This is a genomic window from Prosthecobacter debontii, from assembly GCF_900167535.1.
GTDB lineage: Bacteria > Verrucomicrobiota > Verrucomicrobiia > Verrucomicrobiales > Verrucomicrobiaceae > Prosthecobacter > Prosthecobacter debontii.
The window spans coordinates 1-57,671 of record NZ_FUYE01000017.1; the positions used below are offsets into that span (position 1 = coordinate 1).

The 57,671-nt window shown below is 57.0% G+C and carries 45 protein-coding genes (1 of these 45 running past the window's edge); 12 read left to right on the forward strand and 33 right to left on the reverse strand.

Features of this window, described 5'->3' with window-relative positions; genetic code table 11:
- The first annotated feature begins 154 nt into the window (after window positions 1-154).
- Window positions 155-3,190, forward strand: coding sequence for a DUF7133 domain-containing protein (locus tag B5D61_RS20075; protein ID WP_078815227.1), 3,036 nt, complete (start codon window positions 155-157; stop codon window positions 3,188-3,190).
- A gap of 56 nt (window positions 3,191-3,246) precedes the next feature.
- Here B5D61_RS20075 and B5D61_RS20080 read toward each other — a convergent pair whose 3' ends face one another.
- The 3 genes from B5D61_RS20080 to B5D61_RS20090 all read right to left on the reverse strand — a co-directional run bounded on the left by B5D61_RS20080 (window position 3,247) and on the right by B5D61_RS20090 (window position 6,430).
- The gene (locus B5D61_RS20080) at window positions 3,247-3,621 is read right to left on the reverse strand and encodes a DUF3592 domain-containing protein (RefSeq protein WP_078815228.1); all 375 of its coding nucleotides are present in this window, start codon (window positions 3,619-3,621) and stop codon (window positions 3,247-3,249) included.
- Window positions 3,622-3,723: 102 nt separating this feature from the next.
- Window positions 3,724-5,016 (reverse strand): tetratricopeptide repeat protein, encoded by a 1,293-nt coding sequence (locus tag B5D61_RS20085; RefSeq protein WP_078815229.1) that lies wholly within the window; start codon window positions 5,014-5,016, stop codon window positions 3,724-3,726.
- Window positions 5,017-5,026: 10 nt separating this feature from the next.
- Complete coding sequence (locus B5D61_RS20090) at window positions 5,027-6,430, reverse strand: ATP-binding protein (protein ID WP_078815230.1); 1,404 nt, start codon at window positions 6,428-6,430, stop codon at window positions 5,027-5,029.
- A gap of 92 nt (window positions 6,431-6,522) precedes the next feature.
- On the opposite strand from B5D61_RS20090, the gene B5D61_RS20095 reads away from it, so the two are divergent.
- Window positions 6,523-7,626, forward strand: a complete 1,104-nt coding sequence (locus tag B5D61_RS20095; protein WP_078815231.1) for a sialidase family protein — start codon at window positions 6,523-6,525, stop codon at window positions 7,624-7,626.
- 36 nt (window positions 7,627-7,662) lie between these two features.
- Here the strand turns inward: B5D61_RS20095 and B5D61_RS20100 are convergent, their stop codons facing one another.
- The gene (locus B5D61_RS20100; RefSeq protein WP_078815232.1) at window positions 7,663-8,094 is read right to left on the reverse strand and encodes a DUF420 domain-containing protein; all 432 of its coding nucleotides are present in this window, start codon (window positions 8,092-8,094) and stop codon (window positions 7,663-7,665) included.
- 105 nt (window positions 8,095-8,199) lie between these two features.
- Complete coding sequence (locus B5D61_RS20105) at window positions 8,200-8,916, reverse strand: SCO family protein (protein ID WP_078815233.1); 717 nt, start codon at window positions 8,914-8,916, stop codon at window positions 8,200-8,202.
- A gap of 331 nt (window positions 8,917-9,247) precedes the next feature.
- Here B5D61_RS20105 and B5D61_RS20110 point away from each other — a divergent pair, with 331 nt between their 5' ends.
- On the forward strand, window positions 9,248-10,651 hold the full coding sequence (locus B5D61_RS20110; RefSeq protein WP_176159559.1) for a trypsin-like peptidase domain-containing protein: 1,404 nt from the start codon (window positions 9,248-9,250) through the stop codon (window positions 10,649-10,651).
- Between the two features lie 9 nt (window positions 10,652-10,660).
- A complete protein-coding gene (locus B5D61_RS20115) occupies window positions 10,661-14,320 on the forward strand; it encodes a WD40 repeat domain-containing protein (RefSeq protein WP_078815235.1) in 3,660 nt (1,219 codons plus the stop codon).
- An 81-nt stretch (window positions 14,321-14,401) separates the two neighbouring features.
- Here B5D61_RS20115 and cyoE read toward each other — a convergent pair whose 3' ends face one another.
- The 17 genes from cyoE to B5D61_RS20200 all read right to left on the reverse strand — a co-directional run bounded on the left by cyoE (window position 14,402) and on the right by B5D61_RS20200 (window position 30,156).
- Window positions 14,402-15,343: a heme o synthase gene (gene cyoE, locus B5D61_RS20120; protein WP_078815236.1), complete on the reverse strand. Its 942-nt coding sequence runs from the start codon at window positions 15,341-15,343 to the stop codon at window positions 14,402-14,404.
- A gap of 12 nt (window positions 15,344-15,355) precedes the next feature.
- On the reverse strand, window positions 15,356-16,384 hold the full coding sequence (locus B5D61_RS20125; protein WP_078815237.1) for a COX15/CtaA family protein: 1,029 nt from the start codon (window positions 16,382-16,384) through the stop codon (window positions 15,356-15,358).
- A 146-nt stretch (window positions 16,385-16,530) separates the two neighbouring features.
- The gene (locus B5D61_RS20130) at window positions 16,531-17,304 is read right to left on the reverse strand and encodes a cytochrome c oxidase subunit II (RefSeq protein ID WP_078815238.1); all 774 of its coding nucleotides are present in this window, start codon (window positions 17,302-17,304) and stop codon (window positions 16,531-16,533) included.
- A gap of 17 nt (window positions 17,305-17,321) precedes the next feature.
- The gene (locus B5D61_RS20135) at window positions 17,322-17,513 is read right to left on the reverse strand and encodes a hypothetical protein (RefSeq protein ID WP_078815239.1); all 192 of its coding nucleotides are present in this window, start codon (window positions 17,511-17,513) and stop codon (window positions 17,322-17,324) included.
- A gap of 29 nt (window positions 17,514-17,542) precedes the next feature.
- Window positions 17,543-17,749: a hypothetical protein gene (locus B5D61_RS20140; RefSeq protein ID WP_078815240.1), complete on the reverse strand. Its 207-nt coding sequence runs from the start codon at window positions 17,747-17,749 to the stop codon at window positions 17,543-17,545.
- Between the two features lie 15 nt (window positions 17,750-17,764).
- Window positions 17,765-18,091, reverse strand: a complete 327-nt coding sequence (locus B5D61_RS20145) for a cytochrome C oxidase subunit IV family protein (RefSeq protein ID WP_078815241.1) — start codon at window positions 18,089-18,091, stop codon at window positions 17,765-17,767.
- A gap of 32 nt (window positions 18,092-18,123) precedes the next feature.
- Window positions 18,124-19,470 carry a cytochrome c oxidase subunit 3 gene (locus B5D61_RS26845; RefSeq protein ID WP_245846575.1) on the reverse strand — a complete coding sequence of 449 codons (1,347 nt, stop codon included), beginning with the start codon at window positions 19,468-19,470 and terminating at the stop codon, window positions 18,124-18,126.
- Window positions 19,471-19,516: 46 nt separating this feature from the next.
- Entirely contained in the window at window positions 19,517-21,472 is a 1,956-nt protein-coding gene (locus B5D61_RS20155; RefSeq protein WP_078815242.1) for a cytochrome c oxidase subunit I, read from the reverse strand.
- 243 nt (window positions 21,473-21,715) lie between these two features.
- Window positions 21,716-22,441, reverse strand: coding sequence for a c-type cytochrome (locus tag B5D61_RS20160; protein WP_078815243.1), 726 nt, complete (start codon window positions 22,439-22,441; stop codon window positions 21,716-21,718).
- Window positions 22,442-22,468: 27 nt separating this feature from the next.
- Entirely contained in the window at window positions 22,469-23,161 is a 693-nt protein-coding gene (locus B5D61_RS20165) for a cbb3-type cytochrome c oxidase subunit II (RefSeq protein ID WP_078815244.1), read from the reverse strand.
- Window positions 23,158-24,636, reverse strand: coding sequence for a cbb3-type cytochrome c oxidase subunit I (locus tag B5D61_RS20170; protein ID WP_078815245.1), 1,479 nt, complete (start codon window positions 24,634-24,636; stop codon window positions 23,158-23,160). The genes B5D61_RS20165 and B5D61_RS20170 overlap by 4 nt, the downstream gene beginning before the upstream one ends.
- A 20-nt stretch (window positions 24,637-24,656) precedes the next feature.
- A complete protein-coding gene (locus B5D61_RS20175; RefSeq protein WP_078815246.1) occupies window positions 24,657-25,037 on the reverse strand; it encodes a hypothetical protein in 381 nt (126 codons plus the stop codon).
- A 9-nt stretch (window positions 25,038-25,046) separates the two neighbouring features.
- Complete coding sequence (locus B5D61_RS20180) at window positions 25,047-26,348, reverse strand: hypothetical protein (protein ID WP_078815247.1); 1,302 nt, start codon at window positions 26,346-26,348, stop codon at window positions 25,047-25,049.
- A gap of 19 nt (window positions 26,349-26,367) precedes the next feature.
- Complete coding sequence (locus B5D61_RS20185) at window positions 26,368-27,033, reverse strand: c-type cytochrome (RefSeq protein WP_176159560.1); 666 nt, start codon at window positions 27,031-27,033, stop codon at window positions 26,368-26,370.
- A 199-nt stretch (window positions 27,034-27,232) separates the two neighbouring features.
- A complete protein-coding gene (locus B5D61_RS20190; RefSeq protein ID WP_078815249.1) occupies window positions 27,233-27,859 on the reverse strand; it encodes a hypothetical protein in 627 nt (208 codons plus the stop codon).
- 70 nt (window positions 27,860-27,929) lie between these two features.
- On the reverse strand, window positions 27,930-29,096 hold the full coding sequence (locus tag B5D61_RS20195) for an aminotransferase class V-fold PLP-dependent enzyme (protein ID WP_078815250.1): 1,167 nt from the start codon (window positions 29,094-29,096) through the stop codon (window positions 27,930-27,932).
- Between the two features lie 37 nt (window positions 29,097-29,133).
- Window positions 29,134-30,156: a hypothetical protein gene (locus B5D61_RS20200; RefSeq protein ID WP_078815251.1), complete on the reverse strand. Its 1,023-nt coding sequence runs from the start codon at window positions 30,154-30,156 to the stop codon at window positions 29,134-29,136.
- Between the two features lie 128 nt (window positions 30,157-30,284).
- Here B5D61_RS20200 and B5D61_RS20205 point away from each other — a divergent pair, with 128 nt between their 5' ends.
- The gene (locus B5D61_RS20205) at window positions 30,285-32,135 is read left to right on the forward strand and encodes a GreA/GreB family elongation factor (protein WP_078815252.1); all 1,851 of its coding nucleotides are present in this window, start codon (window positions 30,285-30,287) and stop codon (window positions 32,133-32,135) included.
- A gap of 68 nt (window positions 32,136-32,203) precedes the next feature.
- Here B5D61_RS20205 and B5D61_RS20210 read toward each other — a convergent pair whose 3' ends face one another.
- The gene (locus B5D61_RS20210; RefSeq protein WP_176159561.1) at window positions 32,204-33,556 is read right to left on the reverse strand and encodes a caspase family protein; all 1,353 of its coding nucleotides are present in this window, start codon (window positions 33,554-33,556) and stop codon (window positions 32,204-32,206) included.
- 104 nt (window positions 33,557-33,660) lie between these two features.
- Here B5D61_RS20210 and B5D61_RS20215 point away from each other — a divergent pair, with 104 nt between their 5' ends.
- Together B5D61_RS20215 and ispD are read left to right on the forward strand one after the other, a co-directional pair.
- Window positions 33,661-34,500 carry an NlpC/P60 family protein gene (locus B5D61_RS20215; RefSeq protein ID WP_176159562.1) on the forward strand — a complete coding sequence of 280 codons (840 nt, stop codon included), beginning with the start codon at window positions 33,661-33,663 and terminating at the stop codon, window positions 34,498-34,500.
- 47 nt (window positions 34,501-34,547) lie between these two features.
- The gene (gene ispD, locus B5D61_RS20220) at window positions 34,548-35,210 is read left to right on the forward strand and encodes a 2-C-methyl-D-erythritol 4-phosphate cytidylyltransferase (RefSeq protein WP_176159563.1); all 663 of its coding nucleotides are present in this window, start codon (window positions 34,548-34,550) and stop codon (window positions 35,208-35,210) included.
- 4 nt (window positions 35,211-35,214) lie between these two features.
- Here ispD and B5D61_RS20225 read toward each other — a convergent pair whose 3' ends face one another.
- From B5D61_RS20225 to B5D61_RS20240, 4 genes are all read right to left on the reverse strand, one after another.
- Window positions 35,215-36,552 carry a Gfo/Idh/MocA family protein gene (locus B5D61_RS20225; RefSeq protein ID WP_078815256.1) on the reverse strand — a complete coding sequence of 446 codons (1,338 nt, stop codon included), beginning with the start codon at window positions 36,550-36,552 and terminating at the stop codon, window positions 35,215-35,217.
- 101 nt (window positions 36,553-36,653) lie between these two features.
- Window positions 36,654-38,189 (reverse strand): PTPDL family protein, encoded by a 1,536-nt coding sequence (locus tag B5D61_RS20230; protein ID WP_078815257.1) that lies wholly within the window; start codon window positions 38,187-38,189, stop codon window positions 36,654-36,656.
- Window positions 38,190-38,307: 118 nt separating this feature from the next.
- Window positions 38,308-39,327, reverse strand: a complete 1,020-nt coding sequence (locus tag B5D61_RS20235) for a dihydrodipicolinate synthase family protein (RefSeq protein ID WP_078815258.1) — start codon at window positions 39,325-39,327, stop codon at window positions 38,308-38,310.
- Complete coding sequence (locus B5D61_RS20240) at window positions 39,314-40,342, reverse strand: NAD-dependent epimerase/dehydratase family protein (RefSeq protein WP_078815259.1); 1,029 nt, start codon at window positions 40,340-40,342, stop codon at window positions 39,314-39,316. Before B5D61_RS20240 ends, B5D61_RS20235 begins: the two co-directional genes overlap by 14 nt.
- Window positions 40,343-40,471: 129 nt before the next feature.
- Here B5D61_RS20240 and B5D61_RS20245 point away from each other — a divergent pair, with 129 nt between their 5' ends.
- Window positions 40,472-40,891: an exosortase system-associated protein, TIGR04073 family gene (locus B5D61_RS20245; RefSeq protein WP_078815260.1), complete on the forward strand. Its 420-nt coding sequence runs from the start codon at window positions 40,472-40,474 to the stop codon at window positions 40,889-40,891.
- A 110-nt stretch (window positions 40,892-41,001) separates the two neighbouring features.
- Here B5D61_RS20245 and murJ read toward each other — a convergent pair whose 3' ends face one another.
- The 5 genes from murJ to B5D61_RS20270 form a co-directional block, all read right to left on the reverse strand.
- Window positions 41,002-42,405 carry a murein biosynthesis integral membrane protein MurJ gene (gene murJ / locus B5D61_RS20250; protein ID WP_176159564.1) on the reverse strand — a complete coding sequence of 468 codons (1,404 nt, stop codon included), beginning with the start codon at window positions 42,403-42,405 and terminating at the stop codon, window positions 41,002-41,004.
- A gap of 24 nt (window positions 42,406-42,429) precedes the next feature.
- Window positions 42,430-43,947, reverse strand: a complete 1,518-nt coding sequence (locus tag B5D61_RS20255; protein WP_078815262.1) for an OmpA family protein — start codon at window positions 43,945-43,947, stop codon at window positions 42,430-42,432.
- A gap of 81 nt (window positions 43,948-44,028) precedes the next feature.
- Window positions 44,029-44,502 (reverse strand): c-type cytochrome domain-containing protein, encoded by a 474-nt coding sequence (locus tag B5D61_RS20260; protein ID WP_078815263.1) that lies wholly within the window; start codon window positions 44,500-44,502, stop codon window positions 44,029-44,031.
- Window positions 44,503-44,613: 111 nt separating this feature from the next.
- Window positions 44,614-50,715 carry a transglutaminase family protein gene (locus B5D61_RS20265; RefSeq protein WP_078815264.1) on the reverse strand — a complete coding sequence of 2,034 codons (6,102 nt, stop codon included), beginning with the start codon at window positions 50,713-50,715 and terminating at the stop codon, window positions 44,614-44,616.
- Between the two features lie 144 nt (window positions 50,716-50,859).
- Window positions 50,860-53,466 (reverse strand): DUF6600 domain-containing protein, encoded by a 2,607-nt coding sequence (locus B5D61_RS20270; RefSeq protein ID WP_078815265.1) that lies wholly within the window; start codon window positions 53,464-53,466, stop codon window positions 50,860-50,862.
- A gap of 113 nt (window positions 53,467-53,579) precedes the next feature.
- Here B5D61_RS20270 and tilS point away from each other — a divergent pair, with 113 nt between their 5' ends.
- Complete coding sequence (gene tilS, locus B5D61_RS20275; RefSeq protein WP_078815266.1) at window positions 53,580-54,539, forward strand: tRNA lysidine(34) synthetase TilS; 960 nt, start codon at window positions 53,580-53,582, stop codon at window positions 54,537-54,539.
- A gap of 39 nt (window positions 54,540-54,578) precedes the next feature.
- Here tilS and B5D61_RS20280 read toward each other — a convergent pair whose 3' ends face one another.
- Window positions 54,579-55,589, reverse strand: coding sequence for a TerC/Alx family metal homeostasis membrane protein (locus B5D61_RS20280; RefSeq protein ID WP_176159565.1), 1,011 nt, complete (start codon window positions 55,587-55,589; stop codon window positions 54,579-54,581).
- Window positions 55,590-55,790: 201 nt separating this feature from the next.
- Between B5D61_RS20280 and frr the strand changes: the two genes are divergently transcribed.
- The 3 genes from frr to B5D61_RS20295 form a co-directional block, all read left to right on the forward strand.
- On the forward strand, window positions 55,791-56,363 hold the full coding sequence (gene frr, locus B5D61_RS20285; RefSeq protein WP_245846576.1) for a ribosome recycling factor: 573 nt from the start codon (window positions 55,791-55,793) through the stop codon (window positions 56,361-56,363).
- Between the two features lie 120 nt (window positions 56,364-56,483).
- Window positions 56,484-57,161 carry an acyltransferase gene (locus B5D61_RS20290; protein WP_078815269.1) on the forward strand — a complete coding sequence of 226 codons (678 nt, stop codon included), beginning with the start codon at window positions 56,484-56,486 and terminating at the stop codon, window positions 57,159-57,161.
- Window positions 57,162-57,316: 155 nt separating this feature from the next.
- Window positions 57,317-57,671 carry the 5' portion of a carbon starvation CstA family protein gene (locus B5D61_RS20295; protein WP_078815270.1) on the forward strand. Its footprint extends 1,694 nt past the window's final position, so 355 of the gene's 2,049 nt are visible here — the first part of the coding sequence; the start codon lies at window positions 57,317-57,319; its stop codon lies off the right edge, out of view.

Here is a 57,671-nt window from a genome sequence, read left to right on the forward strand (position 1 = left end):
CTTTTCGTGGTCTTGGGGTGATTGGAAGCTCGCTCGGCCTTCTAAATGCGGGCAGGAGTGCCCTCATCACTTTCGAGGGCTCACATCACAGGAATACGCCATCCGGCCACAAGGCCGCAAGAAACGGCCCGTCGGTGTGTTGTTGTTTCCTGCGATGATTTCTGCCCGCTATTTCCTCCCCGCTTGTTTAGGCCTCTCCTGGTCATGTTCTCTGGCCGCTCAGTCACCGGACGCGGTGGCGGGGAATGAGGAGGTGAAAAAGATCATGGAGACACGCAAGGGGCGTGGCGTGATGGCCGATGATACCCCGCCAACTCCGCCCCAGGAGGCGGTGAAGCTCTTCACCACCCGCAGCGATGTGGCCGTGGATCTCATGGCGGCCGAGCCTGCGGTGGAGCAGCCGCTCTATGCGAGTTGGGATTCCCAGGGCCGCATGTGGGTCACGATGTATCGCCAGTATCAGTTCCCGGCAGGCCTGAAGATCATCAGCTACGATCAGCACCTGCGGGCCAAGTTTGACAAGGTGCCTCTGCCACCTCCACGAGGTGAAAAGGGCGCGGATAAGATCACCGTCTTTGAAGATACCGATGGCGATGGTGCTTTCGATAAGCATACGGATGTGATCACAGGGCTGAACATCGCGAGCGCGGCTCTGCCCGGCCAAGGGCGCATCTGGGTGCTGAATCCGCCCTACCTACTCAGCTATGCGGATGCGAACCAGGACGGCTTACCCGAAGGCGATCCGGTGGTGGAGCTGAGCGGCTTCGGATTGGAGGATACCCACGCAGTCGCGACCAATCTCCAGTGGGGCCTGGATGGCTGGCTGTATGGAGCCAATGGCAGCACCACGACAGGCAACATCTCCAGTGCGGCCACCAAGAATGTGCGCTGGGAAGGGCAATGCATCTGGCGCTATCATCCGAAAACGAAGCTCTTTGAAATCTATGCCGAAGGCGGTGGCAATACCTTCAGCCTCGACATTGACAGCAAAGGTCGCGTCTTTTCCGGCACGAACAATGGCAAGACCCGTGGCATGCACTATGAGCAGGGCAGCTACGGCATCAAAGGCTGGGGCAAGCATGGTCCTCTGACCAATCCCTATGCCTTTGGGTGGTTCGAGCACATGAAGCACGAAGGCGATGAGAAACGTTTTCCTCAAGCTTTCACGGTGTATGAAGGGGGACTTCTCGGTTCCTCCTACGAGGGAAAGATCATCGCACCGAACTCCCTGGCCAATGTGGTGTATGTCAGCGAAGTGATCCCGGATGGCTCCACCTTCCGCACGAAGGATGAAGAGAATTTGATGGGATCACCGGACCGCTGGTTCCGCCCTGTGTGGACTGGCGTGGGCCCCGATGGCGGCCTCTACATGGCCGATTGGTATGATACGCGCCTCAGTCACGTGAGCCCGGTGGACGACTGGCACAAGACCAGCGGCCGCATCTACCGTGTGCGTCCTGCTGCTGGTTCACCGAAGCTGAAGCCCTTCGATCTGGCCAAGGCTGCGCCAGAGGAGTTGCTCGGGTATCTGACTTCGCCTAACGAATGGTTTAGAAAGCAGGCGGCTTTGGAGATTGCTTGGCGTGGTCTGACGGAGCTGAAAGAACCGCTGAAAAAGCAAGTGGAAGGGCAGGGGACCTATGCTTTGGATGCGCTGTGGACGCTCGATATGCTCGGGGCTGCGGACGATTCGCTGGTGGATGGTCTGCTCTCGGCCGAGGATCCTTATGTGCGCCGCTGGGCAGTGAAGATCATCGGCGAGCAGCGTCGAGGTTCGGAAGCTTTGGTCCGTCTGGCCAAGTCGGAAAAACATCTCGAGGTGCGGGCTCAGATCTTAGCCTCAGCCAAACGTCTCTCGGCTCACGATGCGCTGCCTCTGCTCTGGAGCGCTGTGGGGGATGAGGATGCCAGCGGTCACCTGCCGTTGTTGGCTTGGTGGACCCTGGAGTCCAAGTCGGAAAAAGAGCGAGACGCTGTTTTTGCCTTCTTGAAAGAGGATGCCGCTTTTGTGAAGTCGGAGGTCTTCCGTGAGACCTTGGCCAAGAAACTCACTCAACGTTATGCCATGGCTGGAGGTGCGGAGAATCTGCAATCCTGCGCGGATTTGCTCGCGCTGGGCAGTGACTCGGAGACTCGCGCCCAAGTGATCGCGGGGCTGGCCGCTGCCTTTGAAGGCACTGAGATGCCACCGCTACCGGAGTCTCTGTCCAAAGCGCTTCAGGATTACCTCATGAAAGAGTCCGGCGGGGATCTGACGCTGGCGCTGCGCACGGGCAGCGCCGATGCTTTGAAGCAAGCGCTCAAGGTGCTGGGAGATAAGGACGCCTCGAATGCCCAGCGCATCAGTGTGGCAAAGACAATGGCTGAGCTGAACAAACAGGAAGCGATCGCGCCGATGGTGGCCATCCTGAGCAGCAGCACCACCAGCCCTAGCCTCAAGCGGGGTGTGCTGCATGCAGCGGCCAAGTTTGAAGACAAGCGCATCGCCCAGGCACTGCTGCAAGGTTACGAGGCGCGTATTGCCGGTGACAAAGCTCTGCGTGAGGATGCCCTGCGTGTCCTAGCGGGGCGCAAGGAGTGGGCACAGATGCTGGTGCACTTCGTCAATGAAGGCAACGTGCAGGCCAAACACATCAGTGTGGATACGGCCCGGCAACTCAGCCTCTACAAGGATGCGGAGATCGATGCCGCCATTGATCGCCACTGGAAGACGCTGCTGGCGACAGGCCCCACGGAAGCCAAGGAGAAAGAGATGGCCCGCATCAAGGCCGTGCTGAAGACAGGCTTGGGTGATCCAGACAAGGGCAAGCTCCAGTTCATGGGACGCTGCGCCATTTGTCATAAATTGTTTGGCGAGGGCAACTCGATCGGTCCTGAACTCACGGGCTATGATCGCACCAACCCCGATTTCTGGCTGGATAACATCTTCAATCCAAGCCTGGAAATCCGCGAGGGATTTGGCAACTACATCGTGAAGCTGAAAAATGGCCAGATGCTCACCGGCATCATGGATGCGCAAGACGCCAGCGGCATCGTGCTCAAGGACATCGCCGGCAACAAGACCTCCGTGAAACAAGCGGAGATCGAGAAGCTGGAAGCCTCCCCTGTTTCCATGATGCCCGAGGCCCTCACTACAGGCATGAGCGATGCCGACCTGAAGGACTTCTTCGGTTATCTGATGAAGCCTTGAGAAAGCCCTGATGTCGGCGCATGTGAATCCGTCAGGCCTAACGATTCATTCCTGACTCACCCCTTCTTCAGGGCATCCCGGCTCTGTTCTACCAGATACAGAGGCGCGCTGATGGAGGGGGTGCGGGAGGAGTAAACCACTGAGATGGGCCCGCCCTCCTCATGCTGATCATAAACGCTGGAGGTGACCACGGAGGTGTGGCTGTGACTCGCGCCGACGGAGTCCGTGTAGGTGTAAGCCAGCTTGTAGCGTCGGCTGCCGGACTGCGGGTTGTAGCTGCGCTTTTCGCGGATGACGCCCGTGGTTTCGACACCGTGATCACAAAGCTCACGCATTTGATAGCCGCGTGTGACAGCTTGGTAAATGATCAACCCGATGATCCCGCAGACCAGCAGGATGGGGAGGAGAATCGCCAACAGGACTTCCAACATAGGCTGAAGAGGGGTTCTCGGGTAGGCTAACCGGAGCGGCTTTTTTTAGCAAGTCTCGAATGTTAGGCTGTGAACCTTCATGCAGAATGCGGGCTCTCTGCATCACGCATACAGCACCCGAAAGGGGCGTAACCAACTGACGATGACGCCGATGAGCAATGCCAGGATGCCGAGAAGCTGAGCCGAGGGAAGATGCAGCGGACTGAATACGGCAACGGCCAAATACACGGCTCCAAACCCCGCGATGGCACCGGCAATGTTGTAGAGATGGCGGCCGAAGTGGTGGTCGTTGGTGAAGGCGGCGGCATTGGCCACGGCGGCCAGAAGCAGAACCAGCGCGACGTAGCTTCCGGCTTCAATCTTCCAGACGAAGCCGAGAATCAGACTAACTAACGATGCGAAAATTAATCCGCCGACCACCACGCCCTCCCAATACTCACGCGGGCGCAGGGCCTGACGGGCAAAGCGATCCATGACAATGAAGAAGGAACTGAAGCCTCGGGCCAGGTGGGACCACAGGGCGAAGACCAGCCACATGCCAATGACAAGGCCGCTGAGCACAGGCGAGACGTCTTTTAACAAGGTACTGACCACTTTGTAAGCGATAAAGCCGCCAAACATGATCGCGTTTTGCCGCCCTTCGGTGAACTGATTCATGAAGTGCGCGAAGCGCAGCTGCAGCCGGTAAACTGACGAACGCGCTCGGAAGGACTCCACCAAGCCCATGCGGGCGCTTTCGCTCATGGGGCTCAGGCGCAGAGCTTCGAGAAAGTGTTGGTTGGCGCGTTTATGATCGCCTTCCATCAGCGCCTGCCAGCCCGCGCTGGTATGCGCACTGTCATCATCGGGGTCCCGCTGAAGTTGATACTCGATCAGGCTTTTGTGGTCGCCATCCTTCTTCTGCATCAGCAGCGCCGCCGAGAGGACTTCAGCGGCCATGGTGTTTTCCGTGTCCAACTCCAGAGCCTTGCGTGCACAGACCTCCGCCTCGGCATACTCGCGCAGGCGCAGGTGGATGCGGCCTGCCACGGCGTGGGCAAAGTCATTGTCAGGATCGATGCCCACCGCTTCTTCCGCATGCTTGAGGGATTCACGGATGGCTGAGGTCTGGCCATCTTTGGCACGGGCATTCAGGGCCAGGGCGAGGACACTGCGGGCCAAGACATCCTCCGGCTCCAGGCCGACGGCACGCTGAGCGGCATCCACGGCTTGAGCTGCGGTATCCTCTTCGTTCAGCCAGCACAGCGCCAGCATGACATAACTGGGAGTGTGACCAGGGTCCAGCTCCAGCGCCTGCTTGTAGCTGCGGATGGCATCGGCATAGCGATGCTGAGACTGAAGCAGACGACCACGGGCAAAGTGAGAGCCTGCGCTGGAGTAGTCGGAGTCGTGCATGGGGGGACGGTTAGCGTTTGATCAGTCCCAGATACTTGAGCACGTCATCGTAGAAGCCACTTTGGTTGGAATACATGGCGTAGTTCTTGGCGCTTTCAAACCAGGCCTTCGTGGTCGGCTTATGGCGTGAGGCGGCCTTGATGAGGTCCTTGGTGGTGAGGGGCACGACTTTGCCGTTTTTCATGGCCTCCGTCAGCACTTCCTCGGTAGCGAGGTCGAAGACGGCCTTCAAATCTGCCCCGGAGAACTCCGGTGTCTTCTTGGCCAGCGCACGCGGATCGAGTTGGCCGATGGGTTTTTTCTCCGCCATCACTTCGATGATGGAAGCCCGACCCACTTCATCGGGTGGGGGCACGAAGAGGGTGCGGTCAAACCGACCCGGCCGACGAAAAGCGGGGTCAATGTGCCACGGAGCATTGGTTGCGCCCAGAATGAGCACGCCATCGTTTTGAGAGTCCGCCCCATCCATCTCAGAGAGGAACTGATTGATGAGGTTACGGCCTGCACTTTGACGCAGGTCACGACGGTCTGCGGCGAGGGCATCCACTTCGTCAAAGAACAGCACGCAGGGGGCGTTTTTGCGCGCCAGTTCGAAGACCTCGTGCATGTTTTTCTCCGAGTTACCGATCCACATGTCCAGGATCTGGTGCAGACCGAGGGCGATGAAGTTGGCCTTGATCTCACCCGCTGTGGCTTTGCTGATGAGGGTCTTGCCACATCCCGGTGGGCCGTAGAGCAGCACCCCGCCACCCACTTTCTTGTCGTAAGCTTTGAAGAGTTCCGCGTGCTGAAGCGGATACATGATCTTCATGCGGATCTCTTCCTTCAGCGCTTCCATGCCCCCCACGGAGGCGAAGTTGAGCTTGGGCTTTTCAAAATCCGCCAAACCCAGATCAAAGGCGGCTCCCCCCAGGGGATGATCATCGTCTTCCTCATCCTCTTCAGGCGCCTCGATCAAACTGCCGGAGGAGGTGAGGCCGGCTTTCTTTCGGCCACCACCGGCATCGTCCGTCGGTTTGACGTTTTTCAGATCCTTTTCCAGCCCTGGATCGGCCAGAGAGGCATTCAAAGAGAGGGCTTTATCGTAAAGGTTCCGTGCGCGCCGGAGGTCCCCCTCAGTCATGAGGATGCGTGCCAGGAGGACATAGCCAGGGCCGTAATCCGGCTTTTCCGCCACAAGCTGCTCGGCACGTACGGCGGCCTCGGAGATTCGGCCTTGCAGGAGCGCCACACGCGCCATGCCGAGCCGGGCCTCAGGATTTCCGGCTTCGTTTTTCAGGGCACGGCTATAGGCCTCCTCCGCTTCATCCGGTATCATTTCATCCATGCAGCCTTGAGCGAACAGCAGCAGGAGAGGCACATTGTCGGGGGAATGTTGCAGGGCGAGGCGAAGCGCTTCGAGGTTTGAGGCCATGCCTCAGAGTCCAGCCTGCGCATGGGGAGGCGCAAGAGATTTTATCGAGCCTTTCGCATGAAGTGAGGGCCGGATGCGCACGTAGGTAGCAGATGCGTTATTTCTGGTCCTTGATCCTGGCTGTTCACTTGCACGCTGCGGCTGCCGGTGAGGTGGTGCTTAATCTGGAACCCACAAAGGAGTTTCCCCGTAACTCGGAGGGAGCTTTCATCACGCTCAAGTCCGGTCACCTGCTGTATCTCTACACCCAGTTTTATGGGGGGGCTTCGGATCACAGCGCGGCACGGATCGTGGCCCTCGAGTCCCAGGATGGTGGACGCACTTGGAGCCGTGAGCCGCGGACTCTTTTAGAAAATCACCAGGGGGCCAATGTGATGAGTGTCTCGCTCCTGCGCCTGCAGAGTGGTCGCATCGCATTGTTTTACTTGTTGAAAAATACCTGGTTAGACTGTCGGCCGCATGTGTGCTTCAGCGACGATGAAGCGGCGACCTGGAGCGAACCGGTGCGCATGTTGGAGGCTCCGGGTTACTTCGTGCTCAACAATGACCGCGTGATCCAACATCGCAGCGGACGCTTGATTGCTCCACTGGCCTCCCACCGCGCGCGAAATGCGGACCCAGAAACGAGCAAGTCCTTCGATAGCCGAGCCATCGCCCTGTGGGTGATCTCTGACGATGAAGGCAAGACCTGGAAAGAGGCCCCGCAGTGGCAGGCTCTACCAGTGCCGAGCACGCGCACCGGTTTGCAGGAACCAGGGATCGTGGAGCTCGAGGATGGCTCTCTACTCAGTTTCTTCCGCACGGATCAAGGGGTGCAGTATGAGTGCCGCTCGAAGGATCGCGGGGAGAGCTGGACGCCGGTAGCTCCGGGGCCGCTGAACTCCCCCGCCTCTCCAGCCAGTCTGAAGAGACTGCCCCGTGGTTCGGCCCTCCTGGCGGTGTGGAATGATCACAGCGGTGACTTTCCCTTCGTGGAGAAGAAGCGCACGCCCTTAGTGATCGGTCTTTCAGACGACGGCGGTCACACCTGGAGTGCTAAGAAGGTGATCGAGTCTGATCCCGAGGGGTGGTATTGCTACACGGCTCTTCATTTTGTCGAAGATGCCGTGCTGCTGGCCTACTGCGCCGGAGATGCCCACGTGGGCGGCCTGAATCGGCTGCGCATCCGGCGCATTGAGTGGGCGGATCTGAAGTGAGCAGTCGGGCTCGACAGCTTGCCTTAGGCTTCGTGGTTAGCGAATCGGCGGGCCATACCACTGGTAGCACATCATGTAAACAATGACGCCAGTGATGGAGACATAGAGCCAGATGGGGGCCGTCCACTTCGCGATGCGCATGTGCTTATCCCAACGCTGGCGCAGGGCAGGGATGACCGTCATGATGATCATGGGGAGATTCACAATCGCCAAGAACACGTGGCTGATGAGAAGCCCATAGTAGAAGGTCTTGATGGGGCCGGTCCCCGCAAACTTCACATGCAGCACATGGAAATGATAATACAGGTAGCAGCCCAAGAACACGGCTGAAAACATCAGCGCTGTGGCCATGCAGGCGATGTGGGCTTTCTTCTTGCCCGCTTTGATGAAGATGAGGCCGAGGATGATGAACACCGTGGCGCAGGCATTCAACGTGGCGTTGATGGGAGGCAGATCGTAAACAGTCATGGGGTGGTTGAGCTGTGGCTAAACGATGGCTGAGTGGTTGAGCGATGGTTGGAAAACAACGGCTCAGCCATAGCTTAACCACTGTTCCTCCATCGCTCAGCTAGTTCATGGAGCTTTCTCGTCTGTCTCCTTCTCTTTTTCTTTGAGCAGGTAGTTCAGGTCTTTGCGCAGTTGGGCCTCGAAGTAATCCTGGAACTGGGGGTCGGCATTCATCAGATCGTAGAGGGTGCCGCGCACGTGTCCTTTGGAATCCACCAGCGCCACGCGCAGGTCATGGATGTATTTATCATCGGGAGAGAGGCGATCCGCTTCCGGGAGGTCCTGCACCGGGCGGAATTTAAAAAACTGCGTCATGTAACGGCGCACCTCATCCTTGTTGCCATTCACAAACCACCAGGGATCGGTATCCTTCACATCAATGCCGCGGGCAAAGAGCTGCATCATCTCAGGCGTGTCATCGGGGTCGAGGGTGAAGGAGACGAAGTGGATGTTGGGATTGCCCCGATACTCTTCCTGCAGCTTCTTCAGCTTGGCGATGACACCGGCACAACCACGGGGGCAGCGGGTGTAAACCCAGGAGGCCAGGAGGATCTTCCCGCGCAGTTGATCCAGATGCACCGTCTTGCCATTGCGCTCGGTCAGCTCCAGATCCCGCTCCAAACGGCCCAGGAAAGCCGGCCGATCCTTTTCCTCACTCCGGGCCTGCTGCTGCATGGCCAGCAAGTAGTTGTAAAACACGACCACCCCCAGCACCGCAATGATGATGGGAATCCAGATGGCCCAAGGCGTGAGAGAGGGTTTCGGGGAAGGGGAATCGGACATGAGGGGATTCAATAATGACGAGGGAAAAGCGGATGTCGAATGAGTTACGTCTGGAGGATGATGCTGACTTCGACGGATTTAAGGGCTAGTGGCCTGTGGAGCCTAGCGGAGGTCGCAAAGGGGGCGCTCGGAAGTGTTCCTCCGGAAAGTCGCACTGGCTTGTCAGGACATTCCTTCCTTCACGTCGTTGAATGAGAATGTAGCTCATCCATCAATAAAAGACTGGGCTTTTTTAATACGCGTTTTATTTGAAGGAATGATCGGTAGGATTTCTTGGAAGATGGAGTTGCCATTACGACCCAGGGGGCGGGGAAGCTTTCTTGCTGGGGTAGTGACCGTTTTAGGACTAGGGGGCAGTCTTTCGGCGGCTGATCTGGGCAGTGAACTGGAGGTGGTTCGTGATCCAGCCCGATTACCCGGCGCTTCCCAGGTGGTGCTCAGCTACAGTGATGCGGTGGAAAGAATCCAGGATAGCGTGGTGACCGTCCTCACTGAAGCTGCAGCAGAGGAGGTGCGTGAGGACGAAGCTTCGAAGTCGAAGCTTCCGCGCTTTGATCTGGGTGAAGAGATGGAGGAATCATTACCGAAAAACCGTGGGAACGGCTCAGGGATCATCATTTCCAAGTCCGGCTACATCTTAACCAATCATCATGTGGTGGCCGATGCGGCCAAAATCACCGTGAGATTAAGAACATCCGAAGATGAACTCGCTGCGGTCGTAGTGGGAGGGGATCCCATATTTGATCTGGCGTTGCTCAAAGTGGAAGCTCAAGATTTAGCCCCGGCCACGTTGGCTGATAGCTCAAACGTGCGTGTCGGAGACGTCGTGTTGGCGCTCGGCAGCCCCTTTGGATTGGAACAGACGCTCACGATGGGCGTCGTGAGTGCGACGGGGCGCTCCACGGTAGGGTTGATCCGCAACGGATTGGAAGACTTCATCCAGACCGATGCGGCCATTAATCCAGGGAACTCTGGCGGCCCTCTCTTGGATGGTCTGGGCCGGGTTGTCGGAGTCAATACCGCACGCTACATGGGAGAAAATATTGGCTTTGCGATTCCTATCAACCTAGCTCTCAAAGTGGCTGAGGACCTGGTGCAGTATGGGATCGTCGTTCGTGGGTATTTAGGCATCCGATATGCAGAGCTAGCCGCGAGTGAGTTAAAAAAAGCTGGGGTTCCGACAGGTCGGATGGGCATCGTTATCACGGACATTATGGCTGCTAGTCCTGCAGATAAAGCAGGGTTTCAGCCTGGCGATGTGATCTTGGAAGTGAATGGACGTAAAATCCGCAGCGGAACGCATCTACGCTTGGTGCTAGCGTCTAAAGCCCCTCAAGCCGAAGTCTCAATCAACGGATTGCGTGAAGGCCAAGAGATCTCATGGAAGGTGCTGCTAGGCATTCCTCCTGAGGTGGAGAAATATCAAGCTCAGACGCAGCCTTCAGGGCTGGAAGTTTTTCCTGGCTTACGGGTCATGATGTTGACTGATGCTCTGCGGATCAAACTCAAGCTCACTGATGTGCGAGAGAAACGGGTGTTGATTGCTCAAAGTTATCCGGCAGGAGCAGCCCAAAAGCAATTGCAAGAGGGAGATCAATTACTCGCTATCAATGGGCAGTCAGTCTCGACGATCGATCAGGTCCAGAAGATTTTTTCGGACCCTGAAGCCACTCGCTTCATGCTGAAAGTGGTGTCTCAAGACAAAACCACCTATCAACTGATCACCCGCTCTTAAATCTGTTTTATGAAGGTAAAGTTACTTTTTTTAGCTTTGGTATGGGTCAATCTGATTTCTGTTTGTGCTCAAGAGCACTTTCAGTTAGACGCGAATTTAAAGCTGTTCTCTCGAGAGCGCCCAGGCTTGATAGGTTTCCTTGGTGATCCGACTACAGGACATCAAAGTCAGGACCAAAATTTATCCTGGTTACCTTCGGGGCTGCTCCTCAGTCAGAGCCTGCGACCTTATGGATCACTACGCCTGTGGTCCAATAAAGACGGCGATGTGCGGTTTGTTGGAACGTTGAACGCCTCTGGTGAATGGGCAGTCTCCGCCGACGGCGCTCTCATATGCTCGCAGGTTCCCAAGATGGAATCAGATCCCACTGCGGGTAGGGACAAGCGGTTTAGGCCCCACGGACTCGTATGCCATCGTTTCAGTGACAAAACGCGCCTTTGGAAATGGGAACCTGACACGAAGAGGATCTGTGACGTCAGTTTCAGCCCTGACGGCAAGAAGGTCGCTGTGGCTGTGCATAAAGATATGCAGCTGACCGTTTGTTTTTTGGATGCCTTGACGGGTAAAGAACTCCAACAGGTCACAATACCGGGAGTGCATGGCTTGGATGGATCACTCCTGTATCATCAGGATGCCATTTGGGTAATGGCGGGGACCGCTCAGGATAGGAAGTTCTTTCGTCTTTCAGAGGAGGATCTGAAGCCGGAGCCTGTGTTGATGGAGAAGTTAGGGGGGATGCACTCCAGCCTCGACGAACAATGGCTAGCCATTGTTAGCGCGGTGGATTTTCAGACCAGTTATCAAGTCTATCAGAGGGAGGGGCAATCGTGGAGGCTGGCATTTCAGGGAGATGGCGAGGTGTCCGATGATGGAGGCTATCTCCCAGTCACTGCGGCATTGTTTTCGCCCGATGGCCGCTGCTTTTTCGTCTCTTCGAGGAATTCCGCGAAACTGATTTCCCTTCCAGATGGGAAATTGCTCAAGAGCTTTTCAACAGGCTGCTTGGGGGCGGCTTTTTCACCCAAAGGTGATATTTTACTTCTAGCCCAAGAAAGTGGCTTTACGCGCCTGGATACCCGAACTTGGACACCGATTCCTGCCCAAACGGTCTCTCTTCACCAATCTCCAGTCAGATCGTTGCTCTTTCTTGATGGTGGTAAACGTTTATTAAGCCATGCGTGGGATTCGATGGTGATCTGGGATCTGGCTTCAAGAAAAGCTGCTGCTGTCCTACAATGCGATCAAGAGGATCCGGGGTATTCAGTCCCAGCTTTGGTCAATCAAGGTCGTGAACTGATTTCCTCTGACTGTCGCAATTTCATTCGCTGGACCCTGCCTGAGATGCGGCCGGTGAACGGTCCACCGCAAGTGCTCAAGGGTTCCCAAGCTTTCACGGGGCCAGCCATGGAAGAGATGTCGAACCTGAAAATCTTTGCTGACGATGACGGAAGTCATGTCATTACGGGTAGAAATGGACGATGGTTTTTTCGGGAAAGCCATGAAAAGAGTCGGGTTCTGGATCTAAAAACACTCGGGCGCACAACCGCGTGGCCAGTCTCATGGGCGACGTTTTTGTCAGGGGATAGGGTGGCGTCTTTTGCTTCGGTATGGATGGCACACATCGATTTGACCAATGGGAGCGTCATACGATCTTATGAACGGAATCCTAGTCCTTGGGGGGAGCCCTTTCAAACCCTGCCCAGTGATAGAAAGCTCTGTGCCGGAGGGAGCTCAAGAACGATCCGCATCTTCGACCCTGAGACGGGCCAGGCAATCCGAGAGTTCTCGGCCTCGGGATATTCAGACGGTTTTACATCCACTCCTTTTGGGCCTCCCGCTGCCTTTAGCAGTGATGGTTCTTTGATGACCACCGTCGTGACCAGTGAACAGTTTGAGTTTCTCTTTTTCTGGGATGCGCGGCAGGGCATTCCGTTGGGCGGGATCGAACTCAAAGACGATGAAGTCACTTGTTTGGCGTTTACGCCAGATAGCAAGGGTTTGGCGGCAGGACATCACAACCGCTCCATCTCGCTGTGGAATGTCCAGAAAGTCTTGGCTTCACTTCGCCCTGAAAGTGAACTCCTCCCGAAAGCTCCGCCGCCTCAAAAGACAAAGACTTCCTATGTGATGAGCCATAGCTTTCCTGGCGCGACTCTCCAGGCAGACGACGAGCTGAAGTGGAGCTTTCGTTCAAACGGTTCAATTCAGGTTGGCGAGACATTACCATCTTTTGGAGAATTGAAAGTGCAAGACGAAGTCATTGAAGGCAGAAGCCGCCGCTTTTGGAATCGTTCAGATGGTCAGTTGGGATCATCGTTTGTGGCAATGGTCGAGGGGGAAACTAAAGATGGGAAAATAGCGGTTTCTAGACTCTTCCAACGATCAACGTGCCTCGCCCTTGGTTATGATGCGATCGATGGTGTCTCCAACTTGAGCGCTGAGCCGCGAACCGTGGCTATCGAGTTTAGCCTCACGCTTCCTGCGGGCTGTCAACGATTGCAGACAGAGAGCCAGCGAACGATTGAGTGCCCCACGGATGGGGTCGTGAGATTGGAAGATGGGGAATGTTGGTTAGCGGCCAGTGATGCGTTTGGTTTAGATCAACCATTTCCGGCGATTCGTGTTCGTTCATGGTCTGCGCTTCATTCACCGGAACTGCTTTGGGACAAATCCTCCCAGGTTTTAAAGATGAAGTATCAAGTGGAATTGAAGCCTTACGAAATGCGTTGGCTTAATCACTGTCTCGCCTTTGTTAAACGTCCTGAAGGTGGGGCTATTGACGATTTTGAAATTCCTAAATCAGCAGATTTTTGTCATGCTATTGGTTGGGGGGAGGGTAAGCGAGGTATCAATTTTGGTCAGATTCACAATGGCCTCCCTGATGCTGCACATGGGTTTCTCTCGGTATGGAGCCCCGAGATGAAATTTGAATTAGAGAAGGACTCTTTCGGGTTTGTATGGGATGCCACCTACGGAGGGGGGCGCTCGGGAGAGTTAGGTGCTGAGCAGCTCTTTGCGCCTTGGATTGAGGAACGGCCTTTCGGGTTCGGTGGGCGTAGCATGCTACGTGGACGCAAGATTGTGGATGCTAAGCTTTATGCTTCAAGTCCCTGTAGCTTTGGATCTTTAGATGAGGGGCTCAGCCTCTATCGAACGGATTTTTCTCGTGCTGATTATCCCGTTACGGTCTGGCAGGATATGTTAAAGAATAACCTCGCGGAGGAGAAAGAATTTCGATTGAGTTATATGCATTCTTTCGCAAGTCCAGTCACAGAGATCGTGGATAATCATGGGAGAGTTTACAGGCTGGATCAGCTCGAAGAGCTGAATGCTTCAAAGGCTCAAGCTTGTGCCTTCGTGATCGCAGGTGATGCCCGCCCTGCCACTTTGATCACCTTGACGCGTCAAGGTGGCAAGATTCACAGTTCTTTGCGGCGGATGAGTGATGGCGTCTTTGCCCAGGATTACCGGATTACGATTGGCCCCTCAAGTGCGGTCGCCTTGCTGCATGCCGCTTGTCAGCGGCCTCTGAGTGCCTTTGCCAATCCAGAGGAAGCCTTTGCCGATCTTCTATCCATGCGTAAGCCAACTTCGACTAACGTTCTGGATAAATTTAACGAAGTCAGAGACGGTGTTCCTATTCTCAATGGCTCACGTTTGGAACCTTGAAGAATTGGCGTGCTGTTCATCATTCCCGATAGCCGTGACTTTATCGCGGGCGAGGTGGAGAGCCAAACCTTGGAAGCTTGACTACCGTTTCCAGGCGAGTGTCGTGACAATCAGAATGGCGGGGAGATACATGAGGGTGCAGAAGAAGAGCTTGCGGGCGGTGACACGCTCGGGGTTCTTTTGGAAAACGAGGGCCAGTTTGCACAGCCAACCGGCCAGGATGAGGGCCAGCGGGAGAAACAGCCAGGTGATGACGAGGCCCTGCTGCACGGGGTAAAACATCAGCAGCAAGGTGGCGATGGAGTAGGCGAGGGCGTGCTTGGAGGTGCGCACACCGGCTTCGTCGTCATTGGCCAACATGACAAAACCACCCCGGCGGTATTCGTCGCGATACATCCAGTTGATGGCCAGGAAGTGGGGAAGCTGCCAGAGGAAGAGCAGGGCAAAGAGGTAGATGGCTCCAGGCTCCAGCAGAAGCTGCCAACGCACCTGGGGGGCACTGCCAATCACAGGTCCGGCAGCACCGGCCCAGCCGATGAGGGGAGGCAAGGCTCCGGAAACGGCCCCGACCAGGGTGTTGGTGGGGGATTGTTTCTTCAGCGGGGTGTAGATGAAGAGATAAACGGCCAGCGTGAGGGCGGTGAGGGCGGCGGCTTCGAAGTTCACCTTTGCCACCAGGTGAATAAGGGCAAAGGAACTGAGCAGCCAACCGATGCCAAAGGCGGCGCTGGGGCTAATGCGGCCCGAGGGCAGGGGACGATCCGCCGTGCGGGTCATCCGCGAATCGGGCTCGATCTCCATGAGCTGATTGAACACCCCTGCTCCGAAGGCGGCGAGGCTACTGCCGAGAATGGTGTGAAACATCAGCCAGCCATCGAACTGCCAGCCCACACGCAGCCAGAACCCGACAAAGGTGGTGACGATGACCAAGGCGCTGAGGCGGAATTTGGTGAGCACCAGCAGATCGCTCATGCTCCAGGTTTTGGAGGTCGCATCGGCGGTGGGGCTGGGGGGAACGGACATGGGAGGGGCAGTCTAGCGCAAGGCTGGGGATTCGCCAGAAGCGTTTGTATTTGTCCGCGTGGCCCCCAGCAGCCAGAGAAAGAGAGCGCTGACCAGCAGGGAGGACAGGCCGATGTGCAGCACCTGGGCGACGGCGACGATGCCGACATGGGCGAGCACGATGCCGAGGACCATCTGGGCCAGGATGAGGCCGAGGATGGAGTGCTCCAGCCATCCCACACGGCGGAGGTGGCGCTGGCTCAGGCGCAGGAAAACCAGACCGGTGATGACGATCAGCCAGGAAAAGCTGCGGTGCACCAGATAGACCCAGCTCTGCTCCAGTTCCTTCACCCATTCGTGTCGGGGGTGGCCAGCGTGGGTATGGGCTAGATGATCGGTGAGCTCCCGAACCTGTGAGCCCATGATGCCCTCGATGACGATCAGGCCAAACAAGGCCCAGGCAATGCCGCGCAGCCATGCGTAAGGCCGTGCCTTCCAATCCAGCCCCCACGGGCGATCATGAGCCCGCCAGACGGTATAGACGAGCACACACTGGAGCAGAATGGCCAAGGCCATGTGCAGGGTGATGGTGCCGGGCTTGAGCCCGCTGAAGACGACCTTGGCCCCGAGCCAGGCATTGATCCCGACCAGTAAAGCGGAAGCTATGGCTGCAATCAAAACGCGAGTGCGTCCTCGGCGCTTCTCTCCAAAGGATGTGATGAGCAACGCGATCGTGGCAATACCGACGGGAATACTGGTGAGACGATTGAAATATTCTATCCAGGTAGCCTGCGGATCGAACTCGGCTCTCAGCGTCTCCGGGGTAATGGTGGCAGGATCGCGGCCGTGACGAGCGGCCTTGGCGCGGAATTTTTCCAGGTTGAGATGATCAAAGTCAATGTCCTCCGCACGTGTGGGCGGGATGTAGCGGCCATAGCACTTGGGCCAATCGGGACACCCCAATCCAGAACCCGTGGCACGCACAATCGCCCCGACGAAGATGAGCACCTCCACGGTGATGAAGGCGATGAGAGCGAGGCGTTGAAAGCGAGTCCAAGTCATGGCGGAGAGAAGCGGAGGCTAAGAATCAGAACGTGGAAGTCAGCCGCTGGGTTGGGATTCCGATAAAAAAATGTCCCGCTCCTGGGTAGAAGCGGGACACCTTGAAAAAGGCTCCGTAGAAGAGCGCTGGTTGGCTTGGGCTTCTCTTATTGAGCAGCGGACTTCGCAGCAGCGGTCGCGGATTGCTCCTTGGCCCACTCGTCGAATTCTTTGTCTTCCACCACTTCGAGCACCGCCTTCATCTGAGCGTGACCTGGGCCGCAGAGCTGACCGCAGATGATGTCCCAGGTGCCGGTTTTCACAGGCTTGAACCACATGTGGGCTTTGACGCCAGGGATGGCATCTTGGGCGGCACGCATCGGCACCAGGGCCAAGTTATGAATCACGTCCTTGCTGGAAACATCCACAATGATCGGGCGGCCGACGGGCAGCTTCATGGTGCCAGGGTTGACGAAGTCGTCCTTGCCGTTGGGGTCCATCAGGTCACGGCCCGTGACGTTGGTGGGGGCGATGGCTTTCGGGTTCCAGGTGCTGAGCATGAGGTCATTGCCTGGGTATTGGAAGTTCCACAGGAACTTCTCACCCATGGCGCGGATTTTCACCGTGTCAGGGCTGGTGGGGAAGTCATCGGCCTGGCGAGACCACAGCGGAAAGGCAAAGCCCAACAGCAAGATGGCCTCGACGACCACCACACCGATCTCAATGTGTGTGGACGCATGGCCACGCACGCCGTGATAGTCTGCGTTCGGGCTCTTGGACTGGCGGAATTTGGTGAAGGCCAGCACGAGATAGATGGACCAGCCGACGAACAAGGCCAGCATGAACCAGTGCACGAAGCCGAGCATGTGGTCCACCAGACCGCCGTGCTCGGAGGCGTTTTCGGTGATGCCAAACCAGGTATTGATGTCAGAGACGCTCATGAGTGAAGGGAGGGGAATTAAAGCTGCGCGTCAGCGGAAAGACGGTTTTGTTTGCGGACGAAATTGAAGAAAATGAGACCCACGGCAGCCATGCCAAGCATCAGGAAACCGAGCATCACAAGCACGGCCATGTCTTGCGCCTGAGCCATCACGCTGCCTGGATCAGGACGGCAGGTGGCACAAGCGAGAGGAAGCAGGTAAGAGCTCATGATGAGGTGTGATGAGATGGGGCTAAGGATCAGACGATGATACTGCGGCTTTTCTTGACCACATACCAGATGCCGTAGGCGGTCATAACCAAGCTAAGCCAACCAGCAAAGATGCCCAGGCCAGTCACACCCAGCGATTCAGCCTGCTCAGGGAGCATGCGCGTCCACAGCCAAAAACCCAGATCACCGAGGATGGCGAAAAAGATAAAGACAATGTGGAAGTGCTTGAGGGACATGGCGGTAGAAGGGGCTTACTGATTGCTCTCGTAGAAGCCGCTGAAGACCAGCGGATCATGGGATGAGAATACGAACAGAAGGAACAAGGCAGCAGCAAAAGCCACCGTGAAGGCGAGGATCTTGTAGATCAGCTTGGCCTCGTGGTTCAAGTGCATGAAAATCAGGGCAACGAAAGCTGCTTTGATGGTCGCTAGGATCATCCCCACGATGATGTTGATGCTATGAGTCGGAAACTCATAGTAGGACAAGAGCACAGTGGCAATCGTGCAGCCCCCAAGTATGAGGCCGATGATGATGATGTTCCGGACCGCCTTGTGGATTTCTTCAGGACTATTTGCCATAAACGAAAAGAATAGAAGGTAAAACAGAGCGATTACAGGAGATACAGAAGCGGGAAGAGGAAGATCCAGACCAGATCCACAAAGTGCCAGAACAGACCGCCGACCTCCACCCGGTTAGCCAGGCGCTCAGGATCGTTTTTCAGCATCTTGCCGTCGAACAACAGGAAGTAAGCCAGGACGATCGCCCCTGCCACCACGTGCAGACCGTGCAGACCGGTCAGTGTGAAGTAGATGGCGTAGTAGGTGTTCAGCTTCGGCGTGTAGTTGGAGTAGAAGGCGATGTCTTTTTTCTCCAGAGTCACCGTCGGGTGGTGACCGTGGCTGTCATGGCCCTCTTCGTGAGCAGCGGCTTCGGCTTTGTGCTCACCTTCGTGGCCTCCTTCAGCTGCCGGAGGGGTCGCGCTTTCGATGTGCAGGTAGTAGGCTTCTTTCTGGTGAGTGGCGCTCTTGAGCGGGTCACGAGTCGGGTATTTCTCTTTGAATTCCTCCTTAGCGTGGTCGCGCTGGGCGATGAAAGCCTTCTTCCAGGCTTCACCCAGATATTCGCTGCTCCAAGCGAGGGATTTTTCAGCATCGGGCACGCCGCGAGCATCCACGCCGTCCACATCGATGGTCATCTTGTCATCCAGCAGCTTGCCTTCGACAGCGGTGCCGTCACGGAAGGTGATGCCAGTCGCGGTGTAACCGAGGATTTTGCTCGGCTTCACGTGGAAGCTGAGAGCGGAAGCCGCAGTCAGCTTGATGGAAGCGCTGTTCTTGCCTTCTTCCTTAGCTTTAGCCAGAGCATCCTGACGGAGCTTAGCAAAGGAGGCTTTATCCAGCGTGATCTCTTCACCGGACTCGGTCTTGAACTTGGGCGCCTCGCCTTCCAGATAGGGGAGGACGTAGTTCACGGGATCTGCATCCACGGCGGCGGTCTGACTGTGGACGGTGAGGTTCAGGTTAGTGGCTTCACCGAACTTGATCTCGTATCCGTGAGGCAAGTGGCCCGTGAGGAAGGTGCCATCGGTCAGCTTGACGGCATAGTGAGTGAACTTGCCGTAATACTCGTAGCTCTTGATGCCCATGAACGCCAAGGCGCAGAGAATCGTGATGGCGAGGTAGGCCCTGAACTGAGCGATCTTGCGCAGCTTCAAGTTGGCCCAAGCTAGAAGCACGGTCACGGAAGAGAAGATCAGCACCAGGGTGTTGATGAACCCGGGCATAACCTTGAGCTCATGGATCGGCCAGTGATAGTCAGCACCAACGCGCAGGAAGATGTAGGAGGAGAAAAGGCCGCCGAAAAGCATCACCTCAGAAGCGAGGAAGAGCCAGATGCCGACCTTGGCATTGTAGAGCCCTGTATCAGGGCGGGCGGTTACGGTATAAGGGATGTCCATTGCGAAAAGATGCTCAGTGTTGAGGTCTCAAAAGGCCGGTTGGTGATCAATGATGAGCGGCAGGGGCGGGAGTGGGAGCCGCAGGAACGGGGGCTGCCTTACCGGGCTCGATTTCCCACTGTGGGAAGTAATCCTGGTTGCAACCGGGGACGCTGTATTCATAAGGACCGCGGACCACGACAGGCTCAAAGGTGAAGTTACCGTGAGGAGGCGGGGTTGGGGTGGCCCACTCCAGGGTGGTGCAATGCCAAGGGTTGTCGCTGTTGGTCTTCTTACCGCCTTTGATGCTGAGGAAGACATTCAGGATGAAAGGCACCTGACCGAGAGCGAGGATGAAAGCACCGACAGACATCAGGACGTTCAGGCCCAGAAGGTTATTGGGCACATCCATGCCGAAGAGACCGAAGACATTGTGAGTCAGCTCAGTCACCCAGTTGGAGGCGCTGCTGGTCTGCTCGAAGTATTTACCACCGTCATACCAGCGGCGGTGGAAGCCTCCGAGACCCTGGATGAACATCGGAGCGAAGATGAGGTTCATGCCCAGCAGGGAAGGCCAGAAGTGCAGCTTGCCGAGGAAGTCACTCATCTTACGGCCTGTGATCTTCGGATACCAGTGATACACACCGGCGAAGAGGGCGAAGATGGTGCCCGGAGCCACCACGTAGTGGAAGTGACCGATGACGTAGTACGTATCGTGCAGAGCCAAGTCAATGAAGGTGAAGGCCAGAGGCAGACCGGTCAGACCGCCGATACCGAACATCGGCAGGAAAGCGGAGGCGAACATCATCTGCGGGGTGAAGCGGATGGAACCACCCCAGAGAGAGATCATCAGACCGGTAAGAAGGATCACGGAAGGCACGGAAATGAGCACCGTGGTGATCTGGAAGTAGGTGGACATCATCGTGCCCATGCCGGTGAGATACATGTGGTGAGCCCAGACCAGGAAGCTGAGGAAACCGAGGGTCAGAGCGGCGTAAACCATGGACTTGTAACCCCACAGCGGACGGCGGGTATTGGCCGGAATGACGTCGGAAAGGATGGCGAAGGCCGGAAGGATCAACACATACACCTCAGGGTGAGCCAGGAACCAGAACAAGTGCTGATAGAGCAGCGGGCTACCACCACCGGAGATGTCCAGGTGCTGACCACCTTCCATCAGGCCGGTTGGCAGGAAGAAGCTGGCGCCGAAAACACGGTCCACGAGCTGAAGCAGAGCGGCCACTTCGAGAGGAGGGAAGGCCAGAAGCAGCAGGAAGCTGGTGACGAACATGGCCCAGCAGAAGAAAGGCATACGCATCCAGCTCATGCCTTTGGCGCGGAGGTTGATGATCGTGGTGATCACGTTCACCGAACCGAGGAGGGAGGCGGAAATGTTAAACACCATCGCGGTGAGCCACCAAGTGTGACCGTGGGCCCAGACGTTGCTCACGGCCAGGGTGGTGGTGGAAGCCAGAGGCGAATACATCGTCCAACCCGTCTGCACAGGACCCGTGCCGACGAAGAAGCTGTAAAGCATGAGCACGCCGCTGACGAAGAACAGCCAGAAGCTCCACATGTTCAGTTTCGGGAAGGCCATATCAATGGTCCCGATCTGAAGGGGCATGACGAAGTTCACGAAACCGGCGAAACCGAGAGGCACAATGCCCAGGAACACCATGATGGTGCCGTGCATGGCGCCGAGCATGTTGTAGAGCTCACCATTGACGATGCCCCCAGGAGCCCAGCGGCCGATCGTCTCATGGAACAGCCAACCGATGCCTGGCAGACCTTCTACAAACTGAAGCCCTGGAACAGGCTGACCTGGGAAGGCGATGCTCCAACGCATGAGCAACATCAGGAAGAAGCCCAGCAGGAGGAAAAGCAGACCGCTCAAAGCATACTGAATGCCGATGACCTTGTGGTCACAGGAGAAGATATACTTGCCGATAAATCCCGGCTCGTGGTGGTCATGCGCATGATCGGCTCCGTGGGAGTGATCGTGAGTAGTGGCTGCGGCGCTCATAGGAAGAAGGAAGGAACCAAAGATACGGGATGGTCGTGGGGGGACGATCAGTGAGACTGCTTGAAATGGAGAGGGTCCGACAGAAAACCTGACTCGGAAGAAGAGCTCAGGCCGGTCGAACCTTGGGATGCAGCGTGGAGCCCACGCTGCGATGGCTTAGGCCACACCTTTTCCGAGACTGCCTGAGGAGTCTGGCCAGAGAAGGGTTGCCATGGGGAAAACATGAAAGGGGGAATCGCGAAATTACTTGGCCGCTGGAGCTGTGGCACCAGGACCGGCAGGAATGTCGCCAGGAACGTCTTTGTCTTTGAAAGCGTCAAGCTCAGCCATGGTCCACTGAGTGGCACGCTTTTCATCCGCGCGAACTTTCTCCACCATCTCTTTGGTGACCATGTGGGCTTCGTTGCCCCAGTTGTTACGGATGTAGGTCAGCACGTTGGCGAGGTCTCCGGAGGACATGCCTGCACCGAAGGGCTGCATGCCGCCAGGGAAGTTGTAGTTCTGGCCTTTCACGGTCACCTGACCGGTCAAACCGTGCTGGACGACGCGGATGAGGCGCTCGGTGCCGCCGGTCACCCACTCGGAACCTGCCAGAGGAGGATATTGGCCAGGAATGCCCATCCCACTGCCCTGGTGGCAACCACCACAGACAGCGTAACCGCTGGCACCTTTTTTCATGGCGACCTGGAAGGGATCAGCCGCGACGTCACCACCGGGGCCTTTCGGACGTGGGTCACCACCGCTCACCGTTTTCGTGGCAAAGGGATTGCTGACGTCGAATTTGAAACCACCGGTCATCGGGCCGAGCTGGCCACCAGCGATGATGGCGACGACCATGAACAGGAAAAGCACCCACATAGGGGCAGGTTCACGGCCTGGCTCAAGGTCGGCCTTTTCACGCTTCACGGCGGCGTGAAGACGGTCGAGGTCGTTGCTGTCAGGGTTAGGAAAGGAGGAGGGAGCGCTCATGGGCGGGGTCGCAAGTGATCCAGGGGGTTACTTCTTGGCGGCATCGGCGGCCGGAGCGGCAGCGACTGCGGCGGACTCACCAGGGACGGGATAATCTTTTTTCAGGGAGAGCAGGTAGTTCACCAGGTTCTCTGCTTCAGGGGTCGGGATGACTTCGTAGCCTTCTTTCACCTTGAACTTCTTGGGCAGTTTAAGAGCCTTATCGGAGACGGGACCCTGAGCTAGGCGCACCTGATAAAGGTGAGCGAAGGAAGGCATGTTGGACCAGTCGTGACGAGACTTCGGTGCAAAAAGCATCTGATGGATCTCCTCACGGCTTGGGGCGCGCCAGCCATAGTTGGCGAGGTCAGGACCGTTACGCTGCACACCGAGGTAAGCGTAAGGCTCACCTAAATAGTCCAGAAGGGTGTTGGAGCGGACAGGAGTAGCTGGGCGGGCCTCCTGATCTTGACCCCAACCTTTACGCCAGCCATCGAGGGCGAGCTGAGTGGGGCGGATCATCTGCGTGTGGCACTGAGCGCAACCTTCACGGGCATAGACGAGCTGGCCTTGGCGGTTGATCGGAGCCTGCGGATATTGACCTTCGATGCCATCGGCATCTTTGTCATAGGTCAGGGGTTGCAGCGCTTGGTATTTGATCGCCGGAACGACAATCAAGCAGAGCCAGGGAAGACCAAAGCTGGCGACAAGGGCGAGAATAAACGTGCGGAACTGGCTCATGCGTGGGCGGCGTGGGGAAGGGCTTCTTCGTGATCATGCTCAAGCAGTGTCGGAGAGGAACTGCGGCGGCCAAGACCGGCCACCATGAGCATGAGATGGATCAGGAACCAAACATTGGACCAAGTGATCAGCGCCCAGGAGATGGCACGAGCGATGATGTAAGGACGCAGGTTCAGGGCGAGCTGCATGAAATCTTGATCCCACATTTCAGGGGAATTGAGATCACCACCTTGCTGGGCACCGGCTACAAGGCTGGTCACGACGATGGCACCGATGCCGTAAACGGAGAACCAGAAGTGGTTGCGGATGAGGCGGACGGAGAGCCACTCACAACCGGTCAGACGAGGAACGATGTAGTAGATGGCACCAAAGACCGTCATGCTGAAGAAGCCGTAAACCGCCACGATCTGGAAACCATACCAGGCCTGGGTGAACTGAAGGGTGGCTCCAGTGGAGAAGTTGGAAAGCAGGGCCAGGATCGCACCGCTGACCGGGTAGAACAAAGCTCCGAAGAAAACGAAGCGCAGGGTCGGGCTGGAGGCCACGAGGTTATGCTTGCCCAGGGTGGTGAGGTGATGGTTCAGGCCCACGACACCGACAGGAATCAGGAGAAGCACGGCGGCTGCGGCACCCACAGCAGGCATCCAGGCAGGCAACGGGCCACCCATGTAATGCTGCATACCGGTCCAACCCCCGAGAACAGCCAGGAGCCAGAAACCGATCTGGGAGAGCTGGGAACTGGCAACAGGTTGGCCGGTGATTTTCGGAATGAAGTAGTAGGCAGCACCCAGAGCAACAGGGGTGAAGAACAGCAGAATCGCGGTGTGCACATACCAAGCGTTGATCCCAGCACCCAGAGCGCCAAGACCTGGCAGGCAGTGGAGGGACACATTGGCGGTGATGAAAATCCAAGGGAACCAGAAACAGGCTGCCAGGATATACCAGGAGCTGACCATGAAACCTTCAGGACGGAAGGAGCGGCCAAACATGAACACCATTGGCCAAGCGTAGGCGAGGAAGCTGATCAGAAGCACCGGCCAGACGAAGGCGGGCATTTCCAGCCATTCCATGGAGGTGCTGCGGCCCAGAAGGATGGCCAGCAGACCGACGGTCACGGCAATGTTCCAGAACACACCGGCCACATAGAGGACGCTCTTGCCAGTGCGGAGTTCCTGTCCGGAGCGGCGTGCCATGAGCCAGAGCATGACGCCGAGACCTGCCTGCACCCCCCAACCATAAACGAGGGCGTTGAGGTGAGTGGGCTGAAGGCGTCCGTATTGGAGAACGCTGCAAGCACCAAGGAAATCAGGAGCGAATTGCTTAATGGCTGCCAGAACGCCCAGGATGGTGGACGCCATGAGCCAGAAGGCCCCGTTGAGGAAGAGGAAGAGCACCGGGCCCTTAACCGACTTGTCGATCGCTGCGCGACGCAGGTTGTCGGCCTGGGTGTCCGGGGATGCTGAGGTGGTCTGCATAGATTCCAGTGGGCAAAAAATCAGTTCGCTGGGGGAGGGGTAGCGGGAGCAGCAGGGGCTGCTTCCGGGGCCGGAGCGGCGGCCTGCTTGAGCTGGGTTGGAGAACCGGGCACCACTTGTGTGCTGGCGGCGGCAGGCTTGGCCTTCAAGGCTTCCATCGTCTTAGTGAAGATGGCAGCTTTCTTGGCAGGATCATTGAGACCCATCTTAGCGACGATCTCGTTCTGAGCCTTGAGGATTTCTTCTTTGTTCTCGAGACGCACGGAGGCACGTGGGTCCTCTGCGCCAGGATGGGCGAAGAGACTCTGAATCACAAAGTAAAGAACAGCAAAGCTGAGGAAAGCGCCCAGAACCCAGAGGAAGGTGGCGCCAGCTTTCGAAGATGGAGCGGTCGAAGACATGAAAGGGAATCAGTTGATAACGTTGGCGGATTCCAGCAGGCGAGGGTCGCGGCAGGGATACAGGCTGTTACGGGAGAGGCTGCGCAGGAAGAGGAAGCCGACGGTGCCGACCACAGCAGCCAGAGCCACCACATCACCCACCCAGGCACCACTGACCCACCAGCCGAGGCCGAGGGAAGGGCCACGCTCAGGGATCACGTTCCAGTAGATGTCCACCATGTGCATGAAGATGACCCAGAGACAGATGGCGCACATCACGATGGGGTTCTTCTTGCGAGGCTGAGAAAGCAGGACCACGAACGGAGCGATGAAGTGGCCGATCACGATGAAGATCGACACCCAGCGCCAGCCTTCCGTGTTACGGGTGAGGTAGAAGCGGGTTTCTTCCGTGATGTTGGCATACCAGATCAGGAAGTATTGGCTGAAGGCGATGTAAGCCCAGAAGACCGTGAAGGCGAACAGCAGCTTACCCATCAGGTGGTAGTGCTCTTGAGTGACCACCTGCTTCAGGTAGCCGAGGCTCTTCAACCAAGTGACGAGCAGGATCGTGAGGGCCATGGAGGACCAGGCGCAACCCGCAAAGATGTAAACACCCCACATCGTGGAGAACCAAGCGTAATCCAGGGTCATGATCCAGTCCACCGCGGCAAAGGTGACGGTCAGGGCAAAGAACAGCAGCCAGCGGCAGGAGAACTGACGGGCCTTGATGGTATGCTTGATGTCACCATCCATATCCTGTTTCACCGACTTGCTGCGCAGGGTGCGAGCAATGTGCCAGAGGACGAAGAAATAGAACGCAAAACGGAAATACCAGCCGTTGATGTTCAAGTAGCCGAACTTGCTCACCAGGACGTGCAGGTGGCCGTTGGATTCGGACATGTGGTGCAGCGCATCTTTGACCGTCTGACCCGCTTCGTGAGCGTGATGAGCAGCCTCGCGGTGGTGGTTCATCCACTCATAGAGGTGAGTCTGCACACTTGGGATCAGCAGGGGAGCGCCGAGGATCGCCAAGGGCAAGATCATGTTGGCCAATTGCTCCCACAGGCGGCGGATGGCCACACCCCAGCCGGAGTTGGAGGCGCTATGAAGCAAGATCCAGAAGCAGCCACCGCAGATGAAGGTGAAGGCGAAGAAGAAGGCAAACAACCAGCTGTAAGCAAAGGTGTCTGGATGGGTGAAGAAGAAGTAAACGGAACCGAGAATGCCGAGTAAACCGGCAGTGCCAAAAGCGCCGATAAGCTTTCCGCCTTTGGCTGGTTCGAATTTCTCACCGCCCTGGGGCAGATCGTTGAATGTGACGTGGTGACTCATGCCTTGGAAATGCCTTCTTTTACTGGACGGAGACGTTGTTTTCCTTCACGGCCACCTGCATGGCGCGGATGTAGGCCACGATGGCCCAGCGGTCTTGGACGGCGATGTTGCCTCCGTAGGAACCCATCAAACCCTTGCCATGAGTGATGACGTCGAAGATGGCGCCATCGGCACGGTAGGCGGCGGCATTGTTGGTGTCAGTGCTGCCAGCCTGGTGGAAGTTGAAGGCCGTCATGATGCCATACTTGGAGGTGATCCCTTTGCCGTTACCGGAGGTGCCGTGGCAGATGGCGCAATTGATGTTGTATTTCAGCTCACCGCGCTCCAGGAAGGCCTTGTTGACGGTGATTTCCTTGGGCATCCCGTCGCCATAATAGTCACCGACTTTGCCGGTGCTGTAGTAGTCCAGGCCGTTGGTGAAGCCGAAGGTGGCGGGTTTGTAATCTGGGGAAGAAGCGGGCTTGCTGGGGATCTCGAAGCCCATCGGGACGGTGTTTTTCACTGGGCGGCGACCACCCAAACCATCGGCAAAGAAGTCACTCTTGGCTTGGTATTTCACCTTCGCCTGGTGGTCCATGTCCTGGAAGATTTCGATCGGGGGTAATTCAGACTTGCTGCCACGTGTGCCAAAGGCGGCGACGACGATCGCGGCGACAAAGAGGTAGCTGAGGAAGAAATATTTCATGGAGCGAGCTGGCAGCAATGCCTGATCAGAGCTTGTGAAAAATTTCACAAGCATGCGAAGATTAGAAACTAGACGTCACATTGCAAGGACGATTTCGAAATTCTCAGGACCTTGTTTTGCAAAGGTGACGCTGAGTTCTCAGGCTTTCGCCAGGACTTTCGGTCGTCTGCGGATGTGAGTCTTGAGCCTGGATGCGCCTTTAGCGGATGATGAGCTTAAAGGCGGCCTGTCCCTGCTGGTCCGCAGGGGTGGAGATGAGGAGTTGTCCCAGGTGATGGCCGCTTCTCCAGGGAGCGGCATTGATCGGTTTGATCTGCAGGAGGTAGGCTCCAGTTCCGGCATTGCGGAAGGTGGTGATGTTATTGCTGAAGGGTGCGGTCTGCCCAGGCACCTCAAAGTGCTGCATGATCGTGAAATGATCCTTGGTCAGCTCAACCACAGGCCACCCGGCGCAGGTGACGACGACGAGGAGATTGGCCGGTTGGGTGTTTCCACTCGCGGCCATGCCCTGAGAGGACTGGATGCTGACGGTGAGCAAGGCCCCGGCAGGGGTGGCTTTGGGGCCGGGAAGGGGTTCAGCGATATGCGTGGAGACAGGTGGAACGGGGGGTTCTTCCTCAGGCTCGGGGGCTGGTGGAGCAATGGGCAGCCGGACTTGAGGTGCGGTTCTCTCTGGTGGCTTGGGCTTAGCCTGGGGGTTGGATTTGGGCGGTGCCGGGCGGGTGGCTTTCGCAGTGGGACGCGAAACCGGAGCCCTTAGAGCTGCTTTTTTCGCGGCAGTTTTGGGCGTTTTACCGGAGGAGGCCTTGTCGCGAGTTTTTCTCATTTCGAGTTAGGCTACGCGAAAAGGCCTGGAAATGTCGAGCTTTGTCTTAGGTGCCCCGCGGCACTCCGGATCACACCTCCGGCGTGGCGGCGATCGCATCCACGACGTGATCCATCTCCATTTCGGTATTGTAGAAGTGGGGGCTGAAGCGCAGGTAGGCCTGGCCCTGGCGGTCATGGCGCAGGGAGGTGCTGATCTTCTGGGCGGAAAGATGCTCGTGAATCCTGGCCAGGGATGGTCCGTGGGAGTCATCGCGCCAGACGGTGGTGATGCCGGAGGCGTTCAGGCCCGTGGTGGGGCCGAGGAAGTGAAACCCGAGCGGCTCCAGCCTCTTGACCAGCCGGGACTTCAGGCGCAGGAGTTGGGCACTGATCTGGGCGATGCCCTTTTCTTGGATGAGCTCCAGCCCCGCCTTCATGCCGAGGATCCCCGCCACATTCAGCACGCCGGGTTCGTAACGGCGGCCGCCTTTTTCAAAGGCGATTTGCTCCTGAGCGATAAAATTGGGGCTTTGGACGTTCCACGAGCCGAGCAGGGTGGGGCGCAGCTTTTCTTGCACTTCTTCACGGACATAGACGATTCCCGCCGCCATGGGCCCGAGCATCCACTTATGAGAGTCGGCGGAGAGAAAATCCACATAATCCACCCGGGTTTCAAAGGCACCGATCGTCTGGATGGCATCCAGGCAAAACAGGACGCCGCGAGAGCGCAGCATCTGCCCGATGGCATCAATCTCGAGCCGGTAACCGCTCAGAAAGTGGCAGGAGGCCAGAGCGACCAGTTTGGTCTTTGGCGTGAGCAAGGAGGCGACCAGTTCGGGAGTGATGGCCCCAGGGGACTGAGGTTTGAGCAGCTTTACCTCCACACCATAGCGGGCCAGATCGGTCCAGGGATAGACGTTGGCGGGGTAGTCATCCTGGTAGCAGATGACTTCGTCGCCGGGCTGCCAGTCCAGGCCATTGGCCACGAGGCTCAGCCCCAGGGAGGTAGGGCCGAGGAGTGAAATTTCACTGGCTTTGGCCCCGATCATCTGGGCGGCGACGACGCGGGTTTCATTGACCGCCCGCCAGGCCTCAGGGAACTCCTGCATTTGGGTGCAGCTCTTCTCCAGGTAATCTTGCATCACCTGCGTGACGCGGCGCGGCAGGATGGTGACTCCGGCATGCGCGAGGAAAATGCTATCGAGAGCGACGGGAAACTCGGCCAGGCGTTCGGCTTCGGTGGAATAGAGAGACATAAAATCATCTACGTCTCTGATCTGCGGCTGTGCAAGATTATGGCGCGGGCGGCACCGGGGCTCCACGATAGATGCCATCGAACCAGCCACGTGGGGTGAGCTTTTCGGCATGGTCGGTTTCTACCACGAGATAACGGCCGATTTTCGTGAGGGTGATCTGTGGCTGTTGATCGCCGGTAGTTTGTTCGGTGGCGGGAAGGGTGAATTTAGCGGTCAGCCGACCATTTTTCTCCTCAGTCAGGTCCGCTGCGGCTGCCGTGGCTTCTACGGTGGTGGCTTCATCGCCCTCAATGCGGAAACTGGCCAGATTCAGCCGCAGTTTGCCATCGGCCCCGAGGCGAAGGCTGGCGTGCCCACCGCCAAGATCATCGTATTCCCCCTCCCAGCCGAGAGCCGTCTTAGCATCCGGCTGGGTTTCGACAAAGTAGTAGCCGCGGGCGGTGGCTTGAGCGGCCCAGACCCAGTCGGCCGAGTTTTTTTCAGAGGTGCTACCGGCTTTCGCGGCCCCCAGATTGGAGGGAGAGAGGGCAATCCAGCGCTGGCGGAGGCCGGGCCACAGCTCCTTCCAGAGGTCTAAGGCTGGCCGATCTCGGCGATCCCAAACCTTGGCCGCATTTTTCAGGGAGGCCTGGAGACGTTCGTCCGCCGCCTGGAATTCCTTTTTGGCCAGTTGCAGCAGCTTGGATTCATTCACGCGGCGGTAGCTGCCGTTGATCCCTGCATCCTGAGGGGCTTTCTGCTGCGGTTTGTAGTCGATCTCTAAGCGGGAGTCGGTGATCTTGGCCACGAAAAAGGTGCCTGGGCTCTCACCCTCCCCCACGATGCGGGCAAAGGCCATCTCTTTGCCCTGACGCTGCCCTTGACCGCGCCACTCGTTGAGGGAGCCCGGATCACCTGCCAGACGGATGGTGATGCGGTTGCTGCCGAAATCTCCGCTGCTCAGCGTCGCGTAGCGCTTGCCGCTTTCGTCGTAATAAATCTGAGGTTCGCCAAGAGTCTGGCCGACAGCACTGGCGCTAACGTAGAAAAATAGAGCGAGGCTGAGGGCGAGGTCACGCATGGCAGGATGACACCCTGAATCCAGGCGTAAGGCAAGTGGGATGTCGGGGGTGGTGGAAAAGTCCAGCCGGAAAGCCGAGCAAAGGTTTCCTTTGCGACCGTGGCCGAACTCGCTAGCATCTACATCCCATGAATTCTGAGGTCCAAAACTTGGTCGCGGCGGGTAAACTGACCGCCGCTGACGGTGAAAAATTGTCAAAACTCGAGCCAGGCACCTACTGCCTGCACAAAAGCTGGGGGGTGGGTAAAATCGCTGAATGGGACCTGATGGGGGACAAAGTGATCTTGGATTTCGAAGATAAGGCTGGTCACGGCCTGAAGATTTCGTTTGCCGTCACTTCCCTGGAAATTCTGCCTGCGGACCACTTGCTGGCACGCCGTCACGCCAATCTGGGCGAGTTGAAATCCATGGCGAAGGAAAATGTGACCGCTTTGATCGAGCTGGCGCTGAAGTCCTCCGGCAACTCCATGTCCCTGGACGATCTGGAGCGCCTGTTGAAGCCCCGCATCGTGGGAGAAGGGGAATACAAGAAATGGTGGGAAGCGGCTAAGAAGACCTTGAAAGCCGCACGCCACATCGTGGTGCCCTCTAAGCGCACCGAGCCTCTGGTGCTGCGTGAAAGCGGGGAGAAACCCGGCGGCGTGATGGTGAAGAACTTCCTGGCCAAGCGGGATCTGAAAGGCAAGCTGGCTGTGCTGACCCTCATTCAGAAAGATCTGGACCTGTTTGAAGATGCGGCCACAGAATTGCTCCCGGTCTTCCAGGACATTTCCGATACCGTCCGCAAAGCCTGGAGGCTGCACCTCAAGGACAGTCTGCAACTTCTCTTGGCGCGTGATGAAATCATCGATGCCATCGAAGGGGCCTCTCTGCCCATGGGTTCCATGAAAGTGGCGGACCTCGTTTGCGAAGCGAAACCTCTCCTGGCCGAAAACATCGGCGGACTACCTGTGGGCCAGCTTGGCCGCATGTATCGTGCCTTCCCGGAAGCTTTCCCTGAGCGCGTGTGGGTGCCTGAGATCCTCAACCACCTCACCCGCACCGGGGGCCGTGCGGTGGCTGAAATCGCCGTGGTGCTGGATTCCAACAATGAACTGGATGTGCTGACGGAGTTCCTCAAGAAATCCGTGCGTAACCGCACCCTCAGTGCGGATCTGCTCATCTGGATCTGTAAGGAGCGCAAGGGCTTGGCCGCCTCCGTTTTCAGCATCGATCTCGGCAACGCGATCCTGGATGCTTGTGAAGATGACCATGTGCAGGGTGGGCCAAAGCGCACGGGCCGCCTCGGAGACATGCTTTCCGATGACAAGACCCTCGTCCACGAATTGGTCGTGGATACGGACGATGAATCTCTGCGTAACTTTGCCAAACGCATCATCAACACGGCGGTGTTAGACGAACTCACTCGTCGCTCCCTCATGGCACGGGTCATCAAGGCCCGCCCTGAGATGGAGGCTCTGATGGCCGACAACGCCGAAGCTCGTGAAGACAATCGCCTGATCGTCTCCTGGGATAGCCTGGAGAAGAAAAAAGCCGAGCTGACCGAGCTGGTGAACGTCAAGATTCCTCACAACAAGCATGAGATCCAGATCGCTAAGGAAGAAGGTGACCTTCGTGAAAACGGCGGTTACAAAGCGGCTCGTGATCAGCAAGCCGTGCTGAACCGCATGAAGGATCAACTCGAGCGCGAAGTCGGTCTGGCTCGTGGCACGGACTTCGCCAATGTCTCCACCGAAAAAGTCGGCGTCGGCACCATCGTGGACTTCCAGGACGTGGCGACGGGTGAAACCGAAACTTACACGATCCTCGGTGCTTGGGATGGTGACCTGGATAAGAACATCGTGTCTTATCTGTCCGAGATCGCCAAGGCCCTCATCGGCAAAGCGGTCGGAGAAGAAGCCGACCTGCCTAGCGATGAGGGTGAAGCGCGTAAGGTGAAAGTCCTCGCGATTCGCGCCTTCAATACTGGCGCAGCGTAAGCTGCCGATCCTGGATTCGATTCAGTCCCACGTTGAGAGGGCGGTGCTTCGGCACCGCCTCTTTTCTTTTATTTCAGTTCCTTCAAGGCCGATTGGGCCAGTTGGCGGGCCTTAGGTTGATTCAGTTTGAGATCACTGGCCGCTTCAAAATCCGCGCGAGCAGCCTCGATTTGGCCGAGGATGGCATAGGCGCGGCCTCGGTTATAGAGGATGTAAGCATCTTCAGGAGTCAGTGCAAAGGCGGCATCGAGTGACGCGATGGCTTCTTGTGATTGATCGAGAATGATCAGCGCATCGCCATGACGATTGTGGGCTTTGGCGGCAATGCTTTTGTAACGCTCATGGTTAGGTGGGAGGCAAGCTGGGAGAATGCGTAACAGGTGAGCACAGGTGGTGGCTGCCTCGTCGATTTTCTCAGAGGGTTCTTTGGCATCCTTGAGATCATCCTTCACCTGATCCAGTACAAGCGCGAGAGGAGCCTCGGCATAGTCTCCTGGGCCTTTGGTTTCGGCCAAGGATTCAAGAGCATCCAGACATTCTTCGGTCATCCGGTTGGTAGCGAGTTGCATGATCTGAGCCAGCGTAGGGGGCTCCACAGGTTCAGCTTTTACCATGGGCGGGGAGGGAGCTTCAGAAGCGAGAGCTTGCCCCGCGAGGTAGATGTCTTCTCCGATCAGGCGCGAGTATTCGGCTGGGATTTGGCCGCCCTCAGACCGCTCAAGCACGGCCGCGCGTGTGCGTTTGAAGACCTGCTCAATGGTGAGGCCGGGGATCTTCATGTGCCGAAGCAACTCCTCCGTGTATAACCCGTGAGCGCCTTCCCCATCGAGCGCGGTTTGGCCGGCATCGGTCGCAAAGGCGATCAGGGATCCCGCAGGTGGTTTCATTTCGACAAGGCCCCCGCGATCATTGGCATCGCGGGTGCGCCCTGTGCGGGCCAGGGCTGTGGTCCGGCAGGCATCGAGGATGATCAGATTGCAGCGGGCTCCTCCACTGCACATGTCTGCGACAGCTTGCTCGACATTGAAGAGCCGTGTCTCGGCTAGCATGCGCAGAGTAACGTCATCTGCTCCCTCCGGGGAGTAGCCGGACTTGAGGGGGATCAAGTAATTGGCCCCGCTGACTTCGATGCCGTGCCCCGCATAGTAGAAGAGAGCGACCTCGGCTTCAGAGAGAGTTTGGCGAAAGGACAGCATTGCTTTCAAGAGATCATCTCGTTTCAAGTCATGCTTCTCAATGACCGTGAATCCGAGCTCTTGGAGAGCTTTGGCGACGGCTTTCGAATCGTTGACCGTGTTTCTCAGAGGCCCCGCCTGCTGGTCATAGCGGGCATTCCCGATGACGAGAGCCGTGCGAAGCGGGCTTTCGGCGGACAGGAGACAGGCCGTACCCAAAAGCAGACCGAAAAGGAGACGGGTCATGACTGTTCTTGGAGAGATTTCTGAAGGGGGTTTGCAAGGTCTGAGCCGGCACATTATGAAAGTGGCCTGTTTCGGGAGCAAGCCTCACTTATCTTTGACCTCTTATGCTTATGCGAAAAGCCTCACCCGCTCTGCTTTTTCTCGGTCTTGTCTTGTTAGCGGCCAGTTGCAGCACACCGCAGAGGAGGAAGTCCCCAGAGTTGATCCCGGGCGAGGTGGATGCGCTTTCCCAAGTTACACCGACGGAGGCTCTGGCGATTGCGGATCGCTACGCACGACACGCTTGGAGACCCTTTGCGCGCAATATCTTGCATGGTCCTGATGTGTCTGGAGTGCTGGTGCATACGCCCGACGTCAGTTTGAAGGACCCTCCTGAGCGTCCAGGGTGGTGGGTGCCTGGGGAGATGAACCTGGGCATTCCCTACAAGTGGGGAGGCTTTGACGATCCAGCTTCCTTTGACCGCGCTATTTCTGAAGGGTTGGCGGCGGGGGATGTCTCGTCTCCGGCGAAGCGACGAGCGGATAATGCGGGGGTGAGCCAGCAAGCGACAGGCGTGGACTGCTCGGGTTACATTTCGCGCTGCCTGAAGCTCCCTTCCGTGCTCGACACCTCGCAGTTGCCCTCCGTCTGTCGTCCCATTGAAGCACGTGATTTACGCCCAGGGGATCTCTTGAATATCCCCCGAGGGCATGTGGTGCTGTGTGCAGGGTGGGCGCGGCCGGATCAAAGCTGGATCTATTATTATGAGACCGGTGGTGGGCCGGACTATTGGCGTCCGGGGCTGAAAGAGGCCCCCCTGAACGCCATGCTGGAACTGGGCTATCAGCCTCTGCGTTATCGAGGGATGGCCTATGAACCGACGACATCGGGTAAAGAGGTACTGACGAGGTCCATTCGGTCAGCTGTTCTGAGTGTGCCTCATCCGACGGTGGGCGAACCTTGATGGCGGCGCTTGCGACTCTGTGGAGACCTCGGCATGTTGGGTCGTTTATGACTTCGGCCATCATCGTCGCCGCCGGCAGCAGCCGGCGTATGGGATTCAATAAGCTCCTGGCTCCGCTCGCGGGGATGCCCGTGCTTCGGCGCACGTTAGGCCAGTTTCAGGCCTGTGATGAGATTGGCGAGATCATTGTGGTGGCGGGAGATGAAGTCGCCTTAGCGATCCAAGACTGGCGTGACAGTTTACCCAAACTCAATGCCGTCGTGGAGGGCGGGGCAGAGAGGCATTTTTCGGTCTGGAAGGGGATTCAAGCCTGCTCGGGTGAAGCTGAAGTGATCGCCGTGCATGATGGTGCCCGCCCTTTGATCAGCCCTGCGCAGATCAGCCGTTGCATCCAGGCGGCCCATGAAAAGGCTGCGGTGGCCTGTGCTCGGCCCATGACGGAGACGATCAAGCGCGTGGATGTGGAGGGGCACATCACGGAGTCTCTGGACCGCAACGGTGTCTGGGTGATGGAGACGCCGCAGGTCTTCCGCAAGGAACTGCTCACGCACGCCTATGAAACGGTGCTGCGAGATGGAGCGCTGGTCACGGACGAGGTGTCCGCTGTGCAGCACATCGGGCAGGGGGTGTCTGTCGTGGAAAACACCACCCCCAACCCGAAGATTACTTTCCCCGCTGACTTGACTCTGGCGGAGCGGTTTCTGGATTGATGAATCAGATCTCTGTGCCTGGGCGATACTTGCGCTTCACAAAGGCATTGGCGGCCTCGCTATTGGAGATTTTCAGCGCCGGGGCATCCCAGTGCAGTTCTTCATTCGGGAAGATGCTTCCAAGACATCCGAGCAGCACAGCCTCGGTCAGAGGGCCGGCGTAGTCGAAGTTGGCGGAAGGTTTCTCGGAACCGCCTTTGAGGCAGCAGTCAATGAAATCCGCCCAGTGATCCCGTGGCTCCAGTTTAGGGTATTTGAAGCCGGTAAACTTGTCTCTCGGATAGAGCATGGGGGTGCTGCCATGAGGTGAGAGCAGGACGCCCTCGGTGCCGATGTAAATGCTGCCTTGGCCGGGGAATTTAGCTGGATCGGCAAGCGCCATCACCTCAGCAGGGGGACGAGCGTTGCCATCATACCAAGTGACTTTAACGGTATCCCCTTCGGTGCGGGAGGTGCCTTTGAAGGTGTATTCCACGATGGCATCAATGGCCCAGTTCGTGTCATTGAGCGGCGCGGGACCATGTGATTTGACGGCGATGGGGGCTGCAAGATCGAGGGAGCGGAACCAGCCGCTGAACATGTGGCAGCCCATGTCACCGAGCGTGCCGGTGCCGAAGTCGCGACGCTTACGCCAGTTACTCGGGTGGTAATAACCCGCGATGTAAGGGCGGTCGCTGGCGGTGCCTAACCACTTTGGCCAATCCAACTCAGCCGGGATGGGATCGGTCTTTTGGGGGACGGGTTCCATGTCTCCCCAGAACTTGTTGGAGAAGGTGTGCACCTCCTTCACTTTCCCAATGGTGCCTTGATGGATGATGGCCACGGCTAAACGCTCGGTGAAGGAAGAGGAGACCTGAATGCCCATTTGAGTCATGACGCCGGTTTCACGGGCTTTGAGCATGAGCTGACGGCACTCGTAGAGATTCTGGGCCAGAGGTTTCTGGCCATACACATGCTTGCCCAGTTCCATGGCTTTCAGGCCGATGGGGCCATGCATGTGGTCGGGGGTGGAGACGTTGACGGAGTCAATGTTACCCGCCTCTTTTTCCAGCAGTTCCTCCCAGTGCTGATAGCACTTCACGTGCGGCCACTTTTCCTTCACGCGGGCGAAGTTTCGGGTATCCACATCGCAAACAGCGGTCAGCTCCCACATGGGGTGATTGGACATGGCGTTCATGTCACTCCAAGACATACCAGCGGCACCGAATGCGGCGTGTCTTAACTTGCCGTTAGGTGAGGCGGCCCGTAAACCGGAAGTCACGAACGGGGCTGCGAAGAACGTTCCGGCTGCTTGAGTGAGGAAACGACGCCGAGTCTGGGTGGAGGTGGATGGCGGTTGCATGGTGAAGAAGACCTTACGTAACGGTTTGGAGGGATCTTAGGGGCAAAAGAAAACCGGATCTCTTGGGGAGATCCGGTTTGGTCAGAGACGATGGAGTGAGCTTACTCAGCCTTCTTCTTTTTGAAGGCTAAGAAGCCGAACAGAACGAGCAAAGCCCCCATACCGATCATGATGAAGGTCTGCACGCTGGTGCCTTCTTCCGCTGGTGGCACATAAGCCTGGGCAGGTGCTGGGGCTGGATAGGGAGCCTGGGCTGCGGGCTGCTGCATGTTCGGAGGATTCACCGCTGGAGCCGGCGCTGTGACGGGGCGAACCGCCTGTGGAGCGACGCCAGGCTGTGGTGCAACGCCAGGAGCGCCTGGGGCAGGGGCAACGGTGGTGCCCGGAGCCGCGGCCATGCCAGCCGCTGGTGCAGCGGCGGCAGGTTGAGCGGTCCCGTTGGCCTCTGCTAGGATTTGAGCCACACGATCATCGACGGTTGTTGTTCCTGCGCCTCCTAATGCTGAAGATCCACTGGTGGCAATCTGACCTGCCGCGTTTTTACGCATGATTTCACCATACAGAGCCAACAGTTTGGCTTTCTGATCGGCAACGATGTCACGGTATTCGTTTACAGTGCCGAAAGCTTGGATGCGATTGAATGCCGCTGCACCAGCTTGGTAATCACCCTCGCCAATCTTACGATAGACGGCGACGAAGGCTTCGTTGCGGGCTTTAATATCTTCGAGATTTAAAGCTCTTAACCGAGCGCTTTCCGCAGTGACCTGTTTTTGGGCTGACATGATCCCTTGAGAATCGTATTTGTAAGGCTCCATCCAGCGGACGCCGTTCTTTCGTTGAGCGTCGTAGTCGGCACGCCATCTGATTTTTTCGGCATCGATGGCGGCCTTTGTCCGGCGCTTCTCGTCCTCTTCGAGTTTAGCGAGGTCTTCCGTCTGCCGCTTGAGAAGGGCGGGTTGTTCGCCTGCCATTTTGGTATAATAGGCTTCCAGCTTATCCAAACAGATCAATGCGTCTGCGATGACTGCAGTATAATAGGAAGAAGCAATGTAGCTGGGGCGATTTTTGATGAAACGATCATACACACGCAATGCTGCTTCCCACTCGCCACGCGCCATTTCTTCCTGCATCTCTTTATGCAGCTTGAAAGCTTCAACGTTGTATTGCTCACCCTTGGCTTCTGTCGCAGTTAACCAGCGCCCTTCGAGCTTGATCTCGCCGTTCGAAACACGCTTTTTCTCCTCCTGGAGGGTTTCGATCATCTTGTCCACTTCCTCAGCTTCCGGGGTGCCTGGATACTTGTTAACAAAGGGACGCAGACGATCTTGAATCAGCTGCTCGTATCTATCGGCTGGAAAAAGGTCTGGGGTGGGAAGGAGTTTTTTGAGCTCGATTAACTCCAGCTCTTGAGGAGTCTGTTTGATGATCTCCTGGATGTCGGTGCGGGGGAAATCTTTTTCGTCCCAAATTTTCGGGGTCAGGCGGTATCTCATCCGCACGGCCGCAGGATTCTCGCTCAGAATGTTACCTTCCAATTTGCTGCCGTTTTTGAGGATCAAGATATCGGCGTGGAGAAAGGACGTGCCGCTAAGGAACGCCAGCAAAGGCAGAGCGATGCGGGATCGGCTAAGTTTCATGGCTGAGGATTTAGAATAAGGAAGGAGTTATGATGAAAGGCAGGAAATCCCTGCCGAATTAGCGAATTAAATCTGGATTCCTTTCGGGAGTAAAGATTGAATCCACCTGTTTTGTCGCTCAGCGCAGCCATTCATCCCGATACTGGTCGATGAAATCGTCATCATGGAGGTGCGGATAAGAAGCGTAAACGCGGTCGATTTGCTCTTTTTGTCCCGGGCTGAGTCCTTCCTGAGGATCCAGACACCAGATGCCTTCCAGCAGGCCTTGGCGGCGGAGCACCTCGTGCAGTCCTGCAATACAGCCTCGGAATCCATGGACGGCATCGAAGAAGGCGGCGTTGGTATCAGTGACCTGGGTTCCGAGCCGAAGGAGATCCGGACTTGCAGGTTCCCTCTGGCAGCGCTGAAGCAACTCCACCGCCTTTCTCGTCCAGACCGACCAATGACCTAATAAACCACCGATGATTCGACGTGTGCCACCACCCACTTCGAAGGGCGTGATCAAATCAGCCACGATATTATCGTCATTGCCTGTGTAGAGAGCAATGTCGGAGCGGCCTACTTCCGTCACTGCCCGGATAACATCCAGGGTTTGATATCGGTTAAAGGGAGCGATTTTAATGGCGACGACGTTTTCGATTTCGGCAAACCGCTGCCAAAAAGCATGTGAAAGCGTGCGGCCTCCGACACTGGGCTGAAGGTAAAACCCGATGATGGGGATAACCTCGGAGACGGCCTGGCAATGCGCGATGAGTTTCTCCTCCGAGGCATGTGCGAGAGCCCCCAGACTGAGAAGACCGGCATCGTATCGGTATTCCAGGAGGAGGGCTGCCTCTCTTGTCGCCTGAGGTGTGTCACCACAGATCCCCGCGATGCGGGCCAGGGGACGAGACACACGATCCATTTCCTCGGCGGCGAGGGCCAAGACGGGGCTGAAAAGACCGACACCAGGATCACGAATGGCAAACTGTGTGGTGTGGACACCGACAGCAAGGCCGCCTACCCCTGCCGCCACATAGTAGCGAGTCAAGGCACGCTGGCGTCGCTCATCCAAGCGCCGTTGTGCATTGAGGGCCAGCGGATGGGCGGGGATGCACAGACCTTGATGCAGGAGGGCGCGGATTTTAGAAGTGTCCATCGCGGGTTTCAAAATGAGTGGGTTTGCCGAGAGAGACGCCGCCGTGAACCACCCATTGGGCGGTGGCTTCGATCATCTCATCCAAGGAGGTCTCGGGCGTGCCAAACCAATCGTAGGAGCGTTGGGCATTGAAAAGCCAGGCGGTGCCACTTTCCTTGCCGATGATCTGAGGAGCCTTTCCCATCCGTGCGCCGAGTTTTTCGGCCAGCTCTCGGATCGAAACGCGCTCCAGGCCGGTGACGTTTAAAATCGCGGGCGGAGAACTCATGCGATTGAGGCACTGGATGGCCCGGGCATTGGCGTCCCGCTGCCAAATGACGTTGGCGTAGCCCATCGTCACATCGACAGGCTCATCTCGAAGGATTTTCTGTGCTACGTCATGAATGACTCCATATCTCAGATCGATGGCATAGCTCAGCCTGAACATGAGGATGGGGGTATTGTTTTGGAGCGCGTAGTGAGTGAAAATGCGCTCACGCCCCACGCATGAGTTGGCGTAATCCCCGGGAGGCCCCAGCCGATCGGTTTCCTGAGAACCTCCGCTCTCAATCGTCGTGAGGGGATACACGCAGCCGGTGGAGAAGACGACGATCCGTGAACGAGCATAACGCTCGGCGACCAGGGCGGGCACCAGGGTATTCATGACCCAGGTGAGCTCGGGGTGATCGTCCGTGCCGAATTTCTGCCCCGCCATGAAGATGATGTTGGCGGCATCGGGGAGGGCTTGGAGTGCGGCACGGTCCAGCAGGTCACAGGCGAGGGTGTTGATGCCGTGCTGGCCTAGGTTTTCTCGAGCTGAGGCTGAAGAGAAGCGGGAAACGGCATGCACCGCCCGGTGAGGGTGACCCATTTGATCTAATCCTCGCCGGATCATCCTGGCGAGCGTGGGGCCCATTTTTCCACCTGCACCCAGGACCATGAAATCCCCCTCCAACTCACGCAGAGTGTCTATAACTCCCGGCGTGGGGGTGCTCAGATGGTCTTCCAGTTCAGCCTCGGTCAGCAGTGGTTTCATGGTCGGCCGGTATCCATATCACGGCCCACTCGTGAAATGTGCATTCTTTTGTCACGACAATGCAGCGAAAAAAAGTGAGATTACTTCTTGCCAGGTCAGCGCCAGATTTGGTAACTCTTCTCAGACCGCATGAAAAATCGCATCGCTCTCACTCTCCTTTCTGCCCTCACGCTCTGCGGCGTTGCTTTCGCAGATATTCAGTCCCCGCCGGGACACCACTACAATTGGAGCCGCAAGCTCAGCCGTGGGATGAGCAATATCCTTCTGGGGTGGACGGAGCCCTTCAGCGTGTGGCGTTACACGGTGGAGTCTGACGGTGCCAATGCCGCTTTCACCGATGCTTTCGTCGAGGGTATCAAGCGTTTCACGGTGCGCGCTGGCTACGGCGTTTACGAAGTCGCCACCTTCCCGCTCCCAACTTGGAAGCTCACCTATCGTCCGCCCTACTATCGTAAGGCTCAGATTGATCCATGGTGGGGTTACACCGAGTTCACCCCAGAAATGGGCTTCTCGTCCATGTATGATCACAGCCGCACCCAAGGCTGGTAATTTGACCTCGAATTTCCTTTGAAGATTCAGGCGCAGATCGAAAGGTCTGCGCCTTTTTGTTGGTCCTAAGTTGTGACGGTGAGCCTTCAACTCCTGGGATAAGTTTACCTTCAGGCCTGCACCGATTTTAATTTCACTCGTATCTGCCGCAGAACATACGAGCAGACCACCAGGGCGGAGATCATGTGGACGAGCACTGTGGATAGCGCGATGCCCGACGCCCCCATCCGTTGCATCAGCAGCCAATTGAGACCTGCATTGCTGAAGAGGCCGAGCACGGAAATCCAGATGATGAACTGCGTTGCCTGCATGGCCACGACCACGCGTGAGGCGAGGCTGCTGACGATGAAAAAGGGAATCTGAAGCGCCGCATAACGCAGCACCTCCGCCACTCGCTCCGTGTCCGATGCCGTGAAGGAGCCTCGCTCAAAAAGCAGACTGACGATCCAGGGAGCCAACCCGTCTAGGAGCAGGGTGGCAGGCAAGGCTAGAGCCAGAATCAGACCTGCGCTTCTCAGCAGCAGCTTACGTAATCCGAGCCAATCTTGATGAGCCACCTTGTCCGCAAAATAGGGGAATAAAACATCGCAGGAAGGGGAGACGGTGACGGCGAGAATGATCCCGCACAGTTTCTCCGTGTAACCGAGCACCGCCACACTGCCTGGAGACAGCCATGCCGCCATGGTTTGATCCACCACCACGGTGCTGCTGAAGATACCACCGGCGAAGAGGAAGTGCGTCGTGTTGCGTGCGATGTGCCGCAGCTTGGGCTCCCAGAGTCGCAGGCAGCTCTGCCAAAAGTGCGTTTGCTTCGGCATCGCACGTAGCATGACGATGCTGAGGATTGATAGGTGAAGGATGGCCCCGATGACCGTGCCTTGGACCAGAGTGTCAACGGTGGAGCCTTCGGCCCCATGAATGAGCAGCATCCCGATGATGGTGAAAGGAATCACCATCGGGGAGCTACTGGCAGCGATGAAGTGTTTATCCGCACGCAGCCACGCACTGAGTTGGTAGCTCATGCCAAAGCAGACCATGAAGGGGAGGAGATGCCGCATCAGGTGCACCGCCAGGGCCTGCTTCTCATCATTAAAGCCTCGGGTGGCCCAGTTGATGAAGGATGGCGCGATCAAGTAACACACCCCGGCGAGCATCAGCAGGGAGATGAAATGCAGACCGGTGCTCTGGACCCCGAGCCGGAGAGCCCGATGTCGGCCTTTTTGGTGAGCGATCTGGGTGTAGGTGGGAAGAAAAGCTTCCGGGAGTCCGCCTCCCGCCAAGGCCGCCAAAAATGAAAGCAGCCCGAAGGCCACTAGGAAGGCATCCAGGGAATCTCCCGTGCCGAAGTGGTGCGCCACAGTGGCGTCTTTGATGAAGGATACCCCCTTGGACACCATCGTCAGCACCGCCACGAGCATGAAGCCGGACACGATGCGCGAGCCGACTCCCAGACGAAAGAGTTTCCGAGTATGGTCGAGCAGTTGGGAGAGCTGATGTCGCAAGCTCTCCACCATAATCCTCATAAGGTCTGGCGGATACTAAAAATCGAGATAGATCTCTGCCCGGCGATTTTTGGACCGCCCTTCGGGATCGTCAGAGCCATCGGCTTTTTGGTTCGGGCTCAGCGGCTGAGCTTTGCCCAGAGCGGTGGTCACTACCTGAGATTCCGCCACGCCCATGGCAATGAGCTGCTTTTTGACCGACTCCGCACGCGTTTGGGAAAGACTGAGATTGTAGGTGTCTGTTCCTTTCGCGTCCGTATGGCCTGCGATTTGGAGTTTCTTCGAGGGGTCAGACTTCAGGAGGCTGGAGACGATCTCCAATTGCTTGAGGGCACGCGGATGCAACTCCGCTTGGTCGTATTCAAAGTAGAGGGCCAGAGACTCACCGCCTTTGGGATTGCTCACGATCGGCGTGTAGGGCACGCCGAGTTTGGTGGCGGAAGACGCGAAGGAACCGAGAATTTCAGACAGGTTAAGCCCGACGATTTTCCAAGGTTGATCGACACCACTGCGCTGCATTTCCAAACCGAACTCCGTGGATTGTTGCAGTTTCTGGGATTGAACCTGAGCGATGATCCAGGACACCTCGGGATTGGCCACCGTGATGATGAGGGGTTTGCTGGGTTTCAGTTCATACTCCCCTTCTTCGAAAACGATGCAGAGTCCGATCAAACGTTCAGCGGGCACTTTTTTCGGGTCCACATATTTACCTGCGGCTTCAAAGTCGTGCTTGAGCAAGGCACGCACAAAGTCGCTGCCAAAAGTGAGTGCATCGGGCATTTCCTCGACTTTGAAGAGAGGATTCTTTGACGCAGGTTTAGCGGCGGGCACCATTGGGGCACCCGCTGCGGGAGCGGCTGCTGAGCCTGCGGTGGCAGCCATGGCTGGAGTGGAGGACGCTTCAGCGGAAGTGGCAAGCGCTTGCCCCAACTCAGCAGGCAGACTGAGGCTGGAAATTTTCCAACCCATGTCGGTGTCACGCTCAATGTCCAATTGCAGCCGCACGGGGTCGCTCTTGCCCGGCAGCATCAGAGGGATCGAGAGCCGGGTTTTGTTTTCCACGAGGCCCAGAAGTTCCACCTGATCTTCCTGTCCGACCTTGGCTTTCATGCCCTTGAAGATTTTCTCAAAGACTTCAGCCGCCAGCTTCGCCTGATCTGGATCCGCCGCTGCGGCCAAGTCTCCAGCGCGCTTGTAATCGCCAGCATTCAGACTGCGCACCATTTCCTTGCCCAGATCCAAGGGGCGGGCAAAGCCGAAGCTCGGCTTGGCGGGGGCAGGCGGAGGTGTCGGCGCTTTAGGCGCAGGCTTGGAGGTCGCAGGCGGAGCAGGGGTGGCAGTGACTTCTTTTTTGGAGGCTTCTGCGGGTTTGGCAGATTCCGCCGCAGCTTGTGCAGCTTTCTCTTCGGCGGCCTTTTCCATCTGCGGCCGGGTAATGAAGAAAAAGATCGCAGCGCTGACCAAGAGAGCCAGAACAACAATGACGACAGGTAGGACGCCTCCAGAGCGGAGAGAATCCGCCCGCGAGTGACGTGGGGAATAAGAACGGAGCATGAGGGGAGACAGGCACCTGCCAGCAACAAAGATGCCACGCGATATAACCTTCCTTCAACCAGGAATTTCAAGCATGCAGTTTCAAGGAGATCCCGTATTCAAGATTCCCATCGGTCCGGTAGGCCAAGTGGCTCCTTGGGCGATCCAGCGCTCCAGCAGGGCAATTTCCTGCGAAGTCAGCCGTTCACCCACGGGCGGCATCTCTTTGAGGGATGCATGAGCGGAATCCAGACGTGTGAGGAGCGGACTGGTCTTGGGCTGGCCGGGGAGGATGAAAGCACCCAAGGTGCCCGTGCGTTCGGCCTCAGCCCGGCTGGCCAAACTCATGCGTCCTGGTTGAGCGGTCTGATTATGGCAGGCGGCGCACTTGGCTTCGAGAACGGGTTTGACGTGCCGCACGAAGTCCACCTGCCCGGTCAGCGCCTGATCGAGCGTCTGGGTATCCAGCACGTTTTGCCCACGGGGACGAGTTTCCGAATCCTCTGGTGTGGTCCCGCAGCCGGGGATGAGCGCTAGAGAGAGCCAGGCGCAAAAAGACAGGAGATGAGTGGACATGCCTATGTGCTACCACGGTCCCCGTTTGAAATCAATCTGCGCCCGAGTGGGGGACTTGGGAAATGAGCTTCACGGATTGTCTGGAGGGATGGTGTCTCGTCGAATTGTCGTTTACTCAGCGGCATCGAGTTCTTGTAGCATTTTCACCGCCATCGGGTGTTCGATCTCGTCGTGGCAGTATTGGGTGAAGGTTTTCAGATATTCCTTGGCTTCGGCTTTTTTCCCGAGTTCCCAGAGTGCTTTTCCAGGGCCCCAGTAGTTGGAGTAATAGGTGGGATACTTCTGCGTGAGCTCAAGGCCGCTTTGGCGGGCCGTTTCCCAATCTTGTTTTAACAATGCCACGCTCATGGTGTGGACCAGTCGGTCATGAGGTTCGGGATAAAACTGGCTGACGAAGCGGGACCAGTTGTCCGGCAAAAGCTCCGGTTGTTGGAGAACCCCGGCCAGACGCACGGCGACCCGCACGGAACTCGTGTCGTTCCCGCACCAGCTCGAGTGGACGGCATCGCGGAGAGCTGTCTTCGCGGCTTCGACCGCCAATTCCAGTTCCACCTCACGCTGGCTTTTTTGGAGGGCAGGGATGACATAGTAGAGATTGCTGGCTTCAAGCATGGCGTCTGTGCCGAGCGCATCGAGAGCCTCGTTGATTTCCCGAGCGCCACCTTGATTGAGCATGCGCTGTAAATGTAGCTCACGTAGCCGTTGTTGGACGCCAGGGGGCTTCACTTGTTGGATGATGCCCTTGATGTCCTGTGAGAGACCGTTACGCATCGCCGTGTGGGCTTCCCAAGCACGGATTTCGGCATAGGTTCCTGGCTGCTTGGTGGCGTCACGCCAGGGTTTGAATTGCGTGTTTAAGTAGTCGCGTTCGGTGGAGTTGTCTGAATCCACGTAGTTGGCGCATAAGTTGACGATCTGCTGTTGAGTTTGGTCATCAGTCGCCGCCTGCATAGCGGCTGCAATGAGTTCGCGGCGCATGTCCCAAGTAAGAGCCGGACTGTATTCCGCACATGCGGTGGCAAGGAAATACCAAACCTTCAGACTGCTGCGCTCATAGACTCCGTCAGCGACTGCTTGAGTGATCCATTGACGATAGTGGGCTGAACCTAAGCGGCTGTAATCCGGAAGTCCCCAAAGGGGCTCGGGGGCACTGGCTTCAGACTTGGGGGTGCTGGCCCAATGCTTAGCCACCACCGACGCCATGGCCTGATGGATCGGCTGCAACTTTTTAGCTCCGCGAATTTGTTGGGCGATTTCTAAGCGTAGCGTTTGCAGGGCAGAAGCCTCAGTGCCGATCCCTTTGCGAAGGTTTGCCAAGGCATCACTGACGGCCTGAGTAGCTTCAAAATTCCCATGAAGAATTGCCCGAGTGACGATGAGGTAGGCGAGCAGGCGCAGTTGTTGAGGATCGTTCTTTCGAGCCTGTTTTTCGAGTAAGGGACCAAGATGAGACGGGGACTTTAAGTCGAGACCGAAGACGGCATCGAGTGTTTCTAGGAATCCTAAGGTGAAGGGGCTGATCTGAGTGTCAGATAGCTTATGACGCCAATGCTGGTATTCTGTGACCGCATCCATATCTGCGCAGGCCAGACAGGCGATGCGTAAAGTCGCGTCTTTAAGGAGATCTGGTGCGGAGGTGTCTTCTAAAATAGCGTCAACGGCTGCCAGCACTTCCTTTTGGGTGATGGCTTGGGTATGCAAGTGCATGTTCAAGCCGGTGGCCCACCATCGGGCCCGCTCGTCTGAGGACAGTGAGCTCTCTGACGCGGCGAGATAATACAGTTTAATGGCCTCAGCTGTCGTGTGCTCTTCAGCTGCGGCTTCGAGCGAGGCTTGCAGTTCTCCTTGATCGATATCGTTCAGGCTTTTGGGGGAAATTTCGTTATACCAGGAAGGTGCATGTTTCGTCAGCCAGCGCTTGATCGCTTGGCTGAATTGCTCTTCGGCCGCATAGCTGTGGAGGAGGGTCGAGAGCTTCTGCCGTTCCGTCTCATTGATGATGATGGCGGGATGTTTGAGTTCCCGTTCCAGCAAGGGGATGATTTCGGCTCCTCGATTTTGAGTGTGAAGCAAGCCTGCCAAGGTGGTGATCGTGAGCGCCCGCTCGTTTTTTAATTGGCTTGAGAGGAGGTCATTCTCCAGATGTTTGATCGCATGGGGTTGCTCTTCTGGTTGCTCCTTAGCGAGGGTAGCCCAGAGGCGGGACATGACGAATGTAATGGCATGCTCGTCCTGCGGATGAGTTTCAAAGTAGTCTTTGATCTGTTTCAGGGCAGCACCAGGAGCCCCGGTGTCAATGTAGCACATGGAAAGATACATGCTGCGTATGCGCCCCTGTTCTTCCGTCACCGGAGCCACGGCTTCCATGGCTGCAGCGGCAAATTTGAGCAGGTCTTGCCGATGGGCGGAGTGAGTATCTCCGAGCCTATAAACGCTCATCCATGCCAACTCGATCGAACGAGCAGGAAGCCAGCGGCTACTGTGGACCACCTGGCGGTATATTTCTCCCACCTTCGTGATGTCTTGATCTTGAATCGCCTGTTGAAGGACGGCACCGGTGTCTGCGATATCCTGAATCAGGGGCTCGACTTCGGTTTCTTCAATGTCTAGTTTCTGTCGAAGTTCTTTCCACTGGGGCCACCACGAGGGAGTGGTTTTCCAACGTTCCAAAGCGCCCTTTTCATCTTTGGCAAGGGCCAACCATTCGGTTAGGGTGTCGGCCATGGCACTGTTTTTAAGCAGGAATTCCCGGTTGGATTCGACTTTGGCTAGAACCTTCAGCGCATTTTGAGGCTCTCCCATTTCCAAATAAATTTGGGCGGCTCTCGCCAGACCATCTCCACTGCTACCGTAGGTGATGAGCTCTCCTAGTTGAGACAATGTGGACGCGGCCCTTTTCCAGTCTTTAAGCTTTTCATAACAGTTGGCTTCACGCTCGAGGGCTGAGGGTCGGAAATCCTGCGGCATCTCCTTATCCGCTAAAATCTCTGCATAGATCGCCGCTGCGGCTTGCCAATCCTGCCCTCGATTTTCAATCGTGCGCCCATGGAGGAACTTGAGTTCAAAGTAGTTATCATCACTTTTAGGCAGGCTCTGCCCGAGCTTGATGAGCAACTGCAAGAGAGGAGAGGGGGCTGGAATTTCTTTGATCCGTTCGTGATGATCCAAGTAAGCGGCGCTATGCCACAGATAGCGGCTAAATTGCGAGTCAGGGGGATACGCTGTGACATAATGCAAAGCTAAGCGATGACCGAGGTCGGCGTCGATCACCTTGGCGGCTGCCTCATAGCGCTGAGCACACTCTTCAGCCGTCTGTGGCCAACCATCCGCAGGCGGAATGAGGGCGGTGTGTTCAGAGTTGGCTTTGAGATACTCTTGAAGTTCCTTTTGAAGAACCGCAGCGATGGTTTGACCTGCTAGGGCATTTTTTCCGTTTTGAAGAAGCTGTAAAAAGGTCTCGTCCTGTGTCTCAAATCCACATCCTTCGAGGGCTTGGATCGCGGCTTGAGCCCACTCGACATGTCCATCCGATGTCCAGCCTAAAGCCTGCCGCGCTAACTGTGTGAGGGCCGGAGCTGCTTCGTTATCGAAGGTCTGAATGACGGTTTTTAAAAGCCCGTTCAGCTCGTTTTCACGTTTGAGTTGGAAGAGAAGCTTGGCGGACTGTCTCAGCAGTAAACCACTGCTCTCCGCATCATGAAACTTCAGACCTGCTAAGGCAATGTTTAAAGCCGATGCTTCTTCTTTGAGCCCCTCAAGGGACAGTGAGAATTGGTAACTGGCCCAGCCTCGGCGATAGCCACTGAGTGAGTCGAGCTCGACGATGGGCTTCAACATCTGAATGGCTTCAGGATATTTTTTGCTGTCTTGCAGTACGGCTCCCAACATGTAGCGAGCCCAGTAAACCGTCTCCTCTTCCACCTTGGCGGAGGACTTCGTTAACAGTTCTCTCAGTGCTTTTTCAGCCTCTTCATTTTTGTTCTCTTCCCAATCGGTGAGCGCCAATCGTGCTCGTGCCATGAAGACCGTCAGCGGATCATTCGGAAAGTATTCCAGGGTTTTACGCAGTGCCGCTCGGCGGAGATGGCGATTGCCTGAAAGCGGATAACGCTCTTCGACAAAAGTGAGCTGTCCTTCACCGCTGGGCATCAAGGGAAATTTCCCCAATGAGATGCTGGACGCAGGTGAAGGGGCTTCGGCAACTTCAGCGTTACGGGTGAGCCAGGCGGGTTTTTGCAGCCAGTTTTGCAGGGATTGAGTGCCACGCCAGATGGCTTCGTACATGGTGGGTTCTACCAAGGCGCGGGTGACACGTGCCTCGTAATGCGGCATGCAGGTGGTTCCTTTGAACTCCCACCGTCCCTCGACTTCATAAGCGTCAGTGTGCAGATCGAAAGCAGAAGGGATGTCGGTCGCTGCCCAGCCCTCCGGCAGGGTGATGCTGCCTGTCACCTTCCAGACAACAGGCCACAGAAAGAGGGAGGATTCGCGAGTCTGGGCATTGCCCACGGAAAGAAAGACGGGACTACCCACAGGGAAACGCAACGGTTCGCGGGTATCATTGCCACTCGATTGGCTTGGTAAACTGAAGAAGAGCCGCCAAATGACATCGGTTTCTGGGTTGCCTAACTCGGCATCAATCAAGCGTGCTCCAGGGAAAAACGCGGTGAGATTGGGTTGAATCTCCCTTTTCAGTTCTGTGGAGTTTAACCGTTCGTAGTAGGCACGGTCTGTGGCAGCATAGTAATCGGTTTCTCTCAGTTCCAGCCAGCCTTCTAAAGAGCCATCTTCATCACGTGAAGCATCAATATAATAATGAACGCTGCTCGGCTGTATGCCGGGTGTCCGTGTCCACTCGACATCGTTCTCCTTGATGATGAGGACTTCTCGGTCGGAGCTAGAGGGGGCGAGCATACCCGGTTTGCCGTAGCGGATGGTCGGGTCTGAAAACTCCCAGCCAGAAGGTGTTTTGACGGCGACAATGGCGTGGTTGAAATGCCGGGTATCAGGGCTTCGGCGTTCGATGCGGCCTGCATGTTCCGTCTGAAGTAGCGCAAGACGAGCTTCAATACCGACTGAGCGAAGCAGCAAGGCGACCAAGTTGGACTTATCCTTGCAGTCCCCATAACTGGTCGTCCAGACCTGTCCCGGGGCACGCGGTTGATGAGCGCCCATACCGAACTCCAAACCCGTGTAGCGGACGTCTCGAGCGACGTGGCTGAAGATAGCCTTAATTTTTTCTTCGGAGGTGTTGGCTTGCTTTGTCCACTCTTCGGCGAGGGTTTTTAAAGAGGGAGAGAGTGTGGATCGGTCATCAAGCAGTTGGCGATACCATGTGCCAAAGGTTTCCCAATCTGGCAGCGTGGTTAAAAAGACGGCGGGACCTGTTTGGTCGCGTGGCGCACGCCCGGCTTCATAAAGCATCGCAGGAATGCGCTCCTTTTCGTATATCCAAGTCTGATATCCTGAGGACAAAGTGCTTTTCCTTGGGTTGGGGACGCCAGCCCCTAGCCGAGTTTCTTTCAGTCTGGTAGCCACAGATTCTGGCATATGCACGACCATTCGGGAGTGCCTCGTAGGCCAGTAAGCTCCCCAGATTTCCAGCGTGCTGAATTGGGAAGCCATGCGGGGGGCCTGATCTTCAATGACGACGATCACCTCACGAACCACACCAGGCTGCACGCGGGAAAAGATGAGGCGCATTTGCCCGCGATCTCCATAGACACTGTCCCCAGCGTCTGTCTGAGGAGACTCCATAATGATCCCTCGATCCTCCACGGGGAGTTCACTACCATCGGCTTGGATCGTTCTGGCCTGCACGAGATGAATTTTCTGATCATCCGTTCGATATTGATAGGTCTGTTCTTCCAAGGCTTGGCTGCCCGATTCAGTCAAAGCCTCTTCCACGTAGTGATACACGACAGTCCGCTTTCCAGCCTCATCCGTGTGGACGATGCTTTCATCGAGAAGAATGATCCCATCCTTATCAGGATTGGGATAGTCCCCACGCCTAGCCAGCACTTCTTTGAGAGGTGTTAATAGCGGAGCTAGCGAGGTTGCAAATTCGGGCGAAGGCTTCCGAGATAAAACAAGGGCCGGATTCGTGGGTCTTTCCTCACGAGGTTGTTTTTCCTGGGCCGCCGTATGAGTGACGAGAAACCCCGTTGAGGCTAATAAGCTTAAACAAAAATTCCATGTTTTCAGGCCAGACATGGCCGAATGAAAACGGGTCCATTTTTAAAAGGCAACTCTGTAAATTAAAATTTATTCGCCCAAGCCTTATGAGGATTGTCTTGAGGGTGGCTTTATCACACTATGTCCATCACTTCCTAAGGCCATTTGTTGGGGCAGCGCTTTTCACGGATTGTCTGGATTACGGCGGCGGTCGCGTTGATCCTCGTTGTTTTGACGCTTCTGAGGCTCACGCTGACGGCCTGCGGCCTCGGCCGCTCTCCTGCGAGCTTCGGCTTCCTGTTGGACGCGGGCTGCGGCCTCACGGGCTTTCTGCGCCATTTCCTCCCGCTGCTTTTGGATCATCTCCTGCTTTTGCTGTTCCTGCTGGCGGCGTTGGCTAGCTACGGCTTCGGCTTGCTGACGAGCCATTTCTTTCTGTTGAGCTAGGGCTTCGGCCTGAGCGCGGGCGGCTTCCGCATCACGCTGGCGTTTGGCGGCTTCGGCCTGGGTTTTCATGGCCTCGGCTTGCTGGCGGCGCAGGTCATCGTTGCGTTTCTGCATCATATCTGCCTCCGCTTTTTTGCGCAGGAGTTCCTGCTGTTTCGCCATGGCGGCTTCGCGGTCACGCTGGGCGGCTTCGGCTTTCTGCATCTCACGGGCTTTCAGAGCCTCAGTCTGTTGACGGCGCAGTTCGTCGTTGCGGCGTTGCTGCTCGGCCATCTTCTCCGTCATGGCGCTGGCTTCGGCTTGTTTGCGGGCAAGGTCATCCTGACGACGTTGCTCAGCCTCGGCTTTCTGCTGCATTTCAGCCGCTTTCTCGGCGGCAGCTTTTTGCTGGGCCATCTCCTGCTGTTGTTTCAGGAGTTCAGCTCGATTCTTCGCGGCCTCCGCTTGCTGCGCCATTTCTTCTTGGCGGCGCTTCATCTCGGCTTCTCGTTGGGACGCTTCGGCTTTGCGCGCTTCATCAGTATCATCCGCCCTATCGCCGGGTCGAGTCATGCCGGGCCGATGTCGGCCTTCACGATCCCGTCCGGTATCTGGGGTGGGCTCGACGGTGCCTGGAGTGGGGGTGCTGCCTGGAAGTGGAAGGGTCGGGCGTGTTTCCGGCCTTGGCATGCCGGGGCGGTCTTCGCGGTCGCGACCACGATCCCGTCCGGTATCTGGGGCGGGCTCAACAGTGCCTGGAGTGGGGCTGCCGCCTGGAACCGGGACTGCGGGACGTGTGTCTGGCTGAGGCATGCCAGGACGGTCTTCACGATCGCGATCACGATCCGGTGTGCGATCCCCGGGGGGGGGTATAGGCACTCCTCCTGGCAGCGAGATACCCGGGCGGACCTCGGGCCGCGACATGCCAGGGCGTCCTTCGCGATCCCGTTCACGGTCATTTTCAGTGGGGCGTTCTCCAACGGTGGGGCTTGGCATGCCGGGGCGAATTTCAGGCCGAGTCATGCCGGGACGGCCATCACGATCACGATCGCGGTCACGCTCTCCTCCGGTTGCGACGGGGGGCTGGTCACGGATGCTTGGTTTGGGTTCGGGCGGCTTTTTAGCTTGGCGGCTCACGAGCTCGCGCAGGTTTTGGCGGCGATCCGAAGGAATGTCGGTCCAGGCATCCACGAGGGCTGGGCGTGAGATTTTTTCCGCGATGCGGCTTGGGCGCTCAGGGCGTTTGTCCCGACTGATGGGCAGGGGGGCTGCAATGAGGGTTGGCACACCGTCACGGTCCCGATCTCGGTCACGTGGGCCCGCCATGGGCCGGTCGAGTGCACGCTCCACCCGGACGGAAGCGACGGGGATGCGCTTGCCGATGCGGTTTTCCAGCCAATGACGATCTGGCCCGCCGCGATTGACGAAGAAGTGAGACTGCTGCTGGTTGACCTGAATGATGTTCGTCACGTTCACCGTCTGCTGGAAGATGGTGGTGATGCGGTTCAAGGAGAGGGTGACGTTGATGTAGCTGCTACGGCCAAAGTTGGCGGACTCGATGAAAATGTAGCTGCTCGGGGAGAGGCCATAGTTGACGTCACAGTCATACCCGATGGTGGTGTAGCCACGGCGTGGGGCAGGGGGCAGAGGAGCCCAGCCGACACAGTCATCCCCAGAACGCCAGGAAACCCAGGCGGGAGCCCATTCACGCCCCGGCACCCACACCCAGCCATGCCGGGAGATGCGCACCCAGCGGCCATAGTGGTAGCAGGCCCAGCCAAAGGGCTCGGGGCTATCCCAGGCCCAGCCGTGATCACTCCAGACCCAGCGCCCATCCACATAGGGGCGCCACGTGGAGCGTGAAGCCAGAGCGGGTCTCCAGGCATAGCCGTAACCCTCCACCTCCAGCCACTGACCATGCGGGCTGAGTTGCTCGTAGAACATGGAGTAGTCGGTCTCGGGATCCACCCAGGCTTGGCCGCCGGGTTCGGGGACGTAAGGCGCAGGCTCGGTGACGACAGGTCGGTTGGCCAGTTCGTCCTTCAGTTCCTCGCTCTTTTGCCGGGCGGCTTCCGCATCCGCGAGCAGGCGCTCATTCTCTTGCTGGAGAGCCTCAAGCTTGGCCTGCATTTCCGCATTTTCTTTGTCGCGGATGCTTTGCTGGAGATCCGCCAGTTGGCGCTGTAACTCCTCGCTGCGAGCTTGCATATCTGCCGCCTGCTGTTCATAAGCCGCTTGAGTTTCCTCCAAGCGCCGTTGGTTTTCCTCGGCCGCTGTGTTATTCAGAGATGGGATCTGGCGGTCACAGCTTGACAGAGTCAAGGTCAAGATAACGCAGGCACCCGCGAAAGGAATCGTTTTCATAAGATCGGAAAGACGCCGCTTTTGACGAGCATCCCACTTTTGTTGTTCATGAACAATGCATAATTCTGTGAAACCTCCCGACAAAGCGTGCGGAAGGGTTTCCCTTTGACTCCATGCCTTCTTCGTTTCTTCTGGCAGATCTCGATCTCGCAACCCCTGCACTCGTCGCGGTGTCGGGGGGGCGCGATTCCGTGATGTTGCTGGATCTGTTGATGAAGGCGGGGCATCCATCCTTAATCGTGTGTCATCTCAATCATGGCCTTCGTGGCCGTGAATCAGGGCAGGACGCGGTCTTCGTGCGGCGTTTGGCTAGGCACTACGGATTACCGTGTGAGGTGGAGAAAGTGAATGTGCGGCAAAGGGCCAAGGATAAGCGCATCTCCCTGGAATTGGCTGCGCGTGAAGCTCGGTATGAATTTCTCCAGCGCGTGGCGCACCAGCACGGAGTGCAGCGTCTGTATCTCGCGCATCATGCCGATGATCAGGCCGAGACGATCCTAGCCAATCTTTGTCGAGGCAGTGGCATCGCGGGTCTGCGCGGGATGCAGGTGGAGACTTCTCTAAATGGCATGGTGTTGGTTAGGCCGCTGTTGAGCGTGCGCCGGGTGGACATTGACGCATATGTGCAGGCGCATCGCTTGCCGTATCGGGAAGATTCCAGCAATCGAAGCGCGCTGCATCGGCGTAACCGGCTGAGGCATGAGGTCTTGCCCCTGCTCAATGCGGTGTATGCACGCGATGTGGCACCCATCGTGACTCGGTTGGGCCGCTTGGCCGCACGTGATGAGGATTATCTGAAACAGCAGGTGCTAAGTTTCTTGGAAAAGGAGCAGGTCATCGAGGAGGATGGAAGCCTCAACGTGACGAGTCAGCTACGTCAGCTACATCCGGCTCTGCTGGCAAGGGTGTTGCACTTTTGGTTAGGTGATCAACTCGGGCTGCCGGGGGTAGATGCGGAGGTGGTGGAGGCCGCTTCAGGCATGCTCGCAGCCGATGGGCCGGCCAAGGTCAATCTACCGGGAAGCCGCTGGCTGCGTCGGAAGGCCCGCCGACTGTGGGTGGAAGGCGGGTGAATGTTCAGTTCAGCCTGATGGTGAAAGCAAGCTGCGCATTCACGCATCGTTGAGTTCCTTCGGATCAGGCACGGCCAGAGACATGATCACTCCGGCGGTGAGAATGAAGGCGACGACAGAGACGCTGATGGCGGGGTCAAGGTGATAGCCGAAGGCGCTGCCGATGAGCTTCAGGGCCACAAAGATGAGCAGGATCATGATGGCCTTGTCCAAAGCCCAGAGGCGACTCTGCGCGGCGACGAGTAAGAAGTAGAGACTGCGCAGACCGGCCGCCGCCCACAGGCTGGAGGTGATCATGAGATAGGGATCACGCACCACGGCAACGATGACGGGCATGGAGTCAAAGGCGAAGACCACATCGCACATCTCAATGCAGAAGAGGCAGAGGAACAGCGGGGTGACCCCATGAGAAAAGAAGTGCCCGCTTTCGATGGAAGGGTTGGTGGGGGTGAGCTTGCGCATGAAGCGCACGGACCAGTGGTTGGTATAGTCGATCTCCACCGTGTGGCCCGCGCTCTGCCACATCTTAAAGACCGTCCACAGCACTACAAGGGCAAAGCCGATCAAGACATAGGGGCTGGCATTGGCCATGAAGGCCCCGAGGCCCAGGAAGAACATGCGGAAGACGATGGCCCCGAGAATCCCCCAATAAAGGATGCGGTGCTGAAAGTGCTGATTTTTCTCCGAGGTGAGCCCAAATGACTTAAAGATGAGATAGAAGGCAAACAGGTTATCCAGGGCGAGCGCCTTCTCTAGAATGTAACCGGTAGCATAGAGGCTGACCGCACCGCTACCATCTAGGGTGCGCCACATATCGCCAAACTTCTCTGTGCGCGGGTTGTTCTCAAAGCTCCACCAGACGTATCCGGCAAAGGCGGCAGCGCAGGCCACCCAGATCAACGACCACTTCAGTGCATTGCCCATCGTGATCTTCTGACCCTTTTTATGAGTGAACAAATCGATGGATACCGCGACGATGAATGGCACCAGGAAGGCGAGGACATCAAGCATGGAGATGGCCTTGAAGGGGCTGAGTGAGTCTTCAATCATGGGGGAGATTCTGTATGGATACGGATTCCGATGGCTGAGCGAGTGTGCTTGGCGATTAGAAGAAAGGGCGGTTTTTATCATTGCCTCTGCGCCAGGAGCGGCCTGCGAGACGATTCTGGCAGAAGTCTCCCAACTCCGCGGTGGACATGGGCGGCACTGGCGGGCATGCTGCACGCCCAAATTTCATTATAAGATACCGTTATGTCTATGGACCCCGAAATGACGATGCTGGAGTGTGAAGAGGCGATGACCAAGGCGGTCGAGTTTGCCATCCACGAATTTGCTGCCGTGCGCACGGGCAAGGCCTCCCCAGGTCTCGTCGAGGGCTTGGACGTGCACGTGCATAGCTACGGCTCCCACATGAAGCTGAAGCAGATTGCAATGATCACCACCCCGGATCCACGCCTCATCCGCATCGAGCCGTTTGATTCGTCCACGCTGCATGACATTGACCGCGCCATCCGTGAATCCCGACTGGGTCTCAATGGCAGCATCGAGGGTAAAGTTATCCGCCTGCCCATCCCTGCACTCTCTCAGGAGCGCCGTGAGCAGATGGTGAAGCTGGTCAAACAGATGGGTGAAGAGGCCAAGGTGCGCGTCCGCGCTGCCCGCCGTTCTGCCATCGAGGAACTGAAAAAGGGCGAGAAGGACAGCATCATCACCGAAGATGACCTGCATCGCCTGGAAAAAGAAGTGCAGGCCATGACGGATAAAAAGATCGCTGAATTGGATCAGCACATGGCTTCGAAGGAAAAAGAAGTGATGACGGTGTAAAAGCTGTCGTGCACATTGGGTTCAGGCAGGAGTGGATGAGGGAAGAGAGTCTTCGCCTACAGCCAGGTACTGTCTTGACGCCCGTTCAGAATAAGTCTCAATCTCAGCATCTCCCTCCCGATGTTCCTCCCTGCTGATTACCTCGACCTTAACCGCACCCAGCACAGCATCCTTTTCCCGGCGGCTGAGCCTGTGTGGGCTGCCCTATCCAAGATCGAGTCGTATCTCGAATTTCGCCTCCAGCGGGAGTTGCGCTGCGCCATTCCTCCGGGGGCTTTCATTGGCGAGGATGTCTTCATCGATGAAGGCACCACCATTGAGCCGGGGGCGGTCATCAAGGGACCGGCCTGGATCGGTAAAAACTGTGTGATCCGGGCAGGGTGTTACATCCGAGAGAACGTGATCGTCGGAAACGCCTGCGTGCTGGGGAACTCCTGCGAGTTTAAAAACTGCGTCGTTTTCGATCACTGTGAAGTGCCCCATTACAACTATGTGGGTGATTCCATCCTTGGCTATAAAGCCCATCTGGGGGCCGGAGTTGTCTTGTCCAATGTCCGTCTGGATCGTAGTGAAGTCGTGGTCACGGACGGCAAAACATCTCACCGCACGGGGTTAAAAAAATTTGGTGCCGTCATTGGCGACCATGCCGAAATCGGCTGCAACAGCGTCATCAATCCCGGCACCATCATTGGTCGTCGCAGCATCGTCTACCCTCTAACCAGCTTCAGCGGCGTCCTCCCTGGGGACAGCATCCTGAAGACACGTCAGCAGCAGCAGGTGGTGAAAAGGATGGTGTAAAACGACGCGAGGAGAATGAGTTGGCGGTTTAGCACCGTTCCTTTCAGACGGTTGTCTATCTGTGCGTCGCCCCCGGCGCTAAGAGCCCCCCACGTTCGTGACTGCCATTCGCCCTTGCCCTGGCTGGGGGGAGCCTCTATTTTCGCCATCCAACTATGCCTAAAGTCCTTCGCATTCTTCTCTGGATCGCTATTTCCGCCCTCGGGGCTGGGGCGGTCGCTTTCTCGGCGTTTCACAAAGGTGAGACGATCAATGCCCTGTGGCTGGTGGTCGCCGGCGTGTGCTCGTTTGCAGTGGCTTACCGGTTTTACAGCAAGTGGCTGATCACGAAGGTGCTGGTGCTGGACAAAGAGCGCGCGACTCCGGCGCATACCAAGAAAGACGGCAAGGACTTTGTGCCGACGAATAAGTGGGTGGTCTTCGGTCACCACTTTGCGGCGATTGCAGGTCCTGGTCCGCTGGTCGGCCCTGTGTTGGCAGCGCAGTTCGGGTATCTCCCCGGCATGTTGT

Coding starts and splice junctions, on each gene's coding strand:
- B5D61_RS20075 (WP_078815227.1), top strand. CDS start 155: ATGATTTCTGCCCGCTATTTCCTCCCCGCTTGTTTAGGCCTCTCCTGG.
- B5D61_RS20080 (WP_078815228.1), bottom strand. CDS start 3,621: ATGTTGGAAGTCCTGTTGGCGATTCTCCTCCCCATCCTGCTGGTCTGC.
- B5D61_RS20085 (WP_078815229.1), bottom strand. CDS start 5,016: ATGCACGACTCCGACTACTCCAGCGCAGGCTCTCACTTTGCCCGTGGT.
- B5D61_RS20090 (WP_078815230.1), bottom strand. CDS start 6,430: ATGGCCTCAAACCTCGAAGCGCTTCGCCTCGCCCTGCAACATTCCCCC.
- B5D61_RS20095 (WP_078815231.1), top strand. CDS start 6,523: ATGCGTTATTTCTGGTCCTTGATCCTGGCTGTTCACTTGCACGCTGCG.
- B5D61_RS20100 (WP_078815232.1), bottom strand. CDS start 8,094: ATGACTGTTTACGATCTGCCTCCCATCAACGCCACGTTGAATGCCTGC.
- B5D61_RS20105 (WP_078815233.1), bottom strand. CDS start 8,916: ATGTCCGATTCCCCTTCCCCGAAACCCTCTCTCACGCCTTGGGCCATC.
- B5D61_RS20115 (WP_078815235.1), top strand. CDS start 10,661: ATGAAGGTAAAGTTACTTTTTTTAGCTTTGGTATGGGTCAATCTGATT.
- cyoE (WP_078815236.1), bottom strand. CDS start 15,343: ATGTCCGTTCCCCCCAGCCCCACCGCCGATGCGACCTCCAAAACCTGG.
- B5D61_RS20125 (WP_078815237.1), bottom strand. CDS start 16,384: ATGACTTGGACTCGCTTTCAACGCCTCGCTCTCATCGCCTTCATCACC.
- B5D61_RS20130 (WP_078815238.1), bottom strand. CDS start 17,304: ATGAGCGTCTCTGACATCAATACCTGGTTTGGCATCACCGAAAACGCC.
- B5D61_RS20135 (WP_078815239.1), bottom strand. CDS start 17,513: ATGAGCTCTTACCTGCTTCCTCTCGCTTGTGCCACCTGCCGTCCTGAT.
- B5D61_RS20140 (WP_078815240.1), bottom strand. CDS start 17,749: ATGTCCCTCAAGCACTTCCACATTGTCTTTATCTTTTTCGCCATCCTC.
- B5D61_RS20145 (WP_078815241.1), bottom strand. CDS start 18,091: ATGGCAAATAGTCCTGAAGAAATCCACAAGGCGGTCCGGAACATCATC.
- B5D61_RS26845 (WP_245846575.1), bottom strand. CDS start 19,470: ATGGACATCCCTTATACCGTAACCGCCCGCCCTGATACAGGGCTCTAC.
- B5D61_RS20155 (WP_078815242.1), bottom strand. CDS start 21,472: ATGAGCGCCGCAGCCACTACTCACGATCACTCCCACGGAGCCGATCAT.
- B5D61_RS20160 (WP_078815243.1), bottom strand. CDS start 22,441: ATGAGCGCTCCCTCCTCCTTTCCTAACCCTGACAGCAACGACCTCGAC.
- B5D61_RS20165 (WP_078815244.1), bottom strand. CDS start 23,161: ATGAGCCAGTTCCGCACGTTTATTCTCGCCCTTGTCGCCAGCTTTGGT.
- B5D61_RS20170 (WP_078815245.1), bottom strand. CDS start 24,636: ATGCAGACCACCTCAGCATCCCCGGACACCCAGGCCGACAACCTGCGT.
- B5D61_RS20175 (WP_078815246.1), bottom strand. CDS start 25,037: ATGTCTTCGACCGCTCCATCTTCGAAAGCTGGCGCCACCTTCCTCTGG.
- B5D61_RS20180 (WP_078815247.1), bottom strand. CDS start 26,348: ATGAGTCACCACGTCACATTCAACGATCTGCCCCAGGGCGGTGAGAAA.
- B5D61_RS20185 (WP_176159560.1), bottom strand. CDS start 27,033: ATGAAATATTTCTTCCTCAGCTACCTCTTTGTCGCCGCGATCGTCGTC.
- B5D61_RS20190 (WP_078815249.1), bottom strand. CDS start 27,859: ATGAGAAAAACTCGCGACAAGGCCTCCTCCGGTAAAACGCCCAAAACT.
- B5D61_RS20195 (WP_078815250.1), bottom strand. CDS start 29,096: ATGTCTCTCTATTCCACCGAAGCCGAACGCCTGGCCGAGTTTCCCGTC.
- B5D61_RS20200 (WP_078815251.1), bottom strand. CDS start 30,156: ATGCGTGACCTCGCCCTCAGCCTCGCTCTATTTTTCTACGTTAGCGCC.
- B5D61_RS20205 (WP_078815252.1), top strand. CDS start 30,285: ATGAATTCTGAGGTCCAAAACTTGGTCGCGGCGGGTAAACTGACCGCC.
- B5D61_RS20210 (WP_176159561.1), bottom strand. CDS start 33,556: ATGACCCGTCTCCTTTTCGGTCTGCTTTTGGGTACGGCCTGTCTCCTG.
- B5D61_RS20215 (WP_176159562.1), top strand. CDS start 33,661: ATGCTTATGCGAAAAGCCTCACCCGCTCTGCTTTTTCTCGGTCTTGTC.
- ispD (WP_176159563.1), top strand. CDS start 34,548: ATGACTTCGGCCATCATCGTCGCCGCCGGCAGCAGCCGGCGTATGGGA.
- B5D61_RS20225 (WP_078815256.1), bottom strand. CDS start 36,552: ATGCAACCGCCATCCACCTCCACCCAGACTCGGCGTCGTTTCCTCACT.
- B5D61_RS20230 (WP_078815257.1), bottom strand. CDS start 38,189: ATGAAACTTAGCCGATCCCGCATCGCTCTGCCTTTGCTGGCGTTCCTT.
- B5D61_RS20235 (WP_078815258.1), bottom strand. CDS start 39,327: ATGGACACTTCTAAAATCCGCGCCCTCCTGCATCAAGGTCTGTGCATC.
- B5D61_RS20240 (WP_078815259.1), bottom strand. CDS start 40,342: ATGAAACCACTGCTGACCGAGGCTGAACTGGAAGACCATCTGAGCACC.
- B5D61_RS20245 (WP_078815260.1), top strand. CDS start 40,472: ATGAAAAATCGCATCGCTCTCACTCTCCTTTCTGCCCTCACGCTCTGC.
- murJ (WP_176159564.1), bottom strand. CDS start 42,405: ATGGTGGAGAGCTTGCGACATCAGCTCTCCCAACTGCTCGACCATACT.
- B5D61_RS20255 (WP_078815262.1), bottom strand. CDS start 43,947: ATGCTCCGTTCTTATTCCCCACGTCACTCGCGGGCGGATTCTCTCCGC.
- B5D61_RS20260 (WP_078815263.1), bottom strand. CDS start 44,502: ATGTCCACTCATCTCCTGTCTTTTTGCGCCTGGCTCTCTCTAGCGCTC.
- B5D61_RS20265 (WP_078815264.1), bottom strand. CDS start 50,715: ATGTCTGGCCTGAAAACATGGAATTTTTGTTTAAGCTTATTAGCCTCA.
- B5D61_RS20270 (WP_078815265.1), bottom strand. CDS start 53,466: ATGAAAACGATTCCTTTCGCGGGTGCCTGCGTTATCTTGACCTTGACT.
- tilS (WP_078815266.1), top strand. CDS start 53,580: ATGCCTTCTTCGTTTCTTCTGGCAGATCTCGATCTCGCAACCCCTGCA.
- B5D61_RS20280 (WP_176159565.1), bottom strand. CDS start 55,589: ATGATTGAAGACTCACTCAGCCCCTTCAAGGCCATCTCCATGCTTGAT.
- frr (WP_245846576.1), top strand. CDS start 55,791: ATGTCTATGGACCCCGAAATGACGATGCTGGAGTGTGAAGAGGCGATG.
- B5D61_RS20290 (WP_078815269.1), top strand. CDS start 56,484: ATGTTCCTCCCTGCTGATTACCTCGACCTTAACCGCACCCAGCACAGC.